Source organism: Streptomyces sp. NPDC037273 (genome assembly GCF_055603625.1).
Genome location: NZ_JBVJVO010000003.1, coordinates 54,923 through 110,538, shown reverse-complemented (window position 1 = coordinate 110,538; position 55,616 = coordinate 54,923). Strand labels below are relative to the sequence as shown.

At 71.9% G+C, this 55,616-nt stretch carries 52 protein-coding genes (2 of these 52 running past the window's edge); 29 read left to right on the top strand and 23 right to left on the bottom strand.

Translation table 11 applies throughout. From position 1 onward, the window contains the following. A protein-coding gene (locus ACZ7G1_RS09830; protein ID WP_470872684.1) for an AfsR/SARP family transcriptional regulator crosses the window boundary here: on the bottom strand, window positions 1-1,154 show its 5' end (the start). The gene continues 1,492 nt to the left of window position 1, outside the view; 1,154 of the gene's 2,646 nt are visible here — the first part of the coding sequence; its start codon is at window positions 1,152-1,154; its stop codon lies beyond the left edge, outside the window. Window positions 1,155-1,502: 348 nt separating this feature from the next. On the opposite strand from ACZ7G1_RS09830, the gene ACZ7G1_RS09825 reads away from it, so the two are divergent. From ACZ7G1_RS09825 to ACZ7G1_RS09815, 3 genes are all read left to right on the top strand, one after another. Continuing rightward, window positions 1,503-3,113, top strand: coding sequence for a phospholipase A2 (locus ACZ7G1_RS09825; RefSeq protein WP_470872686.1), 1,611 nt, complete (start codon window positions 1,503-1,505; stop codon window positions 3,111-3,113). A 216-nt stretch (window positions 3,114-3,329) separates the two neighbouring features. After that, window positions 3,330-5,717 carry a proprotein convertase P-domain-containing protein gene (locus ACZ7G1_RS09820; RefSeq protein ID WP_470872688.1) on the top strand — a complete coding sequence of 796 codons (2,388 nt, stop codon included), beginning with the start codon at window positions 3,330-3,332 and terminating at the stop codon, window positions 5,715-5,717. A 247-nt stretch (window positions 5,718-5,964) separates the two neighbouring features. Continuing rightward, window positions 5,965-6,120, top strand: coding sequence for a hypothetical protein (locus tag ACZ7G1_RS09815; RefSeq protein WP_470872690.1), 156 nt, complete (start codon window positions 5,965-5,967; stop codon window positions 6,118-6,120). A 25-nt stretch (window positions 6,121-6,145) separates the two neighbouring features. On the opposite strand, the gene ACZ7G1_RS09810 is transcribed toward ACZ7G1_RS09815, so the two are convergent. Further along, window positions 6,146-9,208, bottom strand: coding sequence for an AfsR/SARP family transcriptional regulator (locus ACZ7G1_RS09810; RefSeq protein ID WP_471204059.1), 3,063 nt, complete (start codon window positions 9,206-9,208; stop codon window positions 6,146-6,148). 154 nt (window positions 9,209-9,362) lie between these two features. On the opposite strand from ACZ7G1_RS09810, the gene ACZ7G1_RS09805 reads away from it, so the two are divergent. Then, window positions 9,363-10,124, top strand: coding sequence for an AfsR/SARP family transcriptional regulator (locus ACZ7G1_RS09805; RefSeq protein ID WP_470872693.1), 762 nt, complete (start codon window positions 9,363-9,365; stop codon window positions 10,122-10,124). Between the two features lie 19 nt (window positions 10,125-10,143). Here ACZ7G1_RS09805 and ACZ7G1_RS09800 read toward each other — a convergent pair whose 3' ends face one another. Beyond that, entirely contained in the window at window positions 10,144-10,719 is a 576-nt protein-coding gene (locus tag ACZ7G1_RS09800) for a hypothetical protein (protein WP_470872695.1), read from the bottom strand. A gap of 240 nt (window positions 10,720-10,959) precedes the next feature. Beyond that, window positions 10,960-11,910, bottom strand: a complete 951-nt coding sequence (locus ACZ7G1_RS09795; RefSeq protein ID WP_470872697.1) for an AraC family transcriptional regulator — start codon at window positions 11,908-11,910, stop codon at window positions 10,960-10,962. Window positions 11,911-12,076: 166 nt separating this feature from the next. Here ACZ7G1_RS09795 and ACZ7G1_RS09790 point away from each other — a divergent pair, with 166 nt between their 5' ends. The 3 genes from ACZ7G1_RS09790 (at window position 12,077) to ACZ7G1_RS09780 (ending at window position 13,528) form a co-directional block, all read left to right on the top strand. Continuing rightward, window positions 12,077-12,907: an SDR family oxidoreductase gene (locus ACZ7G1_RS09790; RefSeq protein WP_470872699.1), complete on the top strand. Its 831-nt coding sequence runs from the start codon at window positions 12,077-12,079 to the stop codon at window positions 12,905-12,907. 95 nt (window positions 12,908-13,002) lie between these two features. Next, a complete protein-coding gene (locus ACZ7G1_RS09785; protein ID WP_465709588.1) occupies window positions 13,003-13,272 on the top strand; it encodes a type II toxin-antitoxin system Phd/YefM family antitoxin in 270 nt (89 codons plus the stop codon). Continuing rightward, the gene (locus ACZ7G1_RS09780; RefSeq protein WP_470872700.1) at window positions 13,265-13,528 is read left to right on the top strand and encodes a type II toxin-antitoxin system RelE family toxin; all 264 of its coding nucleotides are present in this window, start codon (window positions 13,265-13,267) and stop codon (window positions 13,526-13,528) included. Before ACZ7G1_RS09785 ends, ACZ7G1_RS09780 begins: the two co-directional genes overlap by 8 nt. A 133-nt stretch (window positions 13,529-13,661) precedes the next feature. Here the strand turns inward: ACZ7G1_RS09780 and ychF are convergent, their stop codons facing one another. After that, the gene (gene ychF / locus ACZ7G1_RS09775; RefSeq protein ID WP_470872702.1) at window positions 13,662-14,750 is read right to left on the bottom strand and encodes a redox-regulated ATPase YchF; all 1,089 of its coding nucleotides are present in this window, start codon (window positions 14,748-14,750) and stop codon (window positions 13,662-13,664) included. Window positions 14,751-14,911: 161 nt separating this feature from the next. Between ychF and ACZ7G1_RS09770 the strand changes: the two genes are divergently transcribed. Continuing rightward, on the top strand, window positions 14,912-15,613 hold the full coding sequence (locus ACZ7G1_RS09770) for a DUF6542 domain-containing protein (protein ID WP_470872703.1): 702 nt from the start codon (window positions 14,912-14,914) through the stop codon (window positions 15,611-15,613). 32 nt (window positions 15,614-15,645) lie between these two features. Here the strand turns inward: ACZ7G1_RS09770 and ppgK are convergent, their stop codons facing one another. Both ppgK and ACZ7G1_RS09760 read right to left on the bottom strand, forming a co-directional pair. Continuing rightward, on the bottom strand, window positions 15,646-16,386 hold the full coding sequence (ppgK, locus tag ACZ7G1_RS09765; RefSeq protein WP_470872704.1) for a polyphosphate--glucose phosphotransferase: 741 nt from the start codon (window positions 16,384-16,386) through the stop codon (window positions 15,646-15,648). A 29-nt stretch (window positions 16,387-16,415) separates the two neighbouring features. Next, window positions 16,416-17,435, bottom strand: coding sequence for a 4-hydroxy-3-methylbut-2-enyl diphosphate reductase (locus ACZ7G1_RS09760; RefSeq protein ID WP_470872706.1), 1,020 nt, complete (start codon window positions 17,433-17,435; stop codon window positions 16,416-16,418). A 54-nt stretch (window positions 17,436-17,489) separates the two neighbouring features. Between ACZ7G1_RS09760 and ACZ7G1_RS09755 the strand changes: the two genes are divergently transcribed. The 4 genes from ACZ7G1_RS09755 to ACZ7G1_RS09740 all read left to right on the top strand — a co-directional run bounded on the left by ACZ7G1_RS09755 (window position 17,490) and on the right by ACZ7G1_RS09740 (window position 21,209). Next, window positions 17,490-18,851, top strand: coding sequence for an APC family permease (locus ACZ7G1_RS09755; RefSeq protein WP_470872708.1), 1,362 nt, complete (start codon window positions 17,490-17,492; stop codon window positions 18,849-18,851). A 64-nt stretch (window positions 18,852-18,915) separates the two neighbouring features. Further along, window positions 18,916-20,133, top strand: coding sequence for an exodeoxyribonuclease VII large subunit (gene xseA / locus ACZ7G1_RS09750; protein ID WP_470872710.1), 1,218 nt, complete (start codon window positions 18,916-18,918; stop codon window positions 20,131-20,133). A gap of 67 nt (window positions 20,134-20,200) precedes the next feature. Beyond that, complete coding sequence (locus ACZ7G1_RS09745) at window positions 20,201-20,452, top strand: exodeoxyribonuclease VII small subunit (RefSeq protein ID WP_470872712.1); 252 nt, start codon at window positions 20,201-20,203, stop codon at window positions 20,450-20,452. Between the two features lie 166 nt (window positions 20,453-20,618). Then, window positions 20,619-21,209 carry a malonic semialdehyde reductase gene (locus ACZ7G1_RS09740; protein ID WP_470872714.1) on the top strand — a complete coding sequence of 197 codons (591 nt, stop codon included), beginning with the start codon at window positions 20,619-20,621 and terminating at the stop codon, window positions 21,207-21,209. 91 nt (window positions 21,210-21,300) lie between these two features. Here ACZ7G1_RS09740 and ACZ7G1_RS09735 read toward each other — a convergent pair whose 3' ends face one another. Then, window positions 21,301-21,834 carry a DUF4245 domain-containing protein gene (locus tag ACZ7G1_RS09735; RefSeq protein ID WP_470872716.1) on the bottom strand — a complete coding sequence of 178 codons (534 nt, stop codon included), beginning with the start codon at window positions 21,832-21,834 and terminating at the stop codon, window positions 21,301-21,303. Between the two features lie 117 nt (window positions 21,835-21,951). Here ACZ7G1_RS09735 and glpX point away from each other — a divergent pair, with 117 nt between their 5' ends. Further along, window positions 21,952-22,986 carry a class II fructose-bisphosphatase gene (gene glpX / locus ACZ7G1_RS09730; RefSeq protein WP_470872717.1) on the top strand — a complete coding sequence of 345 codons (1,035 nt, stop codon included), beginning with the start codon at window positions 21,952-21,954 and terminating at the stop codon, window positions 22,984-22,986. Window positions 22,987-23,083: 97 nt separating this feature from the next. Here glpX and ACZ7G1_RS09725 read toward each other — a convergent pair whose 3' ends face one another. Together ACZ7G1_RS09725 and ACZ7G1_RS09720 are read right to left on the bottom strand one after the other, a co-directional pair. Then, on the bottom strand, window positions 23,084-23,455 hold the full coding sequence (locus ACZ7G1_RS09725; protein ID WP_470872718.1) for a WhiB family transcriptional regulator: 372 nt from the start codon (window positions 23,453-23,455) through the stop codon (window positions 23,084-23,086). Window positions 23,456-23,613: 158 nt separating this feature from the next. Next, complete coding sequence (locus ACZ7G1_RS09720; protein ID WP_470872720.1) at window positions 23,614-24,330, bottom strand: DUF1707 SHOCT-like domain-containing protein; 717 nt, start codon at window positions 24,328-24,330, stop codon at window positions 23,614-23,616. Window positions 24,331-24,613: 283 nt separating this feature from the next. Here ACZ7G1_RS09720 and ACZ7G1_RS09715 point away from each other — a divergent pair, with 283 nt between their 5' ends. Next, window positions 24,614-26,284, top strand: coding sequence for a fumarate hydratase (locus tag ACZ7G1_RS09715; protein WP_470872722.1), 1,671 nt, complete (start codon window positions 24,614-24,616; stop codon window positions 26,282-26,284). Window positions 26,285-26,448: 164 nt separating this feature from the next. Continuing rightward, window positions 26,449-27,072 (top strand): HAD family acid phosphatase, encoded by a 624-nt coding sequence (locus ACZ7G1_RS09710; protein WP_470872724.1) that lies wholly within the window; start codon window positions 26,449-26,451, stop codon window positions 27,070-27,072. Window positions 27,073-27,087: 15 nt separating this feature from the next. Here ACZ7G1_RS09710 and ACZ7G1_RS09705 read toward each other — a convergent pair whose 3' ends face one another. Further along, a complete protein-coding gene (locus ACZ7G1_RS09705; protein ID WP_470872726.1) occupies window positions 27,088-27,591 on the bottom strand; it encodes an allene oxide cyclase barrel-like domain-containing protein in 504 nt (167 codons plus the stop codon). Window positions 27,592-27,710: 119 nt separating this feature from the next. Between ACZ7G1_RS09705 and ACZ7G1_RS09700 the strand changes: the two genes are divergently transcribed. Beyond that, entirely contained in the window at window positions 27,711-28,370 is a 660-nt protein-coding gene (locus ACZ7G1_RS09700; protein ID WP_470872728.1) for a lipoprotein, read from the top strand. Window positions 28,371-28,403: 33 nt separating this feature from the next. On the opposite strand, the gene ACZ7G1_RS09695 is transcribed toward ACZ7G1_RS09700, so the two are convergent. Both ACZ7G1_RS09695 and ACZ7G1_RS09690 read right to left on the bottom strand, forming a co-directional pair. Next, complete coding sequence (locus ACZ7G1_RS09695) at window positions 28,404-28,760, bottom strand: peptidoglycan-binding domain-containing protein (RefSeq protein WP_470872730.1); 357 nt, start codon at window positions 28,758-28,760, stop codon at window positions 28,404-28,406. Window positions 28,761-28,944: 184 nt separating this feature from the next. Next, entirely contained in the window at window positions 28,945-30,474 is a 1,530-nt protein-coding gene (locus tag ACZ7G1_RS09690) for a ricin-type beta-trefoil lectin domain protein (RefSeq protein WP_470872731.1), read from the bottom strand. A 141-nt stretch (window positions 30,475-30,615) separates the two neighbouring features. Here ACZ7G1_RS09690 and ACZ7G1_RS09685 point away from each other — a divergent pair, with 141 nt between their 5' ends. From ACZ7G1_RS09685 to ACZ7G1_RS09675, 3 genes are all read left to right on the top strand, one after another. Beyond that, complete coding sequence (locus tag ACZ7G1_RS09685) at window positions 30,616-32,016, top strand: class II fumarate hydratase (protein WP_470872733.1); 1,401 nt, start codon at window positions 30,616-30,618, stop codon at window positions 32,014-32,016. Between the two features lie 83 nt (window positions 32,017-32,099). Beyond that, window positions 32,100-32,765, top strand: a complete 666-nt coding sequence (fomD, locus tag ACZ7G1_RS09680) for a cytidylyl-2-hydroxypropylphosphonate hydrolase (RefSeq protein ID WP_470872735.1) — start codon at window positions 32,100-32,102, stop codon at window positions 32,763-32,765. 311 nt (window positions 32,766-33,076) lie between these two features. Next, a complete protein-coding gene (locus tag ACZ7G1_RS09675) occupies window positions 33,077-35,152 on the top strand; it encodes a SpoIIE family protein phosphatase (protein WP_470872736.1) in 2,076 nt (691 codons plus the stop codon). Window positions 35,153-35,220: 68 nt separating this feature from the next. On the opposite strand, the gene ACZ7G1_RS09670 is transcribed toward ACZ7G1_RS09675, so the two are convergent. Continuing rightward, window positions 35,221-37,419, bottom strand: a complete 2,199-nt coding sequence (locus ACZ7G1_RS09670; RefSeq protein WP_470872737.1) for a transglycosylase domain-containing protein — start codon at window positions 37,417-37,419, stop codon at window positions 35,221-35,223. A 267-nt stretch (window positions 37,420-37,686) separates the two neighbouring features. Here ACZ7G1_RS09670 and ACZ7G1_RS09665 point away from each other — a divergent pair, with 267 nt between their 5' ends. Genes ACZ7G1_RS09665 through ACZ7G1_RS09655 form a run of 3 tightly spaced genes read left to right on the top strand, consistent with a single transcriptional unit; the run spans window position 37,687 to window position 41,257 of the window. Then, on the top strand, window positions 37,687-38,211 hold the full coding sequence (locus ACZ7G1_RS09665; RefSeq protein WP_470872739.1) for a PadR family transcriptional regulator: 525 nt from the start codon (window positions 37,687-37,689) through the stop codon (window positions 38,209-38,211). After that, entirely contained in the window at window positions 38,208-38,891 is a 684-nt protein-coding gene (locus ACZ7G1_RS09660; protein ID WP_470872741.1) for an ABC transporter ATP-binding protein, read from the top strand. Before ACZ7G1_RS09665 ends, ACZ7G1_RS09660 begins: the two co-directional genes overlap by 4 nt. Continuing rightward, entirely contained in the window at window positions 38,888-41,257 is a 2,370-nt protein-coding gene (locus ACZ7G1_RS09655; protein ID WP_470872742.1) for an FtsX-like permease family protein, read from the top strand. The genes ACZ7G1_RS09660 and ACZ7G1_RS09655 overlap by 4 nt, the downstream gene beginning before the upstream one ends. A gap of 31 nt (window positions 41,258-41,288) precedes the next feature. On the opposite strand, the gene ACZ7G1_RS09650 is transcribed toward ACZ7G1_RS09655, so the two are convergent. Beyond that, the gene (locus ACZ7G1_RS09650) at window positions 41,289-42,263 is read right to left on the bottom strand and encodes a hydrogen peroxide-inducible genes activator (protein ID WP_470872744.1); all 975 of its coding nucleotides are present in this window, start codon (window positions 42,261-42,263) and stop codon (window positions 41,289-41,291) included. Between the two features lie 133 nt (window positions 42,264-42,396). On the opposite strand from ACZ7G1_RS09650, the gene ACZ7G1_RS09645 reads away from it, so the two are divergent. After that, complete coding sequence (locus ACZ7G1_RS09645) at window positions 42,397-42,951, top strand: peroxiredoxin (protein WP_015035887.1); 555 nt, start codon at window positions 42,397-42,399, stop codon at window positions 42,949-42,951. 13 nt (window positions 42,952-42,964) lie between these two features. Next, window positions 42,965-43,498 (top strand): alkyl hydroperoxide reductase, encoded by a 534-nt coding sequence (locus ACZ7G1_RS09640; RefSeq protein ID WP_017239860.1) that lies wholly within the window; start codon window positions 42,965-42,967, stop codon window positions 43,496-43,498. 61 nt (window positions 43,499-43,559) lie between these two features. On the opposite strand, the gene ACZ7G1_RS09635 is transcribed toward ACZ7G1_RS09640, so the two are convergent. The 5 genes from ACZ7G1_RS09635 to ACZ7G1_RS09615 all read right to left on the bottom strand — a co-directional run bounded on the left by ACZ7G1_RS09635 (window position 43,560) and on the right by ACZ7G1_RS09615 (window position 49,296). Beyond that, window positions 43,560-44,237: a hypothetical protein gene (locus ACZ7G1_RS09635; protein ID WP_470872746.1), complete on the bottom strand. Its 678-nt coding sequence runs from the start codon at window positions 44,235-44,237 to the stop codon at window positions 43,560-43,562. Next, the gene (locus ACZ7G1_RS09630) at window positions 44,234-45,688 is read right to left on the bottom strand and encodes an AI-2E family transporter (RefSeq protein ID WP_470872748.1); all 1,455 of its coding nucleotides are present in this window, start codon (window positions 45,686-45,688) and stop codon (window positions 44,234-44,236) included. The genes ACZ7G1_RS09635 and ACZ7G1_RS09630 overlap by 4 nt, the downstream gene beginning before the upstream one ends. A 132-nt stretch (window positions 45,689-45,820) precedes the next feature. After that, window positions 45,821-46,522: an aggregation-promoting factor C-terminal-like domain-containing protein gene (locus tag ACZ7G1_RS09625; RefSeq protein WP_470872750.1), complete on the bottom strand. Its 702-nt coding sequence runs from the start codon at window positions 46,520-46,522 to the stop codon at window positions 45,821-45,823. A gap of 390 nt (window positions 46,523-46,912) precedes the next feature. Then, entirely contained in the window at window positions 46,913-48,238 is a 1,326-nt protein-coding gene (locus ACZ7G1_RS09620; protein WP_470872752.1) for a PhoH family protein, read from the bottom strand. 296 nt (window positions 48,239-48,534) lie between these two features. Continuing rightward, entirely contained in the window at window positions 48,535-49,296 is a 762-nt protein-coding gene (locus ACZ7G1_RS09615) for an isoprenyl transferase (protein WP_470872753.1), read from the bottom strand. A gap of 126 nt (window positions 49,297-49,422) precedes the next feature. On the opposite strand from ACZ7G1_RS09615, the gene mgrA reads away from it, so the two are divergent. Then, complete coding sequence (mgrA, locus tag ACZ7G1_RS09610; RefSeq protein WP_470872755.1) at window positions 49,423-50,460, top strand: L-glyceraldehyde 3-phosphate reductase; 1,038 nt, start codon at window positions 49,423-49,425, stop codon at window positions 50,458-50,460. 324 nt (window positions 50,461-50,784) lie between these two features. Here mgrA and ACZ7G1_RS09605 read toward each other — a convergent pair whose 3' ends face one another. Then, window positions 50,785-51,525, bottom strand: coding sequence for a prepilin peptidase (locus ACZ7G1_RS09605; RefSeq protein ID WP_471204054.1), 741 nt, complete (start codon window positions 51,523-51,525; stop codon window positions 50,785-50,787). 41 nt (window positions 51,526-51,566) lie between these two features. Between ACZ7G1_RS09605 and ACZ7G1_RS09600 the strand changes: the two genes are divergently transcribed. Beyond that, the gene (locus tag ACZ7G1_RS09600) at window positions 51,567-51,974 is read left to right on the top strand and encodes a DUF192 domain-containing protein (protein WP_470877889.1); all 408 of its coding nucleotides are present in this window, start codon (window positions 51,567-51,569) and stop codon (window positions 51,972-51,974) included. Here the strand turns inward: ACZ7G1_RS09600 and ACZ7G1_RS09595 are convergent. Together ACZ7G1_RS09595 and ACZ7G1_RS09590 are read right to left on the bottom strand one after the other, a co-directional pair. Further along, the gene (locus ACZ7G1_RS09595) at window positions 51,946-53,067 is read right to left on the bottom strand and encodes a hypothetical protein (RefSeq protein WP_470877888.1); all 1,122 of its coding nucleotides are present in this window, start codon (window positions 53,065-53,067) and stop codon (window positions 51,946-51,948) included. The genes ACZ7G1_RS09600 and ACZ7G1_RS09595 overlap by 29 nt on opposite strands. 65 nt (window positions 53,068-53,132) lie before the next feature. Further along, window positions 53,133-53,543, bottom strand: a complete 411-nt coding sequence (locus tag ACZ7G1_RS09590) for a hypothetical protein (protein WP_470877887.1) — start codon at window positions 53,541-53,543, stop codon at window positions 53,133-53,135. A 122-nt stretch (window positions 53,544-53,665) separates the two neighbouring features. Between ACZ7G1_RS09590 and ACZ7G1_RS09585 the strand changes: the two genes are divergently transcribed. The 3 genes from ACZ7G1_RS09585 to ACZ7G1_RS09575 all read left to right on the top strand — a co-directional run. Next, on the top strand, window positions 53,666-54,586 hold the full coding sequence (locus ACZ7G1_RS09585; RefSeq protein ID WP_470877886.1) for a hypothetical protein: 921 nt from the start codon (window positions 53,666-53,668) through the stop codon (window positions 54,584-54,586). A 170-nt stretch (window positions 54,587-54,756) separates the two neighbouring features. After that, window positions 54,757-55,284: a hypothetical protein gene (locus ACZ7G1_RS09580; RefSeq protein ID WP_470877885.1), complete on the top strand. Its 528-nt coding sequence runs from the start codon at window positions 54,757-54,759 to the stop codon at window positions 55,282-55,284. Window positions 55,285-55,288: 4 nt separating this feature from the next. Then, window positions 55,289-55,616, top strand: partial view of a tetratricopeptide repeat protein gene (locus ACZ7G1_RS09575; protein WP_470877884.1) — the 5' end (the start) only. It continues 2,234 nt past the right edge of the window; only the first 328 of its 2,562 coding nucleotides appear in the window; it begins with the start codon at window positions 55,289-55,291; its stop codon lies off the right edge, out of view.

The following is a 55,616-nucleotide window of genomic DNA, read 5'->3' as shown; positions in this document are numbered from 1 at the left end:
GCGTTGTCGAGGAGCACGAGCAGCCGCCGCCCGCCGGTCAGCGAGCGGAACAGCGCTCCGCGGGCCTCGACGGCCTCCGGGATGCGCTGCGCCGGCACGCCGAGCGCGAGCAGGAACTCCCGGAGGACGGCGGCGGTCTCGGGCTCCTGCGTCTCGCTGAAGCCCCGCAGGTCGGCGAAGAGCCGCCCGTCGGGGAACTCGGAGCGCCTGCGGTAGGCCCAGTGCAGGGCGAACGCCGTCTTGCCGACCCCGGCGGGCCCGGTCACCAGACACACCGGCGCCTCCTCGCAGGACACCGCCCGGTCGAGCGCCGCCAGTTCGGCCTCCCGCCCGGTGAAGCCGCGCGGCGCCCGCGGCAGCCCCTCCGGCACCTGTACGTCGGCCGGGGCGGACGGGCGCGGCACGCTCACGGGTTCGGCGGCGCGGAGCAGCGTCGCGTACGCCTCGGCGAGCGTCTCGCCCGGGTCGACGCCCAGCTCCTCGGCGAGCAGCCGCCGCGTCCTGTGGTACCAGTCGATCGCGTCCGACTGGCGCCCCGAGCGGCCGAGCGCCAGCATCAGGGCCGCCGCGAGCGACTCGCGCAGCGGATGCGCGACGGCCTCGGTCCGCAGCACGGCGGCGGCCCTGGCGTGCTCGCCCAGCTTCCCGTACGCCTCCGCGAGCGCCTCCACCGTCGCGAGACGCAGCTCTTCGAGCCCGCTCGCCGCGGCTTCGAGCGGCCTGCTGTGCACCGTGCCGGTCAGCGCGGGGCCCTGCCAGTACGACAGCGCCTCCCGCAGCATCCGCACCGCGTCCGCGGGCTGCCGCTGCACCCCGGCGAGACCGACGAGCTCCTCGAACCGGTGCGCGTCCACCAGCGACTCCGGCATGCGCAGCACGTACGCCGAGCCCTGCGTCGCGAGCTCGACCCCGTACGCCTCGGCCCCGTGCTCCGCCAGGAGCGCCCGCAGCCGGGACACGTGTCCCTGCAGCACCGTCTTCGCGTGCTGGGGCGGCTCGTCCTCCCACAGCGCGTCGATCAACTGCCCCACGTTCACCGCGCTGTTGTGCCTCAGCAGCAGCATCGCGAGGAGACTCGTCCGCTTGGCGGGCCCCAAGGCTACGTCCCTGTCCTCCGCCACCAGCGCAACGGAACCGAGCAGCCTGAACTCCACCTGTACATACCTCCGCGATCCCTGTCCCCCAGGCCCCCCGTCCCCAGCGTTCGAGCATACGTCTCTCCCCACCCACCCCCGCGACGTGACGCCCCCCACCCCCGCTCCCGACCGCCCGTATCCGGACAGTCCACGGCATGGCACGGGGGGCGCCGGGGGCGTCACCGCGCGGGCAACCGGGCGCCATCGGAGAGGTATCGGGGCGGGCGATGACGGAGCCATACCGGATCGAAGGAGCGGCTTCCTAAGTTCCTCGTTGCCGGCCGAGAACGACCGGTACGAACAGGCGAACAGGGGTCGGCCGCGAGGCCCGGACCGTATGCCGCCGGTTACCCGAAGGAACCGAACGTGCGCAGAACCGCGCTTCCCGCAGTCGCGGCAGTGTCACTGGCCCTGCTGCTGCCCCAGTCCGCCATCGCCGAGGAGGTCCCCTCCCCCGCGCTGGAGTCCGGGACGACCCAGCTGATCGGCCCCGGCATGTACCAGTCGGCCGACGACACCTTCCAGATATCCGAGAACGACGTGACGTACGGCCTGATGAGCCGCACCCACACGGTGGACGGCACCGGGCCGGGCGTCGCCCAGGCCCAGGACGCCCCCGCCACCCGCTCCGACCTCGGGGTGTTCGGTCCGAGCTGGGAGACCGAGTTCGTCGGCGGCCAGCTGAACCGCAAGCTGGTCCCCGGCTCCGGTTCGATCACCACCACCGACCTGGACACCGCCGAGTCGGTCCGCTACAACCTGACCGACACCGTGGCCGGCGCCAACGGCGGCAGCATCAACACCTACAAGGCGGCCGACGGCTCCACGCTGGTGGAGAACGTGCAGTGGGACGACCTCGCCGGTGTGCTGAAGACCACGGTCACCGAGACGCTCAACGTCGACCTCGCCCAGGCCGCCTCCGGTGACGACGTGCCGCTGGACTCCACCGGCGCCCCGATCGCCGCCGCCTCCCTCAAGCCGTCCTACACCTGGAAGCAGGTCGGCGGCAGCGGCGACAACTGGCGGGTGACGGCGGTCGGCAACACCGCCTTCAAGCAGACGACGGTCACCTACGACAGCGTCGGCCGCGTCTCCACCGTCAAGGACCCGGCGCGCGCCGACGTCCCCGCGCAGACGGTGAAGGTCAACTACGCCACCGCCACCACGGCCTCCGGCCAGACCCTCGGCGACGTCGCCGGCCAGGTCAAGGACATCACCGTCACCGTCGGCCAGACCGTGTCGACGCTGGCCCGCTACTCGTACGACGGCTCCGGCCTGCTCCGCAAGGTCGTCGACCCGGCGTCCGGCGGCCAGCTCAACACCTACAGCTACGACGCCTCGGACCGGGTCGTCGCCGCCTCCGCCGAGGACGGCGCCGCCTGGCAGCTGACCTACTCCGGTGACGCGGCCGCCCCGCAGTCGGTCGAGACCACCGGCATCCGCCCCGAGGGCGGCAGCGCCGTCCAGGGTGCCCCGAGCCTGGCCCAGGCCGAGGGTGTCGCCCCGGCCGCCGAGGACTTCGGCCCCGGCGAGATCACCTCCGCGCAGGCCTACCCGAGCTACTGCTCCCGGCCCGAGACGTGGATGTGGTACCAGTACAGCGGCTGCGCGACCAAGGTCGCCCACTACGGCTGGCGTAACCCGAGCTGGCGTCAGACCCCGACCGGCGCCTGGGTCATGGGTGTCTACAAGGACCACTGCACCAGCGCCTCCGACAAGCCCGGCGGCTGGGACTTCCGCGCCGCGTGCGACTCGCACGACTACGGCTACGGCACCATCGGCAACACCTACAAGGGCTACCGCTACTACCTGGACCGCAACAAGGGCATCGCCACCGACGTGGCCTTCTACAACATGCTCTACTACAACACCTGCCCGGCGTACTTCTGGAAGAGCGCCTGCCGCTCCACCGCGTACTCGTACTACCTCGGTGTCTTCTACGGCGGCCACCCCAAGAACGGTGCCGACGCCACCTGACGGGCCGTGACACGCAGGGGAACCGGGCAGACGAACGGCCGACGCCGCTGCCCGGTCCCCGCCCCGGGGCCTGACCACACGGCCCCGCCCCCCCTTGAGCTTGCAGTGAACTTCCAGCCCTGAACTCGCGGGCTTCGTGAGCGAGTCACCCCTCCCCTCTCTTTTTCTCTACCGCCGCGGCACCGCCCGCTCGGTGCCTACTCCCTGGAGCCTGTCGTGAAGAGATCTGCTGTGGCCGTCGCGATGGCCTCGGGCCTGCTGCTCGGCGCCCTGCCGGCGGGCCTGGTGCCCCTGGTCGGAGTGGCCCCCGCGGCGGCCGCAGGCGAGGTCCCGGTGGACCCGGCGCTGGAGACCGGGACCCAGGGCGGCGGCACGGTCCGGGTGAACGTGGTGACCCAGACCCGCTCCGACGTGGCCACGGCCGCGGCGGCCGGCGAGACCGAAGTGGCGTACGAGCGGCTGCCGATGGTGACCCTCACCGTGGACCAGGCGGGACTCACCGCCCTCCGCTCCAACCCCGACGTGGTGAGCGTGACGGAGGACATCCCGGTCGCCCCGATGCTGGACGAGTCGACCGTCAAGATCGGCGCGGACAAGGCCTTCGCCGCCGGCGCCACCGGCGCGGGCACCGCGGTCGCGGTCATCGACACCGGTGTCGCGAAGAACCACCCCTTCCTGAGCGGTCGGGTGACGGCCGAGGCGTGCTTCTCGGTCAACGACGAGAGCTACGGCGCGACCAGCCTCTGCCCGAACGGCGAGGCCTCCCAGGAAGGCGCCGGCAGCGCCGACGCCGACACCGGCAGCTGCGCGGAACTGGGCGCGGCCTGCTCGCACGGCACCCACGTGGCCGGCATAGCCGCCGGCAACGGGACCGGCCTGAGCGGCGCCCCCAAGCGCGGCGTGGCCCCCGGCGCGAACATCGTGGCGATGCAGGTGTTCTCCCGCTTCGACTCCGACGACTACTGCGGCGCGGGCAACAGCCCCTGCGTGCTCAGCTTCACCAGCTCGCAGATCAAGGCGCTGGAGAAGGTGTACGCGCTGAAGCAGTCCGGCATGGACATCATCGCCGCCAACATGTCGCTGGGCGCGGGCCGTTGGACCACGTCCTGCGACACCGACCCCCGCAAGTCCGTGATCGACAGCCTGTACTCGGTGGGCGTGGCGACCGTCGTCGCCGCCGGCAACAACGGGTACGGCGACGCGGTCAACGCCCCCGGCTGCGTCCCCTCGGCGGTCACCGTCGGCGCCACGACCGACGACGACCAGGTGGCCTCCTTCAGCAACCGCGGCCCGCTCCTCGACCTGATGGCCCCCGGCACGTCCGTGGTCTCCTCCGTCCCGGGCGGCGGCTACGCCGCGAAGAACGGCACCTCGATGGCGGCCCCGCACGTGACCGGATCGCTGGCGCTGCTGCGCCAGAAGTACCCGACGGAGAGCCTCGCGAACCTGGTGGCGAAGCTGGGCACCACCGGCACGCCGATCACGTACACCGGTGCCGTCACGCCCCGCATCGACGTCGGCAAGGCCGTCGTCGGCACGGTCGCCCCGGAGCCGGCCCCGGCCGCCCGGCCCCGCCCGTCCCAGGTCTTCGACGACACCGACCGGGTCATCCCCGACCCCGGCACCGTCGAGGCCCCGCTGACCGTCACCGGTGTCCCGGGCAACGCGCCCAAGGCGCTCCGGGTCGAGCTGGAGGGCCGGCACGACTGGCGCGGTGACCTCAAGATCGACCTGATCGGCCCCGACGGTCGGCTGTACCGCCTGAAGTCCACCTCCGCCACCGAGACGGGCGGCGCGCTCGGCGCCTTCACCGTCGACGCCTCCGCCTCCCCCGCCTCCGGCACCTGGAAGCTCCAGATCACCGACGCCTCCGCCGGCGGCAAGGGCACCCTCTACGGCTGGTCGCTGAACTTCCCCACCCCCTTCGCCATGACCGGCAACCTCAGCGTCCCCGACGGCGGTTCGGTCACCTCCGACCTCACCGTGGACGGCATCGGCGGCAAGGCCCCGGCCGCCCTCCAGGTCGCCGTGGACGTCACCCACGAGTGGCGCGGCGACGTCCGGATCGACCTGCTCTCGCCCGACGGCCGCACGTACCCGCTGCGTTCGACCTCCACCGCCGCCACCGAGAACGGCGGGGTGCTCCGCGAGACCTACCGGGTGGACGCCTCCGCCTCCCCGGCCGACGGCAAGTGGACGCTGAAGGTCTCCGACCCGTACACCGGCTCGGTCGGCACCCTCAACGCCTGGTCGATGACCTTCCCCTCGTACGAGGTGCAGACCCCGCACGCGGTCCCGGACCCGGGCACCATCGAGGTCCCGGTCACCGTCACCGGCATCACGGGCAACGCGCCGAAGAACCTCCAGGTGTACCTGCACGCCACCCACACCTGGCGCGGTGACCTCGACGTCCACCTGGTCGCCCCGGACGGCAAGGTCTACCTGGTCAAGGAGTCCGTCGAGGACGAGGGCAACGGCGTGATCCAGCAGGTCTACACGGTCGACGCCTCCGCCTCCCCGGCGAGCGGGGTCTGGAAGCTCCGGGTCGAGGACATCTCCGCCGGCTCCGCCGGCACCCTCGACCACTGGACCCTGAAGTTCTGACCACTGGACCCTGAAGTTCAGACCACTCCCCCCCCCAGCGCGGCCCCCGGTTTCCCCCACCGGGGGCCGCGCCCTTTTCCGCAGGCGGGAGCGACGGAGAAGGGACGGGAAGGGGAACGGATAGCGGGCCGATAAGGATTCGAAGTCCCCTCCCCCTAACGTCTGTCCATGTCAGAGCGAGTCGCTCGGGGAACGGACCGGCAAGGGGCCGGAGTCCGGTGGGCGACAAGTCAGAAGGAGCGGGGACATGGGGAACAAGCACCTGATCAAGGCCATCGTCGCGATCACCGCGGTCATCACCGGCGTCGTGCTCGCCGCCGGCACCGCGGTGGCCGGCGGCACGACCGCGACGGCCGCCGCCGGCGAGACCGTGACGATCGTCCAGACCGAGCCCTGGGACTGAGCGGCGGCCCGAACGGCCGCCCGGATCAAGCCTTCTGCGGGAGTTCCGCGCCCGAGGCCCGCGTCTCCTCCAGTTCGACCCTGAGGAGGTGCAGGCGGTCGAGGAGGACCGTACTGCCGGTCTCCTCGGCCAGCGCGAGCGCGGCGGCCAGGTCCTCGTCGGCCCGGTCGGCGCGGCCGGCCCGCAGACGGGTCTCGGCCAGACCGAGCAGGACGTAGGCCATGCCGAGCCGGTCGTGCTTGGCACGGACGATTCCGGCCGCCTCGGTCAGCGCCTCCTCCGCCTCCGGCAGCCGGCCGGCCACCAGGAGGGCCCGTCCCAGGCGGTGGAACGCCTGGGCCGCGCCCCGGGTCGCGCCCAGCCCCCGGGCCAGCGCGACCGCCTCCCCGCCGAGGCGCACCGCCTCCTCCGGATCCCCCGCGTCCAGGGCGATCTGCGCGAGGTTGTTGAGCGCGTGGGCCTGCGCGGAGAGGTCACCGGCGGCCCGCAGCGCGGGCAGCGCCCCGTCCAGGAGTACGCGCGCGGCGCCCGCGTCGCCCCGCTGACGGACCACGACGGCCAGCTTGCAGGCGTTCAGCGCGGCCCCGTAGACCTCGCCGCCGGCCCGCAGCACACCGTCCGCCTCCTCCAGGAGCCGGACGGCGGCCTGCGACTCGCCCCGGTAGAGATGGGCGGCACCCAGCTCGCCGAGCATCACGCCCTCGCCCTGCCGGTCCCCGGCGGCCCGTGAGGCCGCGAGGCCCTCCTCGCAGAGGCGGCGCCAGTCGTCGGTGTTGCTGCGGATCTCGCAGAAGCCGACGGTCGACGAGGCCAGGTCCCAGGCGAGCGCGGCCAGCCCGAGACCGGCGGCCTGCGTCACGGCCGCCACCAGGCAGTGGCGTTCGGAGTCGAACCAGTCCAGCGGGCGCACCAGCAGGTCGTCCAGGAGGTCCCGGTCGACGTGCGGGCGGGGCGCGGGGCCGTGCACCACCGAGTGGTCGCCGCCGTACTCGCGGCGATGGGCGGCCTCGGCGACGGTCAGCCAGCTGTGCAGCGCCCGGTCCCTGGCCGCCTCGGCGGCCGGGCGGTCGGGGTCCTCCTGGGCGCGTTCGCGCGCGTACAGGCGGAGCAGGCTCTGGAAGCGGTAGCGGTACTGGCCGGTGGCGTCCGGGCCCGAGACCTCCAGGAGGTGCGCGTCGGTGAGCTCGTCCAGATACTGCTCGGCGGTCTCCACCGGGCAGTCGAGGAGCGCGGCGACGGCCCAGGCCGGCACGTCGGGGACGTCGAGGAGCGACAGCCGCCGGTACACGGAGGCGAGGACCGGCGACAGACAGCCGTGGCTCAGTTCGAAGCTGGCCCGCACCCGGCTGCCGCCCAGGCTCAGCTCGTCGAGACGGCGGTGCTCGTCGGCCAGCCGGTCGGCGAGGCGGCGCACCGTCCAGTGCGGGCGGGTGGCCAGCCGGGCGGCGGCGATGCAGAGGGCCAGCGGCAGCCCGTCGCAGAGTTCGGCGAGCCGGGCCGTCTGCGCGGGAGAGGCTGCGGTACGGCCTCCGGTGACGATCCGGTCGAGCAGCGCCGTCGAGTCGGCCTGGTCGAGCACCCCGAGCGGCACCCGGACGGCGCCGTGCCGCAGCACCAGCTCCTCCATGCTCTCCCGGCTCGTGACGACCACACAGCAGCCTCCGTTGGCCGGAAGCAGCGGCGCGACCTGCGAGAACGACGAGGCGTCGTCGAGGACGACGAGGACCCTACGGCCGCGCAGCAGCCTGCGGTACAGCGATATCCGGGACGCCTCGTCATCGGGAAGCCGGTCGCCGGGCGCGCCGAGCGAACGCAGCAGCCGGCCGAGCACCTCACCGGGAGCGGTCGGGGCGGAGCCCAGGTCCACATGGAGGCAGCCGTCCGGGAAGGAGCCGGCCGCGCGGTGCGACCAGTGCACGGCCAGCGCGGTCTTCCCGATCCCGGCCACCCCGGTGACCAGCGCGACCCGAGGCGGCTCGCCGTCCGGCCGCCCGTCGAGCAGCGCGTCGAGCACCTCGGTCTCGGCGGTCCGCCCGGTGAACGACGGGATGTTCGGGGGGAGGTCGGAAGGGGCGAGGGGCTGCGCGGCGGGGAGGGCGCTGACGGCGGTGACGGCGGGGACGGCGGGGACGGCGGGGACGGCGGTGGGGCGGTCCACGGGAGCGGGTGCCTCGCCGGACGGGTCCACGGGCGCGACCGACGTCCGGGCCTCCGGCTGACCGGCCGTGAGGGGTACGGCGGGTCCCACGGGTGCGGTCGCCGGGACGGTCACGGCGGGCGCGACCGGCGCGACCGGCGCCGGGACGTTCACCACGGCCTCGGGCACGGTCGGCGGCGCCGCGATCGCCGCGTCCTCGCAGAGGACCGCGTTGTGCAGCTCGCGCAGCGCGGCGCCGGGTTCGAGCCCCAGCTCGTCGACGCACAGCTGATGGCCGGCGCGGAAGGTCTCCAGGGCGTCGGCGCGGCGGCCGGAGCGGTACTGGGCGAGCATCAGCGAGTGCCGGGTGCGCTCCCGCAGCGGGTGCTCCCTGACCAGCGCGGCCAGTTCGGCGGTGAGCTCCTGGTGGCGGCCGAGGGCGAGCCGCAGTTCCGCGTGCTCGTCGAGCGCGGTCAGCCGCTGCTCCTCCAGCCAGCAGGCCTCCTGCTCGAGGGCGTAGCCGGTCAGGCCGTCCAGGGCGGGACCGTGCCACAGGGCGAGGGCCCGCCGGTACGCGTCGGCGGCCTCCGCCGCACGGCCGGAGCCCGCGAGGGCGGAGGCCTGCCCGGTCAGGGCGAGGAAGTCCACGAGGTCGAGCCCGTGGCCGTCGGTGTCGAGCCGGTAGCCGGGGTGGGAGGTGACGATGACCTCGTCGTCGACGCCGGCCTCCCGGAACAGCTTGCGCAGCTGGGCGACGCAGATGGAGATCTGGGTGCGGGCGGTGGGCGGCGGCGAACCGTCCCAGACGGTCTCGGCGAGCTCGTCCACGGAGACCGTGCGGCCGCGCCGCAGCAGGAGCAGGGCGAGGACCGCGCGCTGGCGGGCCCCGGCCAGCCGGATCTCCCGGTCCTCACAGGCCAGCCGGAGTGTCCCGAGCAGGCAAAACCGCATCGTCGCCAATCCAGCCCCCCTGAAAGTTGTCATGATCATAATCGCTGGTGGGCGGCTCCGACAGAGGGAAGGGGCACCGTCCCGACAGGCGGTCCCGAGCGCCGATAAGAGGCCGATACCGAGAGGATGGGCGGCCCGCCTACGGTCGCTCCCCATGACGCCCTTCGTGGAGACGACCCTGCTCGGACCGGTCCGCATCCGGGCCGCGTCCGGGGACGCGGAGAACGCCCTCGGCGGCGCGAAGCCCCGTACGGTCCTCGCCGCGCTGCTGCTCGCCGACGGACGGGTCGTCCCCGACGGCCGACTGATCCGCGCCCTGTGGGGCGAGCGCCCCCCGGCCCGAGCCGTCGCCCAGCTCCACACCTACGCCTCCCGGCTGCGCGCCCCCCTCGACGGGGCCGCCCGGCTCGAACGGGTGGGACGCGGCTACCGCCTCACGCCCGTCCCGGGCCGGCTCGCCTGCGACCACCACCTCTTCGCGGAGCGCGCCGCGCTCGGCGGGGAGCTGCTGCGCCAGGGGGACCCGCGACGCGCCGCCGCCGTCCTGCGCTCCGCGCTCGACCTCTGGCAGGGCGACGCCCTCGCCGACACCACCGACGAGCTGGCCCAGGAGGAGCGCCCCTGGCTGGAGGAGGCCCGGCTCACGGCCCTGGAGGACCGCGCCGAGGCCGAGCTCGCCACCGGTCTGCCGCACGGACTGGTCGCCGAACTGACCCGCCTCGTGGCCCGCCACCCCCTGCGCGAGCGCTACCGCTCCCTGCTCATGACCGCCCAGTGCCGCGCCGGCCAGCCCGCCGCGGCCCTCCTCGAATTCCACTCCGGCCGCGCACTCCTCGCCGACCGCCTCGGCGTCGCCCCCGGCCCCCTTCTCACCCGCACCTTCGAACTGGCCCTCGCCGGCGACCTCGCCGGCTGAACGGCCCGTCCTGCCGTTCTCAGCCGGGCAGCAGCGCGAGCGCGCCCGCCACATCCGTCACACCGCCGGCGCCGTCGTCCTCAAGCGCCGCCAACACGGCGTCGACCGCCTCGCACGCCCACCCCGAGCGCTCCTCATCCCCCGCCCGCCACAGCCACACCAGCGCGGCCCCGGCGTAACACAGCGCGTACCTGGCCACGAGCCGCCCGGCATCAGGCCCCTCGGGCACGTCCGCACCCTCGGCCAGCTCCCAGTGCAGCCGGTCGGCCGCCTCCGCGAGCCGCTCCACCCGGGCCCCCATCACCGTCCCCGCGGACTCCCTGCTCAGCCCCGGCAACGACTGCACCACCGCACAGCCCCACCCGTCGTCCACGGGCCCGCCGCCACCCGGCTCCCCCACCAGCCCGGCCGCCGCCCTGAACAACGCCCCACCATCGGTCCGCTCCCCCGCGAACCCCCGCACCAACTCCGGCACCCGCCCCAACAGCACCTCCGGCGTCCCCTCGAACACCGCCGCCGTCACCGGCCCCTGCCCCGGCAGCAGCCGTAACGTCGCCGCCGCGTACCCGAGCACCGCCCCCCGTACTCCCCCCACACCCACTCCTCCCACCGTCCCCCGCAGGTCCGGGGTCGAAGGACCAACATCGCGGAGCCCCCTGCACAGGTTCTGTATTTTCCCCGCACTCCCCCCACCAAGATCGAAATCCAGACACACCGAAGGCACCGGACACGCCCCGAGGCGGAAGGAACCACTGAAGCGCCGGACGCTTCCGGTCACTTCCGGTCGCATCCGGTCGCTTCCCGTCCTACGACGCGGCCACCTGGACCGGTCGGATCAGGTGCCCTCGGGCTGTGCGAGCGCCTCTCTCCGGTAGCGACCGGGAGGCAGGCCGCGCTCGCGCGCGAAGGCCCGGGAGAACGTGAACTCCGACGTGTAGCCGACCGCCTCGCCGATGTCGGAGACCAGCCGGCCGGTGTCGCGCAGCAGCCGCGACGCCAGGGCGATCCGCACGCGGGAGAGGTAGGCCAGCGGCGAGACGCCCACCAGCTGCTTGAACTGCCGGGCGAAGGCCGGGCGGGACATCGCCACGTCGCGCGCGAGGGACTCCACGGTCCAAGGCCGCTGCGGCGCCTCGTGCATGAGGGAGAGCGCGGCGCCGATACGCGGATCCCGCAGCGCCGTCAGCCAGGACCGCGGTCCGGAGTGCGCCTCGGTGCCCGCGCTGTCGAGCCAGGCGCGGATGACCTGGACGAACAGGACGTCGGTCAGACGAGCCGCGACGGCCCGCGACCCGGGCCGCTCCCGCGTGCTCTCCAGGGCCAGAAGCCGGACGATTCCCTGGAGTTCGGGATCGGCGCTCATCCCCGGGACATGGATCACCGCGGGCAGAGCCGACAGCACCGGATGCCGCGAGGCGTCATCGTCATAGTCGAACTTGCCGCACACGATACGTACGACAGGACCCTGACCGCCGAGGTCCAGAACTCCGTCGCGCCCGACCGGATGCGCGGCCTCCAGCTCCGCGTACGGCACGGCCGCCTGCTCCGGGCTGCCGGCCAGATGGTGCGGCTCGCCCAGCGGGAGCAGGACGACATCCCCCGCCACCAACTGACGTGGCGGCCCCTCGGCCACCCGCAGCCAACAGGTCCCCTCAGCGATCAGATGGAACCCGGCCGTACCCAACCGCTCCAGGCCACAGCCCCACTCCCCGCCACGGGCACGGAGCTGCGCGAGCAGCACCCCTTTGAACCCGGTGGCCGCCAGCACGTCCCCCAGCACATCCATACCCAGGACCCTACCCCCTCACTTCCTCTCTCCCATCGAGAGGAAAGAGCAAGAACTCCGATAGTCCTTGCCATGGAGTGACCCATCTGGCCTCCCTAGAGTCAATGCCGTGAGGGAGCGACACACCGAATCCCCACACCCACCACCCACCACCATGGAGAACACCATGAGCAAGGTCTGGTTCGTCACCGGCTCCTCCCGCGGCTTCGGCCGCCAGTTCGTCGAGGCCGCCCTGTCCCGCGGGGACAAGGTCGCCGCCACCGCCCGCAACCCCGACACCTTGTCCGACCTGGTCGACCGGTACGGGGACTCCGTCCTCGCCCTCGACCTGGACGTCACCGACAAGGCCGCGGTCCACAAGAGCGTCACGCGGGCCCACGACCACTTCGGCCGCCTCGACGTCATCGTGAACAACGCCGGCTACGGCCTGTTCGGCGCCGTCGAGGAACTGACCGAAGAAGCCCTCCGCGACCAGCTGGAGACCAACCTCTTCGGCGCCCTCTGGGTCACCCAGGCCGCCCTCCCCTACCTCCGCGAGCAGGGCAGCGGCCACATCGTCCAGATCTCCTCCACCGGCGGCGTCGCCTCCTGGCCCCTGGTCGGCGGCTACCACGCCTCCAAGTGGGCCCTCGAGGGCCTGAGCGAGTCCCTCGCCCAGGAAGTCTCCGCCCTCGGGATCAAGGTCACCCTCGTCGAGCCCGGCGCCTACGCCACCGACTGGGCCGGCTCCTCCGCCGTCTCCTCCGACCCGATCCCCGTCTACGACGACGTCCGCGCAGCCCTCGGCGCCTTCATGCAAACCCTCGACCTCGGCACCCCCTCCGCCGCCGGCGCCGCCCTCCTCAAGCTCGTCGACTCCGACAACCCCCCACTCCGCGTCTTCTTCGGCACCCAGGGCAACACCATGCTCCCCCAGCTCTACGCCGACCGCCTCAAGACCTGGTCCGACTGGCACGACCTCGCCACCGAGGCCCAGGGCACCACCCCTACGGCCTGACCGCACCGCGCACCCACGACAAAGGCCGCCCGACCCGCCCCACCGAGTCAGCGGCCGCGTTGTGTACACATGCGACACTCGGTACTCTTGAGCGCATGACGCAGCCTCTACCCGTAGAGTCCATCCGAGACGTGCGAGCCCACCTCGCCGAGGTCGTGGAGCGCGCCGACCGCGACGACGTGCCCACGGTGATCACACGCCGAGGCAAGGAAGTCGCCGCCGTCGTCTCCATCGAGGTGTTGCGCAAGTACCAGGAGTGGGAAGAGCGCGAGATCAATCGCATCATCGACGAGCGCATGGCCAACCCGGCGCCCGGTATCCCCATCGAGGACGTCATGAGGGAGACGCTGGCGCGCGGTGAATGAGTACCGAACCGTCTTCCGCCCCGAGGCGCAGGCCGAACTTCGGAAGATCCCCCGTGACATGGCGCTGCGCATCCTGGCCAAGCTGACCGAGCTGGAGACCGACCCGCTCGGCTTCAACACCACGGCGCTCGTGTCCCAGCCCGAACGTCGCCGCCTGCGCGTCGGCGACTACCGCGTCGTCTACACGATCGACAACGGAGAGCTGGTGATCTGGGTCGTTCACGTGGAACACCGGTCCACCGTTTACGAGACCTGATCTCCGCTGACCCCACATCAGAACATCCGGCACCCATCCAGCACGGTGACGACGAAGGGGTCGGACTCGACAGAGCCCGACCCCTTCTGACGTGCACGTTCGACTCGACGCCTCACGTGCAGTGTGCGCACGACTAGACGTTGAAGCGGAACTCCACCACGTCGCCGTCCTGCATGACGTATTCCTTGCCCTCCATGCGGGCCTTGCCGGCGGAGCGGGCGTCGGCGACGGAGCCGGTGGCGACGAGGTCGGCGAAGGAGATGACCTCGGCCTTGATGAAGCCCTTCTGGAAGTCGGTGTGGATGACACCGGCGGCCTCGGGGGCGGTGGCGCCCTGCTTGATGGTCCAGGCGCGGGATTCCTTGGGGCCGGCCGTCAGGTAGGTCTGGAGGCCGAGGGTGGCGAAGCCGACGCGGGCGAGGGTGGCGAGGCCGGGCTCCTCGGCGCCGACGGACTGGAGGAGCTCCATGGCGTCCTCCTCGTCGAGCTCGGCGAGGTCCTGCTCCAGCTTGGCGTTGAGGAAGATGGCCTCGGCGGGGGCGACGAGGGCGCTCTGCTCGGCCTTGAAGGCGTCGTCGGTGAGCTCGTCCTCGTCGACGTTGAAGACGTAGAGGAAGGGCTTGGTGGTGAGGAGGTGGAGGTCGTGGAGGAGCTCCGCCTTCTCCGAGCCCTGGACGATGCCCTGCGAGAAGAGGGTGTCGCCCTTCTCCAGGATCGCCTGGGCGGCCTCGACGGCGGCGACCTTCGGCGCGGTGTCCTTCTTGATCCGCATCTCCTTCTGGAGGCGCGGCAGGACCTTCTCGATCGTCTGGAGGTCCGCGAGGATCAGCTCGGTGTTGATCGTCTCGATGTCGTCCTTCGGCGAGACCTTGCCGTCGACGTGGACGACGTTCTCGTCCTTGAAGGCGCGGATGACCTGGCAGATCGCGTCCGACTCGCGGATGTTCGCGAGGAACTTGTTGCCGAGGCCCTCGCCCTCGCTGGCGCCGCGGACGATGCCCGCGATGTCGACGAAGTCGACGGTGGCCGGGAGGATCCGCTGGGAGCCGAAGATCTCCGCGAGCTTGGTCAGGCGGGCGTCGGGGACGCCGACGACGCCGACGTTGGGCTCGATCGTGGCGAACGGGTAGTTGGCCGCCAGCACGTCGTTCTTGGTCAGGGCGTTGAACAGGGTCGACTTGCCGACATTCGGCAGACCGACGATTCCGATCGTGAGCGACACGGTGGCGACTTCCTGAAGTGTGGACGGGGGGCCGATCCCCCAGTTTACGGGCGGGGAGAACCGGCCAGTGACGCCGACCTTCGGTCGATCTCGGGCGCAACGTCACCCAAAGGGCGTGTCCCGGACCCGGTTCCCGGCCCTTTCCGACCTACGTTGGTGGTGTGGAGCAGCACAGGACAAGTCAGCCGCAAGGCCGCCGACGGCCGCAAACCCCCGTCACGCCGCCTCCCGCGCTCGTCGAGGGCGCGGCCGTCTACCGGGTGACCGGCAGGTCCGGGCGGGCCCCCGGCGGCGCCCGGGTGGAACGGGCCATGGCCGCGGGGGTGGCGGGCGCCGCCGCCGTACCCGGACGCGGTCCCGGCCGGCCGGCGGGCGCCCGGCCCGTGCCGCCCGTCGTCCTCGCCCTGCGCCGGCTGCCCTCGCCGCGCCTGACCGGGCTCGGCGCCGGGCTCTTCGCCTCCGCCGTCATGCTGACGCTCGGCTTCCTCGACCTGCTGCTCCTCGACGGCTCGCCGGTCGTCTACGGGCTGCTGTTCCTGCCGGTCAGCGCCCTGACCGCGCTCTGGGTCCGTACCGCCGACCTCGTCACGGCCCCGATCGGCGTCCCCATCGCCTTCGCCGTCGGCGTCGTGCCCATCGCGGGCGGTACGGGTGGGCTCGGCGGGCAGGCCATGGCCGTCGTCACCGCGCTCGCGGTCCACGCGGGCTGGCTCTACGGCGGCACCCTCGTCGCCGGCCTCATCGCCAGCTTCCGCAAGGTCCGCGAGATGGGCCGCCGCCACCAGCGCCCGTCCCGCGCCCCCGCGGGAGGCGCCGGAGCCCCCGACCCGGCCCGCGGCCCCCGCCGCCGCCCCGTCGCGTGACGCCCCGCCCCTTCGCGTAGAGGGCCGGTTCCCTACCCCCGCGCCGCCATCGCCGCGCCGACGATGCCGGCGTTGTTCTGGAGTTCGGCGGGGAGGATCTCGGCGCGGATGCCGTCGATGAGCGGGAGGAACTTGTCGGCTTTGCGGCTGACGCCGCCGCCGATGATGAAGAGCTCGGGGGAGAAGAGCATCTCGACGTGGGCGAGGTACCTGCGGAGGCGGCGGGTGGCCCAGTGCTCCCAGCTGAGGCCTTCGTCCTCGCGGGCCTTGGTGGAGGCGCGGGTCTCGGCGTCGTGGCCCTTGAGTTCGAGGTGGCCGAGTTCGGTGTTGGGGACGAGGTGACCGTCGGTGAAGACGGCGGAGCCGATGCCGGTGCCGAGGGTGAGGAGGATGACGGTGCCCTTGCGGCCGCGGCCGGCGCCGAAGGTCATCTCGGCGACGCCGGCGGCGTCGGCGTCGTTGAGGACGGTGACGGGGAGGCCGCCGAGGCGGTCGCGGAGGAGGGCGCCGGCGTCGACGTCGATCCAGGACTTGTCGACGTTGGCGGCGGTGCGGACGGTGGAGCCGGTCACGACGCCGGGGAAGGTGACGCCCACCGGGCCGGTCCAGCCGAAGTTCGCCACGACCTCCGCGACACAGCCCGCCACACCGTCGGGTGTGGCGGGCTGTGGGGTCAGGACCTTGTGGCGCTCCGCGGCGAGGGTGCCGCGCTCCAGATCCACGGGGGCGCCTTTGATGCCCGAGCCGCCGATGTCCACTCCGAAGACGTTCATGGACCCACGGTAAGGGCTCGGGGGCTTCGCTACTCCTTGACGGGAGCGGCGGCGGCGAGCTTCTCCGCCTCGGCGCGGAGGTCCTTGTTGCGGAGCTCCTTGGGCAGCGAGAAGGTCAGGGACTCGTCGGCGGTCTTGACGATCTCGACGTCCGCGTAGCCGCGCTCGGAGAGCCACTCCAGGACCTCCTGGACGAGGACGTCCGGGACCGAGGCGCCGGAGGAGAGGCCGACGCTGGTGACGCCTTCGAGCCAGGCCTCGTCGATCTCGCTGGCGAAGTCGACGAGGTACGCGGCGGGGACGCCGGCCTGCTTGGCGACCTCGACCATGCGGATCGAGTTCGAGGAGTTCTTGGAGCCGACGACGATCACGAGCTCGGCCTGGCCGGCGAGCTCCTTGATGGCGGTCTGGCGGTTCTGGGTGGCGTAGCAGATGTCGTCGGACGGCGGGGAGATCAGCTGCGGGAACTTCTCCTTGAGCGCGTCGACCGTCTCCATGGTCTCGTCGACCGAGAGGGTGGTCTGGGAGAGCCAGACGACCCGGGAGGGGTCGCGGACCTCGATCTTGGCGACGTCGCCGGGGCCGTCGACCAGCTGGATGTGGTCGGGGGCCTCGCCGGAGGTGCCGATGACCTCCTCGTGGCCCTCGTGGCCGATGAGGAGGATGTCGAAGTCGTCGTTGGCGAAGCGGACGGCTTCCTTGTGGACCTTGGTGACCAGGGGGCAGGTCGCGTCGATGGTCGCGAGGCGGCCCTGGCGGGCCTCCTCGTGGACGGTGGGGGCGACGCCGTGCGCGGAGAACATCACGATGTTGCCCGGCGGGACCTCGGTCGCCTGGTCGACGAAGATCGCGCCCTTACGCTCCAGGGTCTGGACGACGTACTTGTTGTGGACGATCTCGTGGCGCACGTAGATCGGGGCCCCGTACTGCTCCAGGGCCTTCTCCACGGCGATCACGGCACGGTCGACGCCCGCGCAGTAGCCACGGGGTGCGGCGAGCAGGACACGCTTCGGGCGGTTCGTCGCGGGCGTTGCAGTCATGCGTCCCATCGTAAGGCCGCGTCGGTGAGCGCTTTGATCGGCGTGGTGGCCGAAACTGTGGCCATGGCCGAGGAAACGCAGGTGGCGGCGGACGGGGAACACACCGGTCTTCGACGGAATCTCGGGTTCCGTGACCTGGTGGTCTACGGGTTGCTCTTCATCGCCCCGATGGCCCCGGTGGGCGTCTTCGGCACGCTCGACGCGAAGTCGGAGGGCGCGGTCGCACTGGTGTACCTCGTGGCGACGGTGGCCATGGCGTTCACGGCGTTCAGCTACGCCCAGATGGTCCGGGTCGCCCCGCAGGCCGGTTCGGTCTTCACCTACGCCCGCAAGGGGCTCGGGGAAGGACCGGGGTTCATCGCCGGGTGGATGGCGATGCTGGACTACCTGCTGATCCCGGCGGTCGCCTATCTCTTCGCGGGCATCGCGATGGAGGCGCTGGTCCCGGAGGTGGACCGGTGGGTGTGGACCGGGATCGCGGTGGTCGTCACCACCCTCCTGAACCTGTGGGGCGTACGGGCGGCGGCCCGGGTCGGCTTCGCGGTGCTCGCCATGGAGATCGCGGTCCTGCTCGTGTTCGTCGTGTCGGCGGTCGTGGTGCTCGTACGGGACGGGGCGCGGCGCGACTGGTGGTCGCCGCTGACCGGGGACACCGGCTTCTCGGCGGCCGCCGTGCTCGGCGCGGTGTCGGTGGCCGTCCTGTCGTATCTGGGCTTCGACGCGATCGCCTCGTTCGCGGAGGAGGTGACGGGGGGCTCGGCGAAGGTCGCGCGGGCGGTGCTGTTCTGTCTGGCGCTCGCGGGGCTGCTGTTCGTGGCGCAGTCGTGGCTGGTGGCGCTCCTCGAACCGGTCTCGTCCGCGGAGCTCGCCGCCGATCCGGGGAAGCAGGGTTCGGCGTTCTACGACGCCGTGGACGTGTCCGTCGGCGGGTGGCTGCACGACCTGGTGGCGGTCTCGAAGGCGATCGGCGCGGCGTTCGCGGCGCTGGCGGGGCAGGCGGCGGGCGGGCGGCTGCTCTTCGCGATGGGCCGCGACCGGCGGCTGCCGGGTGTGCTCGCCCGTACGGACTCGGGTGTGCCGCGGGTGGCGCTGCTCGTGGCGGCGACGGTGACGATGATCGCGGCGCTGTGGGCGGCCCGGCGGGACGACGGCCTCGACCACCTGGTGTCGGTGGTCGACGTCGGCGCGCTGACCGCGTTCGTCCTGCTGCACGCGAGCGTGGTGGGCTGGTTCGCCGTACGCCGCTCGGAGGGGCCGCCGAACTGGCTCAAGCACGTCGTCGTGCCCCTGGTCGGCGCCGCGATCCTGATCGCCGTCATCGTCGAGGCCTCGACCGCCGCCCAGATCGTCGGCGCCGTCTGGCTGGCCGTCGGCCTCGCCGTCCTGGCCGTCCAGGGCGCCACGAGGACCTCCACGCGCGCGTGACGCCGGGCGGGCGCGGGCTCCGCGCGGTCCTGACGTTGTCGTACCGCGCGGTTACGCTCGGTCCATGGGTCTGACTACGTCCGCCGAAGCACCGCTTCCCGTCGGTGAGGTCTCGCGGCTGATCGGGGGGTGGATCGACCGGCTCGGGGCGATCTGGGTCGAGGGGCAGATCACGCAGCTGTCGCGGCGGCCCGGCGCCGGGGTCGTGTTCCTGACGCTGCGCGATCCGTCGCACGACATCTCGATCGGCGTCACCTGCTACCGGAAGGTCTTCGACGCGGTCGCGGACGTGGTGTCGGAGGGCGCCAGGGTCGTGCTGCACGCGAAGCCCGAGTGGTACGCGCCGCGCGGGCAGCTGTCGCTGCGGGCCGTGGAGATCAAGCCGGTCGGGATCGGCGAACTGCTCGCCCGGCTGGAGCAGCTGAAGCGGAGCCTGGCGGCCGAGGGCCTGTTCGCGCTCGACCGGAAGAGGCCGCTGCCGTTCCTGCCGCACCGCGTCGGCCTGGTCTGCGGCCGCGCGTCGGCGGCGGAGCGGGACGTCCTGGAGAACGCGCGGCGACGCTGGCCGGCGGTCAGCTTCGAGGTGCGGAACGTCGCGGTGCAGGGCGTGAAGGCGGTCCCGCAGGTCATCGAGGCGGTCCGGGAGCTCGACGCGGACGAGCGGGTGGACGTGATCATCGTCGCCCGGGGCGGCGGCAGCGTCGAGGACCTGCTGCCGTTCTCGGACGAGCGGCTGGTGCGGGCGGTGGCCGACTGCCGTACGCCGGTGGTGTCCGCGATCGGCCACGAGCCGGACTCCCCGCTGCTCGACCTGGTGGCGGACCTGCGCGCCTCGACGCCGACGGACGCGGCCAAGAAGGTCGTACCGGACGTCGGGGAGGAGCTGGAGCGGGTGCGGGGCCTGCGGGACCGCGCGCTGCGGACCGTACGGGGACTGCTCGACCGGGAGGAGCGCGGCCTCGCGCACGCGCTCGCGCGGCCCGTCATGGAGCACCCGCAGCGCATGGTCGAGGTCCGCGAGGACGAGATCGCCGCCCTCCTCGCCCGCAGCCGGCGGGTGCTCGGGCACCTCCTCGACCGCGCGGACTCCGAGCTGTCGCACACGCGCGCCCGGGTCAGGGCGCTGTCGCCGGCCGCGACGCTGGAGCGGGGGTACGCGGTCCTCCAGCGCGCCGACGGAGCGGTGGTCCGCTCGCCCGGTGAGGTCGCGGAGGGCGAGGAACTGCGGGCCCGGGTCGCCGAGGGCGAGTTCGCGGTGCGCCGCGTGACCGACCCGGCCTGAGCCGGCACCGAAGCAGCGACACAGAAGCAGCAGTACCAGTACGGCAAGCGACACGGAGGGTGGACACATGGCAGCCGGTACGGAAGAGGCGGCGCTCGGCTACGAGGAGGCGCGGGACGAGCTGATCGAGGTCGTTCGGCGCCTTGAGGCGGGCGGAACGACCCTGGAGGAGTCGCTCGCGCTCTGGGAGCGTGGCGAGGAGCTGGCGAAGGTGTGCCGGCGGCGGCTCGAAGGGGCGCGGGCCCGGCTGGACGCCTCGCTGGCGGCGGAGCGCGCGGCCGAGGAAGCGGGCGCGGAGGCCGGTGACGAGGACGAGTAGTCCGGAACGGGCCCGTCCGGGGCAGGGGCTGCCGTAGACTCGATGAAGTGAAGCGGATCACTATCCGGATGGATTAGTTGAAGTTTCACCAATTCTGGGCGTACTGTCGAGGCATCGCTTGGACTCCGCACGAGCGACTCCCCTTGCAGTCCGGAAGGTACGCAGCATGTCTCTCGCCCTTGACCCCGCCGCCCAGGACCTCCTCTTCCGTGAGGCCCGCACCGCCAACACGTTCACCGACGAGCCGGTGACCGACGAGCAGGTCCAGGCGATCTACGACCTGGTGAAGTTCGGCCCGACCGCCTTCAACCAGTCCCCGCTGCGCATCACCCTGGTCCGCTCCCCCGAGGCCCGCGAGCGCCTGGTCAAGCACATGGCCGAGGGCAACCAGCCCAAGACGGCCACGGCCCCGCTCGTCGCGATCCTGTCGGCCGACAACGAGTTCCACGAGGAGCTCCCGGCCCTGTTCCCGCACTTCCCGCAGGCCAAGGACGTGTTCTTCGCCGAGCGTCCGGTCCGTGAGGGCTCGGCCACGCTGAACGCCGCCCTGCAGGCCGCGTACTTCATCGTGGGCATCCGTGCCGCCGGCCTGGCCGCCGGCCCGATGACCGGCCTGGACTTCGCCGGCGTCCAGAAGGAGTTCCTGGACGACGACCACACCCCGCTGATGGTCGTCAACATCGGCAAGCCGGGCGAGGACGCCTGGTTCCCGCGCTCCCCGCGCCTCTCCTACGACGAGGTCATCACCACCGTCTGAGCCTCGCCGCAGACAGTCGAAGGCCCCGCACTCACCGAGTGCGGGGCCTTTTCGCTTGCCGTGTCGCTTGCCGTGCGGGAGGGGGTGCGGCTCAGACCTTGTTCGAGCGCAGGGCGCCCGCCATCTCGGTCAGCCGCTCGAAGGAGGCGGTGCCGGTGACGACCGTCGTCGCGCCGCCCTCGGTCCGGACGAGCGCGTCGTACTTCGGGCCCTCCCAGCGCTGCCAGACCTGGCCGGCCACCGTCTCGGTGCGCCCGGTGTTCTTGGCGCGCTGGGTGACGTCCGGCACATAGGTGTTCGGCGCCGCCGTCGACTGGTGGATCGCCACGTACTGGGTGTCCGGGGAGAGGAAACCGAGCTGCCACGCGTTGGCCTTCTCGCGCTTGTACGAGACGACCGTCGCCTTCCACCCGTCGCCGAGGCCCTCGGGGGCCAGCACCGGATAGGGCGCCGCCCGCTGGGCCGTGAGGAGCTCGACCCGGTAGTCCTTCGCCTTGACCGGTTCGGCCTTCTCGTCGTGCGGGATGAAGAGATACATCACGCCCGCGGCGACCAAGATCACCCCGAGGGACTGGATCATCCCGCGTACCGTCTGCCTGCCTCGCATACCTGCCACGCCCCCCATGGTCGCATCATGGTCTCGTGCTCATACGTGGGCCCCTCTGCTCATTTTGTCGACGTACCGATAGAGTCGCAGCACCCTCTTATTTCCGGCCGTCGCCGTACAGAAAGGTGCGTTCCGATGACCGAGCAGCACCAAATGCCGCCCGAGCTCGAGGTCTCCCCCGAGGCCCCCGACCGCAACCTGGCCCTTGAGCTGGTCCGGGTCACCGAGGCCGCCGCCATGGCCGCGGGCCGCTGGGTCGGCCGCGGTGACAAGATCGGCGCGGACGGCGCGGCGGTCAACGCCATGCGGACCCTGATCTCCACCGTCTCGATGAACGGCGTCGTCGTCATCGGCGAGGGCGAGAAGGACGAAGCCCCGATGCTCTTCAACGGCGAGCGGGTCGGCGACGGCACCGGCGCCGAGGTCGACATCGCCGTGGACCCGATCGACGGCACCACGCTCAACGCCAAGGGCATGCCGAACGCGATCGCCGTCCTGGCCGCCGCCGACCGCGGCACCATGTTCGACCCGTCCGCGGTCTTCTACATGGACAAGCTGGTCACCGGCCCCGAGGCCGCCGACTTCGTCGACATCAACGCCCCCGTCTCGGTCAACATCCGCCGGGTCGCCAAGGCGAAGAACTCCTCCCCCGAGGACATCACGGTCGTCATCCTGGACCGCCCCCGCCACGAGGGCATCGTCAAGGAGATCCGCGAGACCGGCGCCCGGATCAAGTTCATCTCGGACGGCGACGTCGCCGGTTCGATCATGGCCGTCCGCGAGGGCACCGGCGTCGACATGCTGATGGGCATCGGCGGCACCCCCGAGGGCATCATCTCCGCCTGCGCGATCAAGTGTCTGGGCGGTGTCATCCAGGGCAAGCTGTGGCCGAAGGACGAGGCGGAGCGCCAGAAGGCGCTGGACGCCGGCCACGACCTGGACCGGGTGCTCTCCACCAACGACCTGGTCTCCGGCGAGAACGTCTTCTTCGTCGCCACCGGCATCACCGACGGCGAGATCCTGCGCGGCGTGCGCTACCGGGCCGAGACGGCGACCACGCAGTCGCTCGTCATGCGCTCGAAGTCCGGCACGATCCGCCAGATCGACTCCACGCACCGGCTCTCGAAGCTGCGCGCGTACAGCAAGATCGACTTCGACCGCGCGAAGTAACGCTCCCGCGCGGTGACGGTACGAAGAGGGGCGCCCCCATGTGCGGTGGGGGCGCCCCTTCCCGTACGGGCCCGCGGAGACGCGTCCGCGGTTCCCGTCAGCCCGCCTGGGCGATCCGCTCGGCCGCCGCCGTCTTGCGCAGCTCCACCTCGCGGCGCCGGCGCCGGGCCAGCACGACACGGCGCTCGGCCGCGGTGAGCCCGCCCCACACCCCGTACGGCTCCGGCTGGAGCAGGGCGTGCTCGCGGCACTCGACCATGACGGGACAGCGCGCGCAGACCCGCTTGGCCGCCTCCTCGCGGGCCAGCCGCGCGGCGGTCGGCTCCTTGGACGGGGCGAAGAACAGTCCGGCTTCGTCCCGGCGGCACACCGCCTCCGCGTGCCAGGGGCCTCCCTCGTCCTCCCGCGTGGGGGTGCGCTGAGGGGGGACGGCGGCGACCTGGAGGGGCTGATGCGGCAGTTGCAGCACGGTCTACTCCTGACGACGGCTTCGCGAGCGAGCGGCGATGCAGCAGCCCTACCCGCTGTGCGCGCGCCTATGCACTGCGTGCCGCGCGGTTCCGCTCTGCGGTGACCCGTGGGCGGATTCCGGTCACGCCCGGACGCCGGCCCGGGCGGCCCCGGGGCTCAGTGGCCGAGGTGCTTGCGGAGCTTGCCGTGGAGGTCGGTGATCCACTTGCCGCGCTTGGGTCTGGCCTCGACGTTCCCGAAGACCGAGTAGCCGTTGATGACGACGACCGGGGCCTGCGGGTCGACGCCTTCCAGGGTGACGACCTCGAAGTTGCCGAAGACGCCGCTGCCGTTGCCGCGGAGGCTGATGTTCTCCGGGACGCGCACCTCGACGTTGCCGAAGATCGAGGTGGCGTTGATGGTGGTGAGCCGCTGGGCGAAGATCGCCTCGGTGAGGTCGATCTCGATGTTCCCGAAGAGGGCGAAGGCGTTCGTCCGGCGGCTGACCCGCCAGCGGCCCTTGCGGGTGGTGCTGGAGAAGATCGCGACGAGGTTCTCCGGGGTGCCCTCGGAGTCGTCGGCGGCCCAGGCGTAGGCCGGCTCGGGCTCCTGGCGGGTCCGGGCGGACGGCAGGTCGCGGACGATCGGCTCCAGTTCGCCGACCGTCTTGGCCTTGTAGACCGCGTCGATCCGGTCGGAGTGCTCCTCGGGGTCGAGCCGCCCCTCGGCCAGGGCGTCCCTGAGGATGTCAGCGATCCGGTCCCGGTCCGCGTCCGAGGCCCGCAGCGAGCCCTGCGGATCGGCGAAACCGGTCTCCGCGGGCGCGGGCTCGGCGGGGGCGACCGGCCGCGGCTGCGGCTGCTTCTCGGATTCGGGCTGCTTTTCGAGGTCCACGGAGTCAGCCTAGCGAAACGCGATAGATCGCGACCAGGGGGAAAGACCCGGGTCCCATCCCCTAGGGGACACCCTGACCCCGGCCACCCTGGCCCGACACCCCGTCACCCCACCCCCCGGAGACCCCGGCGCCGCGCCGGGAACACTCCATCGAGGCGCGTTCGCGCCGGCTAGTGAGCCTTACCTCACAGGATCGGGGCGGCGCCCGCGTCATACGCTGGAGGGCGCGCCCGCCAACGGAGGCGGCGCGCTGCTGTCTGCCGAAGAAGGAATGGCCGCCGTCATGCCAGAGTTTGCGTACTCCGATCTGCTCCCCCTGGGAGAGGACACCACGCCCTACCGCCTGGTGACCTCCGAAGGTGTCTCCACCTTCGAGGCCGACGGCCGTACGTTCCTCAAGGTGGAGCCCGAGGCCCTGCGTCAGCTGGCCGCCGAGGCGATCCACGACATCCAGCACTTCCTGCGCCCGGACCACCTGGCCCAGCTGCGCCGGATCATCGACGACCCGGAGGCGTCGAGCAACGACAAGTTCGTCGCGCTCGACCTCCTGAAGAACGCGAACATCGCCGCCGCCGGCGTCCTGCCGATGTGCCAGGACACCGGCACCGCGATCGTCATGGGCAAGCGCGGCCAGAACGTGCTGACCTCCGGCCGCGACGAGGAGGCCCTGTCCAAGGGCATCTACGACGCGTACACCAAGCTGAACCTGCGGTACTCGCAGATGGCCCCGGTGACCATGTGGGAGGAGAAGAACACCGGCTCGAACCTGCCCGCGCAGATCGAGCTGTACGCGACCGACGGCGGCGCGTACAAGTTCCTCTTCATGGCCAAGGGCGGCGGCTCGGCCAACAAGTCCTTCCTCTACCAGGAGACGAAGGCCGTCCTGAACGAGGCCTCCATGATGAAGTTCCTGGAGGAGAAGATCCGCTCGCTCGGCACGGCGGCCTGCCCGCCGTACCACCTGGCGATCGTCGTCGGCGGCACGTCCGCCGAGTTCGCGCTCAAGACCGCGAAGTACGCCTCCGCGCACTACCTGGACGAGCTGCCCGCCGAGGGCGACGCCGTCACGGGCCACGGCTTCCGCGACAAGGAGCTGGAGGAGAAGGTCTTCGAGCTGACGCAGAAGATCGGCATCGGCGCGCAGTTCGGCGGCAAGTACTTCTGCCACGACGTCCGCGTGGTCCGTCTCCCGCGTCACGGCGCCTCGCTGCCCGTCGCGATCGCCGTGTCCTGCTCGGCCGACCGCCAGGCCGTCGCGAAGATCACCGCCGAGGGCGTCTTCCTGGAGCAGCTGGAGACCGACCCGGCGCGCTTCCTGCCGGAGACCACGGACGAGCACCTCTCCGAGGAGTCCGACGTCGTCACCATCGACCTGAACCAGCCGATGGACGACATCCTCGCCGAGCTGACCAAGTACCCGGTCAAGACCCGGCTCTCGCTGAACGGCCCGCTGGTCGTGGCGCGCGACATCGCGCATGCCAAGATCAAGGAGCGCCTGGACGCGGGCGAGGAGATGCCGCAGTACCTGAAGGACCACCCGGTCTACTACGCGGGCCCGGCGAAGACCCCCGAGGGGTACGCCTCCGGTTCCTTCGGTCCGACGACGGCCGGGCGCATGGACTCGTACGTCGAGCAGTTCCAGGCGGCGGGCGGCTCGAAGGTGATGCTGGCCAAGGGCAACCGCTCCGGCCAGGTCACGGCGGCGTGCGGCGCGCACGGCGGCTTCTACCTCGGCTCGATCGGCGGCCCGGCGGCGCGTCTCGCGCAGGACTGCATCAAGAAGGTCGAGGTCGTCGAGTACGAGGAGCTCGGCATGGAGGCGGTCTGGAAGATCGAGGTCGAGGACTTCCCGGCGTTCATCGTGGTGGACGACAAGGGCAACGACTTCTTCCAGAACCCGGCGCCTGAGCCGACGTTCACGCACATCCCGGTGCGGGGTCCCGGCCTCGGCTGACCCCTCGCTGCTCTCGCGACGCCCCTCGGCCCCTCGGGTCGGGGGGCTTCGTCGATCTCCGCTCAGAAAGTCGCTACCGACCGGTAGCCCTCTCGCCACCTACTGGTCAGTATGGGTCGCGAGCATGTCAACCACTGAGCCGGTCGACCCCTCGGGAGCCCCCCATGCCCTCCGCCAAAGCCACCGCCGCCGCCACCCTCGGCCTGACCGCCCTGCTCGTCGCCGGCACCGCGCCGACGGCCTCGGCGGCCGACCCCGACACCCATGTGACCTCGGCCGCCGCCCTCGCGGACGTCGACTACGGCACCTGGCGCCGGGACGTGGCGGCCGTCGTCGCCGAGGCCCGCCCGTACATCGAGGAGCGCGCCGAGGACGCCGGCCGCCAGAAGCAGGCGATCGTCCTCGACATCGACAACAGCTCCCTGGAGACGGACTTCCACCCGTTCTGGGAGCTGCCGACCCCGGCCATCGCGGACGTGCGCGAGCTCGTCCGCGACGCCCACGCGCGCGGGGTGGCGGTCTTCTTCGTGACCGCGCGGCCGGGGATCATCCACTCCCTGACGGACTGGAACCTGCGGAAGTCCGGTTACCCGGTCGACGGCCTGTACGTGCGGAGCCTGCCCGACCTGTTCGCGGAGGTCAGTACGTACAAGACCGCGAAGCGCGCCGAGATCGAGGCCAAGGGCTACACGATCATCGCGAACATCGGCAACAACACCACCGACCTCGTCGGCGGCCACGCCGAGCGCACCTTCAAGCTCCCGGACTACGGCGGCAAGCTCTCCTAGGGAACGTCCGGCCCGCTAGCGGGTGTTGATGTGGAACTCCATCTTCTCGAAATCGCCGTCGGGAGTCGTACGGACGTAACCGCGGGCGTCCTTGAAGTCGCCCGTGCCGCCGGTGATGGCGACGTCGAACGCGGCGGGTGCCGCTTCCGTGGTGTCGAAGGTGGTGAGGGCCTGGGCGGTGAGCTGTCCGCCCGGTCCCCCGTCCAGGATGAAGGTGCCGACGCAGTTCACGTCGGCCTGGGTCCCGCTGATGCGCACGACGGCGCAGGTGACGCCGTCCCGGCCGACCGTGTCGCCGTTCTTCTCCTTGTAGAGGTCGTCGGCGAACGTGAAGGTCTGGCCGACCTTGGGCGCCGGGGCGCTCTCGTCGCTGTCCGGGCCCGGGACCTCCTTGGAGTAGAGGGTGAACTCGAACCCGTCGCCGTTGTCGGCCTGGACCGGGGCAGCGGCGGCGCCGAAGGCGACGGCCGCGACCGTGCACGCGCCGAGCGCGCCGATCCTCCTGAAGGTGCGGGTCATGTCCTGCCTCCCGTGGGGCTGTGGGGTCCCCCCTCGGCACGCTTCACATTGTCCGACGATCACCGCGCGTTCGCCCGTCCGGGCGAAACCCCCGCCTCCGGGTCGGCCATCATGGCGCCATGCGAGAGAGAGCACTTCCGATACGCGCGGCGGTCCCCGTCGCCCTTGCGGCGGCCGGCCTGCTGCTGACCGGCTGCGGTACGCCCCAGGGCTCCGCGGACCCGGCGACGGCGGCGAAGTCCGCGGCCACGCCCGGCGCGACCGCCACCGAGCGGACGCCCGGGGCGGCGAAGGCGGCGGCCACCCTGGGCGGGCCCGGGACGGTCTGCCCGCTGCCCGTCTCGTTCGCGCTGGCGGAGAAGTGGGAGCCGGAGGCGATCGACGACCCGGAGAACCCGGAGTTCGCGGCGCTCACCCGGCAGGGCCCGGCGGTCGTCCGCTGCGAGGCCGACGGCAAGCCGGCCGGTCACATCGGCTACCTGCGCGTCTGGACGGCGCCCGAGGGCCCCGCGCGGGCCACGCTCGAAGCCTTCGTCAAGGCCGAGAAGAAGACCTCGAAGGTCGCCTACCACGAGACCCGGGCGGGCGCCCTTCCGGCGGTCGAGGTGACGTACACCGTCACCAACGAGCTGATGGAGGAGTCCAAGGAGGAACGGGCCTTCGCCGTCGCCGCCCCCAAGGGCATCGTGATCGTCCACCTCGGCGGGCTCGACACCGACGAGCACCGGGCGATGCTCCCCGCCTACGAACTGGCCAGGACGACCCTGCGGCTCGGCTGAGGCGGACTCGGCCGCGGGGAACTCCGAACGGGGTCAGCAGCCCTCGGGGTAGGTGTAGCTCCTGTCCCAGTAGTTCAGCTGCGCCCACGTCTGGGCACCGACGACACCGTCCACCGAGAGTCCCACACAGTGCTGGAAGGTGTAGACCGCGTCCCGGGTGGCGGGTCCGAAGACGCCGTCCACGTCGACCTTGACCTTGGTCATGCTCCGGTTCAGTTCGCACTGCATCTGCCGCACCGCGAGACCGGTGCTCCCCTGGCTCAGCACGGGCTCCTGACCGGTGTAGGCGCAGGCCGTGGAGATGGCGGCGGACGCGGGGGCGGCGGTGCCGATCCCGGCCATCAGAACGAGTCCGGCGGCCGCGAGGGCGCCGAGGAAGCGCTGGTGCATGGAGGTCCCTCCCTGAGGCCGGCCGCGCCCGCTCACGGGCGGACGGCCGACGAGCCGGCCCGGAGCCTCATGGCTCAGGACCGGCTCGAATCTAGGCAGCCTCCCGGGCCTCCCACAGCACGGGAACGTCCCGACGGCGTCCCGGGATGCCCGGGGCCGCCGCGGCGCGGACGACGGCTCCGGGCTACACGAACCGCTGGTTCGCGGAGCCGTTGCAGCTCTGGAGCCGGACCGGCTCCCTGGCCGCGCCCTGGGTGAGGCAGAGGCCGGTCGCGGCGGCGGGGCGGATCGTGGCGCCGTCGCGGACGAACTTCTGGTTGGCTGCGCCGCTGCAGTTCCAGACGATGAGCGCCTTGCCGGCCTGGTAGACGGCGCCGGGCACGTCCAGGCAGCGGTCCTGGGTGAGCTGGGTGTGCAGGGTCTGCCGGGCGGAGTCGTACCACCAGCTCTGGTTGCGGCCGCCGTGGCAGTCCCAGCCGAGGACGGCGGTGCCGTTGGCGGACTCGGAGGCGTTGACGTCGAGGCAGTTGCCGGTCGCCTCGATCTTCAGCGGCTTGTAGGCGTCGTCCCAGGCGACCGGGAAGAGGGTCGGCGTCCCCGAGGAGTTGACGTCGGCGCAACCGGCCTCGCGGAGACCCGAGTTGTAGATCTGGGTCAGACAGGAGGCGAAGGCGGCGTGGCCGCTCTTGTTGGGGTGGAAGGACTGGCGGGTGGTGTTCTCGTCGATCCCGCCGGGCTTGGAGAGGTCGATGAAGAGGCCCCGGGCCCAGGTGTCCTCCATGCAGACCTCGTGGCCGTGGAAGAGCCGCGAGTTGTCGAGGTAGACGGCTCCGGTGTCGGCCGCGGCCTTGCGCATGCCGCGCTCGAAGGCGGGGACGGCGGTGTTGCGGCCCCACTTGGTGTCGGAGTCGTAGCCCATGCCGCCGCAGGTGAGCTTGCCCGGGAAGTTCGGGTTGTCGTAGAAGTCGGGGCCGATGGGGCTGGGGTAGCCCATGACGACGAGCTTGTAGTCGCCGTCGGCGTATCCGGCGTCGCGCATGACGGTCTTGAGGTCGCGCACGGTCTGCTCGACCTTGGGGACGAGTCCGTCGACGCGGGCCTGCCAGCCGGGGGCGTACTTCGGCTCGCAGGTGCCCTGGCTGAGCACGAAGCGGGTGACGCAGTCGGTCATGACCGGGCCGAACTGGAGGTCGTCGTTGGCGCCGGCGACGAGCAGGACCATCTTGATCCGGGTGTTGCGGGCCTTGATGGCGAGGTTGTCGCTCTGGACCAGCTCGTCGGCGTACTGCTTGGAGCCGCCGATCCGGATGTTGCCGGTGTACGCGCCGGAGCAGGCCACGTTGAAGGTGAGGTCGGCGGGGATCCCGGTGCGGTGGATCGCGGCGTCGGGCGAGCGGTGGCACCAGTTGGTGGGGCCGTTCGTGGGTGACTCGTAGCTGCCCACGCCCTCGCCGGAGATCTCGCTGTCGCCGAGGGAGATGAGTCCGGTCTTGCGCTGGGCGAGCGGGCGCTCGGCCGGGTCGCCGTAGATCCTGGTCGCCTCGGCGGCGCGGATCGCCTCCAGCTCGGGGGAGAGCGGTGTGGAGGTGATTCCGGCCGTGGTGCTCGTGTCGACCGCGCCGGCGGGGGCGGCGGCGGTCATGCTGCCGAGGGCGGCCGCGGCCGCCGCGACGGCTGCGACAGGCCAGCGGAGTCTGTACCTGGTGCGCTTCATTGCGCCTCCTGGAAGTGGGGTTACCCACGGTTTTTACTGGCCGGTACGCGCCTTGGGAATACATCGAACAAGACAAGTGCTCATCTTTTTCGGGGGGTTCGGGGAGTCGACCCCCCGACCAGCACAGGAGGCTGACTCACCATGAGCAAGGACGACGGATACCGGATCGAGCACGACTCGATGGGCGAGGTGCGGGTCCCCGCCCACGCCAAGTGGCGGGCGCAGACGCAGCGGGCGGTGGAGAACTTCCCGATCTCGGGCCAGCGCCTGGAGCGCGCCCACATCGAGGCCCTGGCCCGGATCAAGGCCGCAGCGGCCAAGGTCAACGCCGAGCTCGGCGTCATCGACGAGGACCGCGCGCAGGCCATCGTCTCGGCCGCCGAGGAGGTCGCCGAGGGCCGCTGGGACGAGCACTTCCCGGTGGACGTCTTCCAGACCGGCTCCGGCACCTCGTCCAACATGAACACCAACGAGGTCATCGCCACCCTCGCCACCGAGCGCCTCCCCGAGGGCCGCGCGGTCCACCCCAACGACCATGTGAACGCCTCCCAGTCGTCCAACGACGTCTTCCCGTCCTCCATCCACATCGCGGCCACCGGCGCCGTCACCCACGACCTGATCCCGGCCCTCGACCACCTGGCCACCGCCCTGGAGCGAAAATCGGCCGAATTCGCGACGGTGGTGAAGTCCGGCCGTACGCACCTGATGGACGCCACCCCGGTCACCCTCGGCCAGGAGTTCGGCGGCTACGCGGCCCAGATCCGCTACGGCGTCGAGCGGCTCCGCGGCGCGCTCCCCCGCCTCGCCGAACTCCCCCTGGGCGGTACGGCGGTGGGCACCGGCATCAACACCCCGGCCGGCTTCTCCGCCGCCGTCATCGCCGAGGTCGCCCGCGCGACCGGCCTGCCGCTGACCGAGGCCCGCGACCACTTCGAGGCGCAGGGCGCCCGGGACGGCCTGGTCGAGACGTCCGGCCAGCTCCGTACCCTCGCCGTCTCCCTCACCAAGATCGCCAACGACCTGCGCTGGATGGCCAGCGGCCCGCGCACCGGCCTCGCCGAGATCGAGCTCCCCGACCTCCAGCCCGGCTCGTCGATCATGCCGGGCAAGGTCAACCCGGTGATCCCCGAGGCGGTCCTCATGGTCGCCGCCCAGGTGACCGGAAACGACACCACGGTCGCGGTGGCCGGCGCCGCCGGGAACTTCGAGCTCAACGTGATGCTCCCCGTGATGGCCAAGAACCTCCTGGAGTCCGTACGCCTCCTGGCCAACGCCTCCCGGCTGCTCGCCGACCGCACGGTCGACGGCATCACCGCCAACGTCGAGCGCGCCCGCGAGTACGCCGAGTCCTCGCCCTCCGTCGTCACCCCGCTGAACAAGTACATCGGGTACGAGGAGGCCGCCAAGGTCGCCAAGAGGTCCCTCGCAGAACGCCGGACGATCCGCGAGGTCGTCCTCGACTCCGGCTACGTCGAGCGCGGCGACCTCACCGTCGAGCAGCTGGACGAGGCCCTCGACGTCCTGCGCATGACCCGCCCCTAGGACGGGCCCCCGGCGTCGTCACCGCTGACTCATCCGTGACCTGTACCGCAGCGGTCGTGGGAGCGCGCCCCTAAGATCTGGCCATGACAGGATCGGGCGGCTCTCAGCACTGGGCGCCGGGGGATCACATCCTCTGGCGCTACCGCGGCAACGGCACCGGAGAGGTGCACATCTGCCGGCCGGTGACGGTCGTGCGGGACACGCCTGAGCTGCTCGCGGTCTGGATGGCGCCGGGCACCGAATGCGTACGTCCCGTGCTCGCCGACGGCACCCCGGTGCACGACGAGCCGCTCGCCACCCGGTACACGGCGCCGCGCACCACGGAACGCGCGCGGTGGTTCGGCAGCGGGGTGCTGAAGCTGGCCCGGCCCGGCGAGCCGTGGTCGGTGTGGCTGTTCTGGGAGCGCGGCTGGCGCTTCCGCAGTTGGTACGTGAACCTGGAGGAGCCGCGGGTCCGGTGGTCCGGCGGCCTCGACTCCGAGGACCACTTCCTCGACATCTCCGTCTACCCGGACCGCAGCTGGCTGTGGCGGGACGAGGACGAGTTCGCCCAGGCCCAGCGGTCCGGCCTGATGAGCCCGGAACAGGCGGACCGGGTACGGGCCGCCGGGCAGCGGGCGGTGGAGCGGATCCAGGAGTGGGGCGCGCCGTTCGCGGACGGCTGGGAGGACTGGCGGCCGGATCCGGCATGGAAGGTTCCGGCGCTGCCGGCCGACTGGGACCGCACTCCGGCGCACACGGCACCGTGAGACCCTTGATGCGCCCCCGGGGTTCAAACGTAGGATCGTCCTCCGCACGGCAGAAGCGGACCGGACAGCCCGTCGGACCGACCGGACAGCACGTCAACGACTCAGTACGGCGCAGGACCTGACCACAAGTCATCCACGAGGGGGAGAACAGTGCCGGACCTGTGCCCGGGTGTTCCGACCCCTGCCGTTGCCGCATCGCGCGGAGCGTCCACATCCGCTGCATACGAGGGGTTTATCCCTGCCGAAGGCGCGGCATCGGCGAGAAGAGCGAGTGCATCGCACCACCGGCCCGGACGGACGGAACCCCACGCGTGACGGAGCATCCCACCTCCCACGAAGGCCGGCAGCCCCTGGCTGCCCGGCCGCAGGAACGCGCGCGCCCTCGCCAGGAGGCGGCGGCCGGCCTGCCCTCCGACGTGCCCGCCCAGCCGGGCGGCCCGGCGGGCCGGACGGCCCCCTCCCCCGGCCCGGACGCGCCGGCGGCGCCCGGCCGCCCGACGGTGCCCGGCCCCGCCGCGGCGCCCCCCGCCGCCTCCGGCGGCCCCACGAGTGCGAGCGGTACGGGCCCCGGCTCTCCCGGCGTCCCGCAGAACCCCGGCCCCCCGGGCGGGACGGGTACCCCCGGCGGTCCTGGGGCGGTCGCCGTCGCCGTGGCGCCGCAGCCGCCCGGCGGAGCGCGGAGCGGGGACACCGCGGCCCGGCGCGAGGGCGACCGGCTGCGGTTCGTCGGCGCCGCGACCCGGCGGATCGCGCGCGGCATCGACCTGGACGAGATCGTGCTCGGCCTGTGCCGGGCCACCGTGCCGACCTTCTCCGACGAGATCCTGGTGTACCTGCGCGATCCGCTGCCGGTGGGCGACGAGCGGCCGGTGGCGCCGTTCGTGCTGCGGCTGCGCCGTACCGACCGGCTCCGGTTAAGCGATCTGGAGGGCGAGGAGCTGGTCCTCGTACCCGATCCCGACCCGACCCCCGCGGCCGAACTCTGCGAGGTGCGGTCCGGGGGTGCGCTGGCCGAGGTGCTGCGCGGGGTGCGGCCGGTGTTCGGCGACTCCGCGGCCGCGAAGACCGCGCTGAGCGAGCTGCTCGGCCCGGACCATCCGCTGCCGGGCGGGCTGCGGGCGGTCCTCGCGCCGCTGCGCGGCCGGCGCCGGGTGATCGGCGCGGCCGTCTTCCTGCGCCGCGCCGAGCGGGCCGGCTTCGAGCCGAACGACCTGCTGGTCGCGGCGCAGCTGGCCACGCACACCGCGCTCGGCATCGACAAGGCCGTGCTCTACGGCCGCGAGGCGTACATCGCGGACGAGCTCCAGCGGACGATGCTGCCGGACTCGCTGCCGCAGCCGACCGGCGTGAAGCTGGCCTCCCGCTATCTGCCGGCCGCCGAGACGGCCCGGGTGGGCGGCGACTGGTACGACGCGATCCCGCTTCCCGGCAGCAGGGTCGCGCTGGTCGTCGGCGACGTCATGGGCCACTCCATGACCTCGGCCGCCATCATGGGCCAGCTGCGCACCACCGCGCAGACCCTGGCCGGCCTCGACCTGCCGCCGCAGGAGGTCCTGCACCACCTGGACGAGCAGGCGCAGCGGCTCGGCCAGGACCGGATGGCGACCTGCATGTACGCGGTGTACGACCCCGTCTCGCACCGGATCACCGTGGCCAACGCGGGCCATCCGCCGCCGATACTGCTCCACCTGGGCGGCCGGGCCGAGGTGCTGCGGGTGCCGCCCGGCGCCCCGATCGGGGTCGGCGGCGTCGACTTCGAGGCGGTGGAGCTGGACGCCCCGGCGGGTGCCACGCTGCTGCTGTACACGGACGGTCTGGTCGAGTCCCGGCTTCGGGACGTGTGGACCGGGATCGAGCAGCTGCGGGAGCGCCTGGCGGCGACCGCGCAGCTGACCGGCCCGGACCATTCGCCGCCCCTTGAGGCGCTCTGCGACGACGTCCTCGACATGCTGGGTCCGGGCGACCGGGACGATGACATCGCGCTGCTGGCGGCCCGGTTCGACGGGATCGCGCCGAGCGACGTGGCGTACTGGTTCCTGGAGCCGGAGGACGCGGCACCGGGGCGGGCCCGGCGGCTCGCCCGGCGGGCGCTCGCCCGCTGGGACCTGGAGGAGCTGACAGACTCGGTCGAGCTGCTGATCAGCGAGGTCGTGACGAACGCCGTGCGGTACGCGGAGCGTCCGGTGACCCTGCGGCTGCTGCGGACGGACGTGCTGCGCTGCGAGGTCGGCGACGACTCCCCGCAGCTGCCGCGGCAGCGGCGGGCGCGGGACACCGACGAGGGCGGGCGTGGTCTGTTCCTGGTGAACCGGCTGGCCCGCCGGTGGGGGGCGACCCGGCTCTCGGGCGGCAAGGTGGTCTGGTTCGAGCTGGCCACCCGGAGCTGAACGGGCCCGTTCCCGGACGACGGTGAAGGCCGGACCCCTCGTGGGGTCCGGCCTTCGCCGTGTGGTCGCTACTGCCCCGGGCGGCTGTCGCTGCCCTGGCCGGGATCGGCGGTGTCCGGCGGCTCGATCGTCGTCGGCGGGGCCGGCGGCTCGGTCGTCGGCTTCTCGGTGGGCGTCGGCGGCGTGGTGACGGGGTTCGTCGGCGGCGGCGTGGTGGCCCTCGTCGGCGGGGCCGTCGGGTCCGGGGACGCGGTGGTCGGCTCCTCGGTGGGCTCCTGCGTGGGGGCCTCGGTGGTCGCCGTCGGGTCCGGGTAGGTGCCGTCGTCGGAGGAGCTGTCGGTCTCCAGGTCGAAGGAGGCGTCCGAGCCGCCGTTCAGCGCGCGCTCGGTGTAGTCGCCCCAGATCAGGGCGGGGGTACGGCCACCGTTGGCGCGGCCCGGGTTGATGGTGTCGGTCAGGGTGACCTGGTTGCCCTTGGCGTCCTCGCCGAAGAGGCCGACGGCGGTGACGAGTTCGGGCGTGTAGCCGACGAACCAGGCGGAACGGTTGTTCTCGGAGGTGCCGGTCTTGCCGGCGGCCTCGTAGTTTCCGGCGGCGCGGGTGCCGGAGCCGCTGCGGACGACGCCGGTCATGGCCTTGGTGGCGGTGTCGGCGGCCTCGCGGGTGATGACCTGCTCGCCGATCCCCTTGGTGGGTTCGACCGTGCGGTCGCGGTGGGCGGCGGCCTTCACCAGGACCGGGGTGACCTTGCGGCCGTGGTTGTCGAGGGTGGCGTAGGCGCCGGCCATGTCCATGGTGGAGGCGCCCATGGTGCCGAGGGACATGGCGGGCGACTCGGGGAAGTCCCGGCCGTCCTTCATGCCGAGGGCGAGGGCGGTCTTCTTGGTCTTGCCCGGGCCGACATCGACGATCATCTGGGCGTAGACCGAGTTGATCGAGCTGTTGGTGGCCTTCTGGACGCTGACGGGGCCGTAGTCGTCGTCGTCCTCGTTCTCGGGCGCGAAGGGGATGTCGCTGCCGACGACGGGGCGGCGGCTGTTGCCGTCGTAGACCGTGCCGAGGCCGATCTGGCGTCCGTCCTGGGTCACCGAGTGGTTGTCGATGGCGGAGGCGAGGACGATCGGCTTGAAGGTGGAGGCGGGCTGGTAGTCGCGGCGGGTGGCGTTGGACATCCAGTGCTCGGTGGCGCCGACGCCGCCGTACAGGGCGACGACCGCGCCGGTCTTCGGGTCGACGGAGGTGGCGCCGGCCTGGACGGTGGCCTGCTTCTTGTCGCCCTTGCGGTCGAGCTTGGCCTCCAGCTGCTTGTCGACCGCCTTGACGAGGTCCTTCTGCTTCTTCTCGTCGATGTTGAGGGTGATCGTCCAGCCGCCGGCCTTGATGTCCTCCTCGCTGACGCCCTGGCGCATGAGCTCCTGGTTGGCGGCCTCGACGAGGTAGCCGGTCTGGCCTTCCATGCCGGGGGCGGGCTTGGGCTTCTGCGGGACGGGGAACTTCATGCCGGCGCGCTCGGAGGCGCCGAGCCAGCCCTCGCCGACCATGTTGTCGAGGACGTAGTTCCAGCGCTGTTCGACGAGCTTGCGGCCGGTGGCGCTGGCGGAGTTCCAGTCGTACTGGTTGGGCGCCTGGAGCAGCGAGGCGAGGTAGGCGCCCTGGGCGGTGGTGAGCTGGGTGGCGTCGACGCCGTAGTACGAGCGGGCGGCGGCCTGGATGCCGTAGGCGCTGCGGCCGTAGTAGCTGGTGTTCATGTAGCCGGCGAGGATGTCGCTCTTGCTCATCTCGTCGTCGACCTTGATGGCGATGACCATTTCCTTGAGCTTGCGGGTCGCCGTCTGGTCCTGGCTCAGGTAGTAGTTCTTGACGTACTGCTGGGTGATCGTCGAACCGCCCTGCTTGCCCTTGCCGGTGAGGGTGGACCAGGCGGCGCGGGTGGTGCCCTTGATGTCGACGCCGTTGTCCCGGTAGAAGGACTTGTTCTCGGCGGCGACGAACGCCTTCTGGACCTGGGCGGGGATCTTCTCCAGGCCGACGATCTCGCGGTTGATCTCGCCGGTGCGGGCGAGGATCTTGCCGTTGGAGTACTTGTAGATGTTGCTCTGCATCGTCGCCTCGGCGTTGGCCGAGGGCACCGGGACCAGCAGGTAGACGACGTAGAGGGCGCCCATGGCGAGCAGGCAGCACACGAAGAAGGTGCCCAGCAGCTTCCTCCAGGTGAAGAGGCGGCGTATGCCGCGCTTCTTCGCCTTGCTCTTGTCGGGTCGGCCCATGGGTCCTGTCGCTCCGCTCGTCGTGTGTCCCGGCGTCCCGGTGTCGTGTGGCGCCACGCCGGATCAGCTCAGCAAGCTAACACCGGCGAGGCGGACAAAGGACAACCGATCACGCCTTTTCATGACGTGACAATCAGCACCCACGCCCAGAGGAACCGACGCTCGCGGGGGCCGTCCGGTTGCGTGAGGGACTGATTCCGTTTAGTGATCCGCCGTCGTGAACCTGGCTATACACCGTGCGTATACACCCCGTGTACAGTGACCTCCATGTCCATCGGTCACACCCTCCTGGGACTCCTGGAGTCCGGCCCGCGCCACGGCTACGACCTCAAGCGCGCCTTCGACGACACGTTCGGCCACGACCGGCCGCTCCACTACGGCCAGGTCTACTCGACCATGTCCAGGCTCCTGAAGAACGGCCTCGTCGTCGTCGACGGCATCGAGGCCGGCGGCGGCCCCGAGCGGAAGCGGTACGCGATCACCGAGGCCGGCATCACCGATGTCACCCAGTGGCTCGCCACCCCCGAGAAGCCCGAGCCGTACCTCCAGTCGACGCTCTACACCAAGGTCGTCCTGGCCCTCCTCACCGGCCGCGGGGCCGCCGAGCTCCTCGACACCCAGCGCTCCGAGCACCTGCGCCTGATGCGCGAGCTCACCCGTCGCAAGAAGGACGGCGACCTCGCCGACCAGCTCATCTGCGACCACGCCCTCTTCCACCTGGAAGCCGACCTGCGCTGGCTGGAACTGACCGCCGCCCGCCTCGACCGGCTCGCCGAGGAGATCCGCCGATGACCGCCACCCCGCTGCTCCGCGCCACCGGCCTCGCCAAGACCTACGGACCGACCCCCGCGCTCGCCGGAGCCGACTTCTCCCTCCGGGCCGGCGAGGTCGTCGCCGTCATGGGCCCCTCCGGCTCCGGCAAGTCGACGCTCCTGCACTGCCTGGCCGGAATCGTGCGCCCCGACGCCGGCACCATCACCTACGACGGGCGCGAGCTCACCGCCCTCTCCGACACCGCGCGCAGCGCCCTGCGCCGTACCGACTTCGGCTTCGTCTTCCAGTTCGGCCAGCTCGTCCCCGAACTGACCTGCGTCGAGAACGTGGCACTCCCGCTCCGGCTGAACGGCGAGAAGCGGAAGACCGCCGAGGCCAGGGCCGCCGAATGGCTCGCCCGCCTCGAGGTCGACGACACCGCGGCCAAGCGCCCCGGCGAGATATCCGGCGGCCAGGGCCAGCGCGTGGCCGTCGCCCGCGCGCTCGTCACCGCCCCGCGGGTGATCTTCGCCGACGAACCGACCGGCGCCCTCGACTCCCTCAACGGCGAGCGCGTCATGCGCCTGCTCACCGACGCCTCCCGGGACACCGGCGCCGCCGTCGTCCTCGTCACCCACGAGGCCCGGGTCGCCGCCTACTCCGACCGCGAGGTCGTCGTGCGGGACGGGTCCGTCCGGGACGCGGAGTGGGTGGCATGACGCTCCGCACCTGGGCCCGCGACCTGACGCTCGGCGCCCGGTTCGCGTGCACCGGCGGCCGCTCCGGACTGCTCCGTACCGTGCTGACCGCGGTCGGCGTCGGCTTCGGCGTCACCCTGCTGCTGCTCGCCGCCTCCTTCCCGAACATGCTCTTCCAGCGGGAAGTACGGGAGTCCGTCCGCGCCGTCGACGCCAGTTCGCAGGTCACCGAAGCGCGCCCCGACTCCTTTCTCCACCTCACCCGGAACACCGTCTACCGCGACGACACCATCAGCGGCCTGCTGCTCCGCCCCGAGGGCGACGCGCCCCCGCTGCCGCCCGGCGCGCCCGCGTACCCCAAGACCGGCGAGATGCTGGTCTCCCCCGCGCTCGGGAAACTGCTCGGCTCCCCCGAGGGCGCGCTGCTCAAGGAACGGCTCCCCTACAAGATCGCCGGGACGATCGGGCCCGCCGGTCTCATCGGCCCCGCCGAACTGCGGTACGTCGCCCACGTCGACTTCCTGAACACGGACAACTTCGACGGGCGCGGCGACCGCTACGGCTGGTCGGTCCCCGAGGAACCGATGAACGCGTTCCTCATCCTCCTGGTCGTCGTGGCCTGCGTCGTCCTCCTGCTGCCCGTGCTCGTGTTCATCGCGACCGCCGTCCGCTTCGGCGGCGAACAGCGCGACCGGCGGCTGGCCGCGCTGCGCCTGGTCGGCGCCGACACCGCCATGACCCGGCGGATCGCGGCCGGCGAGTCCCTCGCGGGGGCGCTGCTCGGCCTCCTCGCGGGACTCGGCTTCTTCGTGGCGGCCCGGCAGTTCGCCGGGACCTTCACCATCTGGGACGTCAACGCCTACCCCTCCGACGTCGTGCCGATGCCCGCGCTCGCGGTGCTCGTCCTCGCCGCCGTGCCGGTCGCCTCCGTCGTGGTCACCCTCTTCGCGCTGCGCGGGGTGGCGATCGAACCGCTCGGCGTCGTCCGCACCTCCACCCCGCGCCGCCGCAGGCTGTGGTGGCGGCTGCTGCTGCTCGCCGTCGGCACGGCCTTCCTCGTCCCGCTCATCGGCGACGTCCGGATGTCCGAGACCAGCATCGACTCGGCCGGCGTGGTGACCGGCACCACGCTCGCCCTCATCGGCCTCACCACGGTGCTTCCGTGGCTCGTCGAGGCGGTGGTGAAGCGGCTGCACACGGGCCCCGTGTCCTGGCAGCTCGCCGTCCGCAGGCTCCAGCTGAGCAGCGGCACGGCGGCCCGCGCGGTCAGCGGCATCGTCGTCGCGGCGACCGGGGCGATCGCCCTCCAGATGCTCTTCGGCGCGATGGAGCGCGAGTTCACCCGGTTCAGCGGCGAGGACACCACCCGCGCCCAGATCGTGATCGGCGCCGACGCCGACAACGCCGGGGAGGCCCGCGGGATCATCGACCGCGTCGCCGCCACGAAGGGCGTGGCCGGGGCGACCGGTGTCGTCGAGTCGCGCGTCTGGCGGCCCGGCCCCCTGAAGAACGGCGAGGAGTTCTCCCCGACGGCCTCGCTCCGGGTCGGCGACTGCGCCTCCCTCCGGGAGTTCGCCGCGCTGCCCTCCTGCGCGGACGGCGACGTCTTCGTCTTCCTCGCGCACGGCAAGCAGGGCAACCCGGACGACTCCTACGTCACCCGGACGGCACGGCCGGGCGCCACGGTCGCCCTGCGCGACCCGCACCCGCACCCGAGCGCGCCGAAGCGCCCGAAGGGCCCGCCGCCGCAGTGGCGGATCCCCGCCGGCGCCAAGGTCGTCGACGCCCGCACCGACCCGACGGGCATGTACCAGTTCGGGATCCTCGCCACCCCGAAGGCGGTCGGCGCCGCGGTGCTCGACGCGCCCGAGGCGCTGGCCATGGTCCGGCTCGACCCGGCCGTGCCGGACGCCGCCGACCGGGTACGGAACACGGCGGACGCCATCGACCGGACGTCCTGGGTCCGCACCCTGAAGGACACCGAGCGCGACGCCGCGTTCTCCAGCGTCCGCACCGGCATCCTCGTCGGCTCCACCCTCACGATGCTGCTGGTCGCGGCCTCGCTCCTGGTCACCACCCTGGAGCAGCTCAGGGACCGCAAGCGGCTGCTCTCCTCGCTGATCGCCTTCGGTACCCGGCGCTCCACCCTCAGCTGGTCGGTGCTCTGGCAGACGGCCGTCCCGATCCTCCTCGGGCTGGTCCTCGCCGTGGCGGGCGGCCTCTGCCTCGGCCTGGTCCTGCTGAAGATGGGCGGCCTGCCGGTCGTCGACTGGTGGGGCTTCGTGCCCATCGTCGGCATCGGCCTCGCGCTCATCGCGGCCGTGACGCTGCTGAGCATGCCCTTCCTGTGGCGGCTGATGCGCGCGGACGGCCTGCGCACGGAGTGACCCGGCCGGGCCGCCCTGAGTGACCCGGGGGTCAGTCGCCGGTGCCCACCACGCGTACGGGAAGCCCCTTCATGTCCTCCCTGAGCGCGTCCGCCAGCTGCTCGAACTCGGCGTGGCGGGCGGCTCCGGAGCGCATGGCGAGGGCGATCCGGCGGGTGGGCGCGGGCTCGGCGAAGAGGCCGGTCCAGAGGGCGTTGTTGCGGGCGGTCTCGACGGTGACGGCGGTGCTCGGCAGCAGCGTCACGCCGAGCCCGCCCGCCACCAGCTGCACCAGGGTGGAGAGCCCGGCAGCCGTGGTGGTGACCTCGGCGCCGTCGGTGCGGCCGGCCTCCCGGCAGATGTCGAGGGCCTGGTCGCGCAGGCAGTGGCCCTCGTCGAGGAGGAGCAGCCTGAGCTCCTTGAGGGCCTCGCGCGGGATGTCGTCGCGCCCGGCGAGCGGGTGCCCCTCGGGGGTGACCAGGACGAAGTCCTCGTCGAAGAGCGGGAGTTCGGTGACGCCGGGCACGCCGAGCGGCACGGCGAGCAGCAGCAGGTCGAGCCGGCCCGCGGCGAGCCCCTCCAGGAGCGTGGCGGTCTGCTCCTCGTGGACCTGGAGGTCGAGGTCCGGGTAGCGCCGGTGGACCAGGCGGAGCACGGTGGGCAGCAGGTACGGCGCCACGGTGGGGATCACGCCGAGCCGCAGGACCCCGGTGAACGGGGCCTGGGCCGCCTCGGCCTCCTCCATCAGCTCCGCGACCGCGTCGAGGACGGCCCGGGCGCGGACCGCGAGCCGCTCCCCGGCGGGCGAGAGCAGCACCTTTCTCGTCGTACGCTCAAGGAGCTGGACACCGAGTGCCTCTTCGAGAGCCGAAACCGCGCCCGAGAGCGCGGGCTGGCTCATGCCGATGGCCGCCGCCGCGTCGCGGAAGTGCAGATGCTCGGCGACCGCGGCGAAGGCTCTGAGCTGCGAGAGGCTCGGCTGCTTGCCTCGGTGCGGAGTGTGCGGGGTGCTGTACGGGGACGCCACTGATAACCACCTTCGATCAACACGAACCACTCTAGCTATTTCACTGATCAATGCACTCCGTGCCATGCTGTGATTCGTCCAACCCCCACGGAAGACCCCAAAAGGGACCCTTCCCGTTGTGCAAGGAGAGCGCGTGCTCACTGTCGGTGACAAGTTCCCCACCTACGACCTGACCGCCTGCGTGTCGCTGGAGAGCGGCAAGGAGTTCGAGCAGATCGACCACAAGGCCTACGAGGGCAAGTGGCGCGTGGTGTTCTTCTGGCCGAAGGACTTCACCTTCGTCTGCCCCACCGAGATCGCCGCCTTCGGCAAGCTGAACGACGAGTTCGCCGACCGCGACGCCCAGATCCTCGGCGTCTCCGGCGACTCCGAGTTCGTCCACCACGCCTGGCGCAAGGACCACGCCGACCTGCGTGACCTGCCCTTCCCGATGCTCGCCGACTCGAAGCACGAGCTCATGCGCGACTGCGGCGTCGAGGGCGCGGACGGCTTCGCCCAGCGTGCCGTCTTCATCGTGGACCCGAACAACGAGATCCAGTTCACCATGGTGACCGCGGGCTCCGTCGGCCGTAACCCCAAGGAGGTCCTGCGGGTCCTCGACGCCCTGCAGACCGACGAGCTCTGCCCCTGCAACTGGAACAAGGGCGAGGGCACCCTCGACGCCGCCGCGCTCCTCTCCGGCGAGTAAGGGCGACCCGAACATGGCTCTCGACGAACTCAAGTCCGCCATACCGGACTTCGCCAAGGACCTGAAGCTGAACCTCGGCTCGGTCATCGGCAACAGCGACCTTCCGCAGCAGCAGCTGTGGGGCACCGTCCTCGCCTGCGCGATCGCCTCGCGCTCGCCGAAGGTCCTCAAGGAGCTGGAGCCCGAGGCCCAGGCCAACCTGAAGCCCGAGGCGTACCAGGCCGCCAAGTCCGCCGCCGCGATCATGGCGATGAACAACGTCTTCTACCGGACCCGGCACCTCCTGTCGGACCCCGAGTACGGGACGCTGCGCGCCGGTCTGCGGATGAACGTCATCGGCAACCCGGGCGTCGAGAAGGTCGACTTCGAGCTGTGGTCGCTGGCCGTCTCCGCGATCAACGGCTGCGGCCAGTGCCTGGACTCGCACGAGCAGGTCCTGCGCCAGGCCGGTGTCGACCGCGCCACCATCCAGGAGGCCGTGAAGATCGCCGCGGTCATCCAGGCGGTCGGCGTCACGCTGGACGCCGAGGCCGTCCTCGCCGAGTAGGGCGAACAGGCCGACGTCGTACGAGAAGGGCCCCGGGACATCGCGTCCCGGGGCCCTTCCGTCACTTCCTGAGCGCCTTCAGCAGCGCGAGCGCGTCCTGCGTCAACGGCACGTCGATGCCGGACAGGTCGACGGGCGGCCCGGTGTCGACCGGCTTCCCGTCCACTTCCAGACCGGTCTGGGTGTAGATCTGCAGTTCGAGTTCGGCCTGGCCGTCGAGGACCATGAGCTTGCCGCCCTGGCCCTGCTCGTCGTCGAAGAAGGCCTGCTCGCCGACCCCGCCGATCTTCTGGAGCACGCCGAACTGCTGCGCCCGCGCCGCGAACTCGGGCCCCGGGTCGATGATCTTGTGCAGGGTGTACCTGATGTAGACGCTCGGCCCGGTCTGCTCGTCGTCGAAGGTGATCTGACAGCTGGACTCGCTGAGCGCGGGCTCGTCCAGGTTCGGACCGAAGGACACCGGCGAGACCTGCTTGCCGAGGGCGGCGGTGAGCGCCTTGACCTTCGCGGCGTCGCAGAGCTTCTCCACCGGCTTGTACCCGCCGAGGTCCGGGCCCGGCTCCTTCTTCAGCCCGTACGCGAGGAGCCCGCCGCCCCAGACCGCCGAGGCGAGCACCGCGCCGCCGAGCGCCCACACCCAGTGCCGCCGGGCGCGCGGCGGCCGGGGCGGCGGTGTCTCGGTGAGCACCTCGGGCTCGTCGAACTCCGTACCGCCCACGAACTCGGGTTCCGATATCACTTGCCGTCCCCCTTCGTGGCGAGGGTGCCGGGCGCCGGCGTCGGGGCGACCTCGAAGGCGGTCGCGCCGCGCGGCTCCGGCGTACTGCGCAGGGCCTGCTCGGTGGTGTACGCGCGGAGGTAGCCGACGACCGTGTTGGCGACGGCCACGAGCGGGACGGCGACGACCGCGCCGCCGATGCCGGCGGTCAGACCGCCGGCCGCGACCGCGAGGACGACGGCGAGCGGGTGGACCCGCACCGCGCGGCCCAGGATGAACGGCTGGAGGACGTGTCCCTCGATCTGCTGGACGGCGAGGACGACCACGAGCACCATCAGCGCGGTGAAGAGCCCGTTGGTGACCAGGGCGACGACGACCGCGAGGGCGCCGGAGACGACGGCACCGACCAGCGGGATGAAGGCGAACAGGAAGATGAAGACGGCGAGCGGCACGGCCATCGGCACTTCGAGGAACCAGAGTCCGAGGCCGATGAAGACGGCGTCGATCAGCGCGACGAGGACCGTGCCCCGCACGTAGGCGGTGAGGGTGCGCCAGGCGCGCGGGCCGGCGCCCGCGACGCCCGGCCGGGCCTGGGCGGGCACCAGCTTGAGCGTCCACTCCCAGACCTTCTTCCCGTCGTAGAGCAGGAAGAGCGTCGAGAACATGGCGAGCAGGATGCCGGTCATCGCCTCGACGACGACGGTGACGCCCTGGAGTCCGACCTGGGTGATCTGCTCGGCGTTGGCGCCGACGGAGTCGCTGAGGTTCTTCGCGATGCCGTTGATCTGCTGCTCGGTGACGTGGAAGGGGCTGTTGAGGAGCCCGCGCTTGAGCTCCTCGATGCCGTTCTTGACCTGGTCGGACAGGTTGTCGATGTTGTCCATGACCTGCCAGACCACGAACCAGCCGACCAGGCCCATCACGACGAACCCCGAGACGGCCGTGACGGCGGTGGCGAGCCCGCGCGGCAGGCCCTTCCTGCGCAGCATGGCCACGGTGGGCTGGAGCAGGGCGGTGACCAGGAGCGCGGCGACGAAGGCGAGGACGACCAGCTGGACGGAGCTGATCACCTTCATCAGCACCCAGACCGTGCCGGCGAGGACGAGCAGCCGCCAGCCCGCCTCGGCCGCGACCCGCATCCCCCAGGGGATCGCGGCGACGGGGTCGGGGCGCGCGGCGACGGCCGGCGCGTAGGAGGGCGGCGCGGGCACGGAGCGGCTCTGCTCGGCGGGCGCGGTCTCGGCCGCCGGTGCCGCCTCGGTGTCGGGGAGGGGCGCGGCGGTGTCCGGGTCGGAGTCCGGCCCTTCGGGCACGGCCGCGCGCGGTGCGTCGTGCGGGACTTCGCGAGGGGTCTCGTACGGCGGGCCGAGCGGATCTTCCCGCTCGGCCTCGGCACGGCGCTCGTCGAGTCGTTCTCCCATGCGGCTCAGGCTCTCGCCCAGCCGGCCCAGCCAGCGTGGCACTCCGGACATCTCTTTCCTCTTTCCCCCGCCGGTCCGTCCCGTAGGTCCCGTCCCCGCCCGCTCGGTCCTCCTCGCGAACCTACACGCAAGAAGCCCCTCACCGTAGGACGGTGAGGGGCTTCCCGGGGTTGAGCGCGGTGCCTAGTACCAGCGGTTGGCCTGCCAGAACGACCAGGCGCCACACGGGCTGCCGTAACGGCTGTCCATGTAGTTGAGGCCCCACTTGATCTGGGTGGCCGGGTTGGTCTGCCAGTCGGCGCCGGCGGACTGCATCTTGTAGCCCGGCAGGGCCTGCACGAGACCGTAGGCGCCCGAAGAGGCGTTGGTCGCACGGTAGTTCCAGCCGGACTCGTGGTCCACGATGTTGCTGAAGCACTGGAACTGCGAGGCCGGGATCATCTGGCGGGCGATCGCCTTGACCTCGGCGATGGTGTACGAGCCCTGCGCGGAGAAGGTGGAGGCGTCGCGGACGGAGTCGCGGCTGGCGCGCTCGGCGGCGTCCTTGCGCTCCTTCTCGGCCTTGGCTGCCTTGTCGGCCGCTTCCTTCTTCGCCTCGGCGTCCTTGGCGGCGCGGAGCCGGGCCGATTCCTCGGCGGACTTCCTCGCAGCCGAATCGGCGGCGGCGGCCTGGACATCGGCCTGCTCCGAGAGGGACGCGACCTGTACCTGGGCCTGGCTGCCCGCGGGGATGTCCGCGAGCAGGGTGGCGTCGGCCGCGGCGGCCTCGAAGTTGTCGTCCGAGGGCTGAACGGCGTTACCCGACGCAACGCCAACGACGGCGCCGACGGTGGTGACCGCAGTGGCCGAAGCCACCGCGAATCCCCGGACCGAGATCCGGCTCACACGGTTTCCTTCCAGCACGCCCGCACAGGTGACCACGCGGGCGAAATCTTGCCCCTGGCGCTGGTCTCCGACGTACGGGGTCACAGAAGACACGGGCCCGTGGTGCTGTGGGCGGCATACGGCGGACGGCTGTTGAGTTGTGCGGTGCTGTTGCGCACCCCTGGGGGTGCACGTGTGCCGTATGCGGGGCCTGACGGAAGCAAGACTTTGCCGGACGGCGACACCGCAAGGCAATTCCGTGTTGCGTGTGAAAGCTCACACCTCGGCAGGGGCACGAGTTTTCGGAGTTACGGGCGACAGCGCGGCGCCGCCCGGCTAAGCTCCTGCGCTTTGCCGGGCGGCGCCAACTGCCGTACGTCTACAGAGGCGTACGAACCTCTACGAATCGGGTCAGATCTGACCGTCCTCCAGCATCTCCGTCACGAGCGCGGCGATCTGGGAGCGCTCGGAGCGGGTGAGGGTGACGTGGGCGAAGAGCGGATGCCCCTTCAGTTTCTCGACCACGGCGACGACTCCGTCGTACCGGCCGACCCTGAGGTTGTCCCGCTGGGCGACGTCATGGGTCAGGACGACCCGCGAATTCGCCCCGATACGGGACAGAACGGTCAACAGGACGTTCCGCTCCAGGGACTGGGCCTCGTCGACGATGACGAACGCGTCGTGCAGCGAGCGGCCCCGGATGTGGGTGAGCGGCAGGACCTCCAGCATCCCGCGCCCGAGGACCTCCTCGATGACCTCGCGGCTCGCGACCGAGGACAGCGTGTCGAACACCGCCTGGGCCCACGGGCTCATCTTCTCGGACTCGCTGCCCGGCAGGTAGCCGAGCTCCTGGCCGCCGACCGCGTACAGCGGACGGAAGACCATCACCTTCTGGTGCTGCCGGCGCTCGAGGACCGCTTCGAGACCCGCGCAGAGGGCGAGGGCGGACTTGCCGGTGCCGGCCCGGCCGCCCATCGAGATGATGCCGACCTCCGGGTCGAGGAGCAGATCGAGCGCGATCCGCTGCTCGGCGCTGCGGCCGTGCAGCCCGAAGGCCTCCCGGTCGCCCCTGACCAGCCGTACGTTCCCCTCGGCGGTGACCCGGCCGAGCGCCTTGCCGCGCTCGGACTGGAGCACCAGGCCCGTGTGCACCGGGAGCTCGGCGGCCTCCGGCACGTACAGCGTGTTCTGCTCGAAGAGCAGGTCCACCTGCTCGCCGGAGAGCGCGAGCTCGGACATCCCGGTCCAGCCGTTGGCGTCCGTGATGGCGAGTTCGGCGCGGTACTCCTCGGCGAGCAGACCCACCGAGGAGGCCTTGATGCGCAGCGGCAGGTCCTTGGAGACGACCGTGACGTCGTACCCCTCGGCCTGGAGGTTGCGCGCGACGGCGAGGATCCGTGAGTCGTTGTCCCCCAACCGGTAGCCGGCGGGCAGGACGCCGGGGTCGGAATGGTTGAGTTCGACACGCAGGGTGCCGCCGAGCTCCCCGACGGGGAGGGGGGCGTCGAGGCGTCCGTACCGGACCCGGAAGTCGTCGAGCAGGCGCAGGGCCTGCCGGGCGAAGTAGCCGAGTTCGGGATGGTGCCGCTTGGCCTCCAGCTCCGTCACCACCACGATCGGGAGCACCACCTCGTGCTCCTCGAACCGCGAGACGGCGTTGGGGTCGGCCAGCAGGACGCTGGTGTCGAGAACATAGGTGCGCCGGTCGGAAAGGCGGCGCTTCGTGCTGGTCACCACGGAAGGACAGACCCCCTCGGAAGACCCCTGTGAGGTCGGGGTGCGACGGAACCGGTGTCGCTGCGGAATGGGACCGGGCTCAGGCCGCGATGCGCGGGCCGAACCACGGCCCTCCGCTTCTCCCGTACGTGTCCCGCACGGTCGTCCTGGTGCAAGGGGCCTCCCGGGTGGCGGTCTCCGTGCCGCTCACTTCACCAGGGATATGCCCTCGAACAGGGGCTGCCATGCCACGGCATATGACGACGTGTTCATGAACACGAGATGATCGGTTCCGACCGGGAATGTCCGCGAAGGGATCAGGTGCCGTAACGCCGGTGCCGGGCCGCGTAGTCCCGGAGCGCCCGCAGGAAGTCGACCTTGCGGAAGGCCGGCCAGTGGACCTCACAGAAGTAGTACTCGGAATGAGCGCTCTGCCACAGCATGAAACCGGACAGACGCTGCTCGCCGCTCGTCCGGATCACCAGGTCGGGATCGGGCTGGCCGCGCGTGTAGAGGTGCTCCGAGATGTGCTCCACGTCGACGATCTCGGCGAGCTCCTCGAAGCTCGTGCCGCGCTCCGCGTGCTCCAGGAGCAGCGAGCGGACCGCGTCCGCGATCTCCTGGCGGCCGCCGTAGCCCACCGCCACGTTGACGAGTATCCCCGTGTTGCCCTGCGTGGCCTGCTCGGCCTCCTTCAGCACCGACTGGGTGCGCGCGGGCAGCAGGTCCATCGTGCCGACGTGGTTGACCCGCCAGCGGCCGTCGGCGGCCAGCGAACGCACGGCGTTCTCGATGATCCCGAGCAGCGGGACCAGCTGCTCCTCCGGCCGGTTCAGATTGTCCGTGGAGAGCATCCAGAGCGTGACGACCTCGACGTCCGTCTCGGCACACCAGCCGAGCAGCTCCTGGATCTTGTCCGCGCCGGCCTTGTGCCCCTGCTCGGGGGTGCCGCCGGACGCCTTCGCCCAGCGCCGGTTCCCGTCGAGGATCACCCCGATGTGCTTGGGCACCTGGGCGTGGTCGAGGCGGCCTTCCACCCGGCGTGCGTAGAGCCCGTACACCAGGTCGCGCAGGTTCACTGTTCTTACCCCTCCATGCACCGGCGGTCCGCCCGGCAGCGGCAGACCGCAAGCCGCCACACTACTGCGGACGGACGACAGGCTCCCAGCCCGGGACTGTCACAAGTCCGTGATAAGCAGAGATACGTGACTGAATCCCTCCCGTACCGCGCCTCCGCGGACCGTTACGACACCATGGAGTACCGCCGCTCGGGCCGCAGCGGCCTCAAGCTCCCGGCCGTCTCCCTCGGCCTCTGGCACAACTTCGGCGACGACCGCGCCCTCGACAACCAGCGCGCGATCCTCCGCCGCGCCTTCGACCTCGGCGTCACCCACTTCGACCTGGCCAACAACTACGGCCCGCCGCCCGGCTCCGCCGAGCTGAACTTCGGCAAGCTCTTCGCCCAGGACTTCGCGCCCTACCGCGACGAGCTGATCATCTCGACCAAGGCCGGTTACGAGATGCACCCGGGCCCGTACGGCGAGTGGGGCTCCCGCAAGTACCTGATGTCCTCGCTCGACGCCTCCCTCCAGCGGATGGGCCTCGACTACGTCGACATCTTCTACTCGCACCGCTTCGACCCGCACACCCCGCTCGAAGAGACGATGGGCGCCCTCGCCTCCGCCGTCCAGCAGGGCAAGGCGCTGTACGTCGGCGTCTCCTCGTACAACAGCGAGCAGACCGCCGAGGCCGCCCGGATCCTGCGGGACATGGGCGTCCGTCCGCTCATCCACCAGCCCTCGTACTCCATGATCAACCGCTGGACCGAGGACGACGGCCTCCTCGACACCCTGGAGGCGGCCGGCATGGGCTGCATCTCCTTCGTGCCGCTCGCCCAGGGGCTGCTCACCAACAAGTACCTGAAGGGCATCCCGGAGGGCTCGCGGGCCACCCAGGGCAAGTCCCTCGACCCGAACCTGCTCTCCGACGAGGTCCTGCGCCGCCTGCGCGGCCTCGCCGACATCGCCGAGCGCCGCGGCCAGTCCCTCGCGCAGCTGGCGCTGTCCTGGGTCCTGCGGGACGAGCGGATGACCTCCGCCCTGATCGGCGCCTCCAGCGTCGCCCAGCTCGAGGAGAACGTGGCCGCGCTCGCGGCGGCGCCGCTCACCGCCGAGGAGCTCAAGGAGATCGACTCGTTCGCGGTCGACACCGCGGGCACCAACATCTGGGCCGGCCGGGGCTGACGCCTCACCCGGAGGCCCCGGAAGCGCCTCCCCGGGCGCCCCGGAAAAGAAAACGGGCCGGTCCGTGGGGGGGATACGGACCGGCCCGAGGGGGGGTTTCCACCATAACCCTTCGTTAGTCGTCTTGCGCGCCACGTGCGCCGAACGAACGCCGCCGAATTCGCCGGATCCCAAGCGGGACAAGGGCTGCGAGGCCCCATGGCGGGTTTGCGCCCCGGCGTGGCGGCGGAGTTCCGTCCCTCCCAAGAGGGACCGGCCACGAGCGGTCCTGTTGACGCGGCGCAGCCACCCGGACGCGGATCGTCAGGCTGCACGTGTCACCCCTCACGGCAGCGCGGTGAACCCTCCCAGGAGCAGACCGAGGAGCGCGCCGGCGAGCATGAAGGGGCCGAAGGGGATCGCGGCGGACCGGTCCGCCCGGCGCAGCACCATCAGACCCAGCCCGTACACCGCGCCGAGCAGGAAGCCCGCGAACGCCCCGCTGAACAGGACCCCCCACCCGTACCAGCCGAGCGCCGCCCCCAGCGGCACCGCCAGCTTCACGTCCCCGAACCCGAGACCGCTCGGGTTGATCAGGAACAGCACCAGATAGGCCCCGCCGAGGACCACCGCCCCCAGCAGCGCGTGGACCCAGGACCCCGCCTCGTACGGCAGGAGCTCTGCTCCGCCAAGGAGCACCGGCACCGCTACGGCCAGCGGCAGCGTCACCCCGTCCGGCAGCCGGCGCACCCGCGCGTCCACACAGGCCAGCAGCACCGCGAAGGGCGCCGCCGACAGCCACACCACCAGCTCCGGCCTCGGCTGCCCACCCGTCGCCCCGGCCAGCGCGCCACACACCGCCGCCGTCACCAGCGGCGCCACCCACGGCCCCCCGCCGGTCGCGCACTCCCGCCGCCCCGGCCCCCCGAGCCACCCCCGCGCCGGCCCCACCAGGACATGCCCCGCAGGACACCGGTCCCGCCACGGCTCCTCCGGCTCCACCGCCAGCCGATACACCGCCCGGGGCACCAGCAACCCCGCCGCGGCTCCCCACAACACGGCGACGACGATCATCGTGACGTACACGGACCTGACCCTAGGACGACCGCACCGCTACGGTCTGGCGCATGGGGAAATGGGTGAACGGAACCGGGACGCTGGCGGCCGGCGAGGCACTCGCCGTACCGCTGGAGATCGCGGCCTCCTACCGGGCCCGCCGTCGGGGGCTGCTCGGCCGGGACGGGATCGCGGGGGCGCTGCTCATCGTCCGTACGAACAGCGTGCACAGCTTCGGGATGCGCTTCCCGATCGACGTCGCCTACCTGGACCGCTCCTTCAGGGTCCTCACCGTCGTCACGATGCCCCCGGGCCGGCTCGGCCTGCCCCGCCCGCGTGCCCGGCACGTGCTGGAGGCGGAGGCGGGGGCCATGGCCGGATGGGGACTGCGGCGCGGGGTACGCGTACGCGTGGAGACGGACGGCGGTCCGGCCCCGACTACGCCGGGGGTCACGGCGGGCCCGAGCCCAGGAGCGTGAAGGCGCCGTACACCCCGGAGGCCAGCGCGAGGCCCGCCAGTACGGGCACGGCGTGACGCGTCCGCACGCGCGCGAGGGCCACGGCCGGCGGCAGCAGCAGGCCGAACGCGGGCATCATCAGACGCGGCCGGGAACCGAAGTACGCGGCCCCGACGAGCGAGACGAACACGACGCCGATCGTGTACACGAGCAGCGGCAACGGCTGCCCCTGCCGCACACACAGGACCACCAGCCACACCAGCAGCGCGAGCGCCGCGCACAGCCCCAGAGCCGCCGGCCACGGCAGCCCCGCGATGAACCGCGCGAGGGCGACGCCCCCGTCGATCGAGTTCCCCCAGGCGGCCTGCACGTCGAAGTACGCGGTCGCGCTGCCCTGCCGCAGCCCCACGTACACGACGTACCCCAGCCACCCCAGCGGTGCGAGCAGCACCCCGGCGACCATCCGCGCGGACACCCGCCGCTCCCGTACGACCGTCACCACCGCCGTGATCCCGACGGCGGCGATCAGCGCCGCCGCCGTCGGCCGCGTCAGCCCGGCCGCCGCGCACAGCACCCCGGCCACCACCCACCGCCCCCGCAGCACCGCGTACAACGACCAGGCCGCCAGGGCCGTGAACAGGGTCTCCGTGTACGCCATCGACTGCACGAACGCCGTCGGGTACACGCCCCACAGCACCGCCAGCAGCACCCCCACCCGCTCGCCGCCGACCCACGCCCCGCACCGATAGACGCCCCACGCGGCCGCGATCCCCGCACTCCACGCCACCACGAGCCCCGCCATGGCCGCGTCCATCGGCGTCACCGCCGCGAGCCCCCGCTCCAGAGCCGGGAACAGCGGGAAGAACGCCAGATCGGAGTGGACGTCCCCGTTCGGCAGCCGCACCTCGTACCCGTACCCGTGCTCCGCGATCCGCACGTACCAGACCGCGTCCCACCGCCCCATGAGCCGGTGCATCCCGTCCTTGCCCGTCACCCCGGCCACGACCGCGAGCGCGAGCAGCCCGACGAGCCGGGTGGCGACGTAACCCCCGAGGGCCGCCGACACGGGGGTGCGGATGGGCAGCGGGAGGCGCGAGAGGGCGGTGCGGGGCATGGGACCGATTATCCAGGGGCCGAATCACACCCCTGGACGACGGGATCAGCGTCTCGACAACGGGATCAGCCACGCGGCCTTATACGGACGAACCTCGCCGACATCACCGGGCCGAGCTGCTCGACGATGGCATGGCCCGGCTCCTGCGGGGAGGGCAGGTCGCCGAGGAAGGAGGTGACGATGACCTCGTCGATGCCGACGACCCCGCGGCAGATCTGCTCCTCCAGGAAGTCCAGCGTGCGGCGCCAGTCGGCCGCTGTCGGGGACTCGCCGAGGAAGGAACGGACGGTGTCCTGCACGACGTCCCAGAAGAAGACATGCGGCTGCACACAGCCCTGATGGAAGACATGGGCCTCGTACACACCCCGGAACCCGGGGATCCGGGTCACGAGGTCACTGACCAACTGCACACTCGGAGTCGCGCCCGGCGTATCGCCCGGCATCGCGCTCGGCGTCTCGCTCGGAGTCGTCGTCATCTGTCCAGAATGCTCCTCCCCGACGGGTCCGTCCCGTCACTTTTGCGCTTTCCTGACGACGTCTTTCGACGGGTTTTCCACAGGGGGTGCGAAGTGTCCCTCTTCCGTGGATCGTTGCGCGTATGTACGAGTTGGCGATCCTCGCCAGGGGCGGGGTCCTCCTGACGGTCTGGGCGGTCGCGGCGGGCTGGCCCCCGGGCCGCCTCGCCGGCCGCCTGCGCCGCGACGGCTGGCAGCGGATCTGCCGGGGCGCGTGGGCGGCCCCCGGAAAGGAGGTCGACTGGCGGGTCAGGGCGACCGCCCTCCAACTCCTCCGCCCCGACCTCGTGTGCAGCCACGGGACCGCCGCCCACCTCCACCGCATCGAACAACTGCACACCGAAGGCCCGCCGGACGTCCTCGACTTCACGGCCGCACCCCCGACGCGCTCCGCCCGCCACCCCCGCACCCGGCTCCACACCACCGCCCACCTCACGGACCGCGACCACACGATCCGCCGCGGCCTGCGCACCACCACCCCCGTCCGCACGGTCGGCGACCTCATACGGCGCTCCCGCAGCCGCGAGGAAGCCGTCGTCGTCGCCGACTCCGCCCTCGCCCACCGCGCCGTCGACGGCATCCGCCGCGAACCCCTCGTCCGCTACGAGGACCTCGCCGCCGAACTCTCCACACCCCGCCCCGGTGCCGCCCGCGCGCGCCGCTGGCTCCCCTGGGCCGAACCCGCCTCAGGCTCCCCCGCCGAAACCGTCGCCCGCCTCCGCATACGGGACGCCGGTCTCCTCCCCGAATCCCAGCCCACCCTCCACAGCGCCGACGCCCGCCCCCTCCGCCCCGACTTCCTCTTCCGCCGCGCCGGCCTAGCCGTCGAAATCGAGGGCTACGCCTTCCACGGCACCCGCCGCTCCCACGAACGCGACATCGCCCGCTTCAACGCGCTCCAAACCTGCCCCCAAATCCGCCGCGTCCTCCGCTTCACCGCCACCGACGTCTTCACCCGCCCCACCCACATGACCACCACGATCCTGGCGGCCCTCGACCTCTGAGCGGGTACGGGGCCCGCAGCGGCCACGTATGAACTCATGCTGCTCAAAGCGCTGTTGCGAGCGCCCGCGGCGGACGAGAATGACAAGCTCGAAGAGCCGACGGCTCGACGGCTCGACGGCTCTTCGCGGGGTCGTGTCGCAGGAGTACACAGGGAAACGGAGGGGGACGGATGTCTCGTCCGATGCGCTGGGCGGTGGCCCTGGTCGCGACGGCCGCCACGTTCGGGGTGTGCGTGTGGGTGGTCCGCGCGGTGCCGTGGAGCTGGCTGCCCCAGGGCGAAGGCCCCCGACTCGACACGGCCCTCACCTTCGGCGCGGTGACGGCCGGCGCCGTACTGGCGGCGGGCGCCTGGTGGGCGGCCCGCGAACGACCCCAGCCCGCCCCCGCCCCCGCCACCCCTCAGCGGGTGGTGAAGCAGGAGGCGACCGCCTCCGGGACCAGCGAGGTCAACCAGGTCGGAGGCAGCCGCAACTCGACCCCCAGCGGCCCGCCGGCCGCCCAGCCCCCTTCCGACGGCGCCCCTTCCCACGTCGAACAGCACGCCGACGCCACCGACGACGCGCACGTCACCCAGACCGGCGGCGACCAGAACGGAGCCCCGGCCGGCTCCCCCACCCACGTAGAGCAGCGCGCCAACGCGTCCGGCAACGCGCGCATCTCCCAGGCCGGCGGGAACCAGCGGATCGAGGGGTCCTGAGGCGTTGACCAACCGGCGCGACTCCGAGAAGTCCGGCCTCCCAGGGCCCCGCTCCTCGAAACAACCAGGCGGCCAGGCCCCCACCGACGGCATCCACCAGAACGCCGAAGTCTCCGACCAGGCCCGCAGCTACCAGGCAGGCCGGGACCAGCACTTCTCACACGTGGAGACCCAGAACGTCTGGGGCCCCGGCACCGGCCCCGCACCCCGAGCCACGAACGCCCTGCCACCCGCCCCACGCCTGACCGGCCGCACGGAACAGACAGCCGCGCTCCTGCGGGCGCTGGCTCCGGCCGGGCCAGGGCCCGGGACGGCACCCGGGACGAGCACGA

Coding starts and splice junctions, on each gene's coding strand:
- ACZ7G1_RS09815 (WP_470872690.1), top strand. CDS start 5,965: ATGGGGAACAAGCACCTGATCAAGGCCATCGTCGCGATCACCGCGGTC.
- ACZ7G1_RS09810 (WP_471204059.1), bottom strand. CDS start 9,208: ATGCGGTTTTGCCTGCTCGGGACACTCCGGCTGGCCTGTGAGGACCGG.
- ACZ7G1_RS09805 (WP_470872693.1), top strand. CDS start 9,363: ATGACGCCCTTCGTGGAGACGACCCTGCTCGGACCGGTCCGCATCCGG.
- ACZ7G1_RS09795 (WP_470872697.1), bottom strand. CDS start 11,910: ATGGATGTGCTGGGGGACGTGCTGGCGGCCACCGGGTTCAAAGGGGTG.
- ACZ7G1_RS09790 (WP_470872699.1), top strand. CDS start 12,077: ATGAGCAAGGTCTGGTTCGTCACCGGCTCCTCCCGCGGCTTCGGCCGC.
- ACZ7G1_RS09785 (WP_465709588.1), top strand. CDS start 13,003: ATGACGCAGCCTCTACCCGTAGAGTCCATCCGAGACGTGCGAGCCCAC.
- ppgK (WP_470872704.1), bottom strand. CDS start 16,386: ATGAACGTCTTCGGAGTGGACATCGGCGGCTCGGGCATCAAAGGCGCC.
- ACZ7G1_RS09760 (WP_470872706.1), bottom strand. CDS start 17,435: ATGGGACGCATGACTGCAACGCCCGCGACGAACCGCCCGAAGCGTGTC.
- ACZ7G1_RS09755 (WP_470872708.1), top strand. CDS start 17,490: ATGGCCGAGGAAACGCAGGTGGCGGCGGACGGGGAACACACCGGTCTT.
- xseA (WP_470872710.1), top strand. CDS start 18,916: ATGGGTCTGACTACGTCCGCCGAAGCACCGCTTCCCGTCGGTGAGGTC.
- ACZ7G1_RS09745 (WP_470872712.1), top strand. CDS start 20,201: ATGGCAGCCGGTACGGAAGAGGCGGCGCTCGGCTACGAGGAGGCGCGG.
- ACZ7G1_RS09740 (WP_470872714.1), top strand. CDS start 20,619: ATGTCTCTCGCCCTTGACCCCGCCGCCCAGGACCTCCTCTTCCGTGAG.
- ACZ7G1_RS09735 (WP_470872716.1), bottom strand. CDS start 21,834: ATGGGGGGCGTGGCAGGTATGCGAGGCAGGCAGACGGTACGCGGGATG.
- glpX (WP_470872717.1), top strand. CDS start 21,952: ATGACCGAGCAGCACCAAATGCCGCCCGAGCTCGAGGTCTCCCCCGAG.
- ACZ7G1_RS09715 (WP_470872722.1), top strand. CDS start 24,614: ATGCCAGAGTTTGCGTACTCCGATCTGCTCCCCCTGGGAGAGGACACC.
- ACZ7G1_RS09710 (WP_470872724.1), top strand. CDS start 26,449: ATGCCCTCCGCCAAAGCCACCGCCGCCGCCACCCTCGGCCTGACCGCC.
- ACZ7G1_RS09705 (WP_470872726.1), bottom strand. CDS start 27,591: ATGACCCGCACCTTCAGGAGGATCGGCGCGCTCGGCGCGTGCACGGTC.
- ACZ7G1_RS09700 (WP_470872728.1), top strand. CDS start 27,711: ATGCGAGAGAGAGCACTTCCGATACGCGCGGCGGTCCCCGTCGCCCTT.
- ACZ7G1_RS09695 (WP_470872730.1), bottom strand. CDS start 28,760: ATGCACCAGCGCTTCCTCGGCGCCCTCGCGGCCGCCGGACTCGTTCTG.
- ACZ7G1_RS09690 (WP_470872731.1), bottom strand. CDS start 30,474: ATGAAGCGCACCAGGTACAGACTCCGCTGGCCTGTCGCAGCCGTCGCG.
- ACZ7G1_RS09685 (WP_470872733.1), top strand. CDS start 30,616: ATGAGCAAGGACGACGGATACCGGATCGAGCACGACTCGATGGGCGAG.
- fomD (WP_470872735.1), top strand. CDS start 32,100: ATGACAGGATCGGGCGGCTCTCAGCACTGGGCGCCGGGGGATCACATC.
- ACZ7G1_RS09670 (WP_470872737.1), bottom strand. CDS start 37,419: ATGGGCCGACCCGACAAGAGCAAGGCGAAGAAGCGCGGCATACGCCGC.
- ACZ7G1_RS09665 (WP_470872739.1), top strand. CDS start 37,687: ATGTCCATCGGTCACACCCTCCTGGGACTCCTGGAGTCCGGCCCGCGC.
- ACZ7G1_RS09660 (WP_470872741.1), top strand. CDS start 38,208: ATGACCGCCACCCCGCTGCTCCGCGCCACCGGCCTCGCCAAGACCTAC.
- ACZ7G1_RS09655 (WP_470872742.1), top strand. CDS start 38,888: ATGACGCTCCGCACCTGGGCCCGCGACCTGACGCTCGGCGCCCGGTTC.
- ACZ7G1_RS09640 (WP_017239860.1), top strand. CDS start 42,965: ATGGCTCTCGACGAACTCAAGTCCGCCATACCGGACTTCGCCAAGGAC.
- ACZ7G1_RS09630 (WP_470872748.1), bottom strand. CDS start 45,688: ATGTCCGGAGTGCCACGCTGGCTGGGCCGGCTGGGCGAGAGCCTGAGC.
- ACZ7G1_RS09600 (WP_470877889.1), top strand. CDS start 51,567: ATGGGGAAATGGGTGAACGGAACCGGGACGCTGGCGGCCGGCGAGGCA.
- ACZ7G1_RS09595 (WP_470877888.1), bottom strand. CDS start 53,067: ATGCCCCGCACCGCCCTCTCGCGCCTCCCGCTGCCCATCCGCACCCCC.
- ACZ7G1_RS09590 (WP_470877887.1), bottom strand. CDS start 53,543: ATGACGACGACTCCGAGCGAGACGCCGAGCGCGATGCCGGGCGATACG.
- ACZ7G1_RS09585 (WP_470877886.1), top strand. CDS start 53,666: ATGTACGAGTTGGCGATCCTCGCCAGGGGCGGGGTCCTCCTGACGGTC.
- ACZ7G1_RS09580 (WP_470877885.1), top strand. CDS start 54,757: ATGTCTCGTCCGATGCGCTGGGCGGTGGCCCTGGTCGCGACGGCCGCC.